Source organism: Synechococcus sp. H55.8 (assembly GCF_047462375.1).
GTDB lineage: Bacteria > Cyanobacteriota > Cyanobacteriia > Thermostichales > Thermostichaceae > Thermostichus.
Map to the genome: position 1 here is coordinate 1 of NZ_JANSJC010000020.1, position 56,983 is coordinate 56,983.

General features: G+C 60.8%; 45 protein-coding genes and 1 tRNA gene. 18 read left to right on the forward strand and 28 right to left on the reverse strand.

Annotation, left to right across the window (positions count from 1 at the left end; genetic code table 11):
• Positions 1–124 precede the first annotated feature (124 nt).
• Positions 125–550 carry a TerB family tellurite resistance protein gene (locus tag NW862_RS09265; protein WP_414336125.1) on the reverse strand — a complete coding sequence of 142 codons (426 nt, stop codon included), beginning with the start codon at positions 548–550 and terminating at the stop codon, positions 125–127.
• Between the two features lie 171 nt (positions 551–721).
• On the opposite strand from NW862_RS09265, the gene NW862_RS09270 reads away from it, so the two are divergent.
• Entirely contained in the window at positions 722–1,849 is a 1,128-nt protein-coding gene (locus NW862_RS09270) for an iron-containing alcohol dehydrogenase family protein (RefSeq protein WP_414347060.1), read from the forward strand.
• 6 nt (positions 1,850–1,855) lie between these two features.
• Here NW862_RS09270 and NW862_RS09275 read toward each other — a convergent pair whose 3' ends face one another.
• From NW862_RS09275 to NW862_RS09285, 3 genes are all read right to left on the reverse strand, one after another.
• Positions 1,856–2,755 carry a DMT family transporter gene (locus NW862_RS09275; protein ID WP_414336121.1) on the reverse strand — a complete coding sequence of 300 codons (900 nt, stop codon included), beginning with the start codon at positions 2,753–2,755 and terminating at the stop codon, positions 1,856–1,858.
• A gap of 298 nt (positions 2,756–3,053) precedes the next feature.
• Positions 3,054–4,172 (reverse strand): glycosyltransferase family 9 protein, encoded by a 1,119-nt coding sequence (locus NW862_RS09280; RefSeq protein WP_414427112.1) that lies wholly within the window; start codon positions 4,170–4,172, stop codon positions 3,054–3,056.
• A 112-nt stretch (positions 4,173–4,284) separates the two neighbouring features.
• Entirely contained in the window at positions 4,285–5,100 is an 816-nt protein-coding gene (locus NW862_RS09285) for a hypothetical protein (protein ID WP_414427113.1), read from the reverse strand.
• A gap of 131 nt (positions 5,101–5,231) precedes the next feature.
• Between NW862_RS09285 and NW862_RS09290 the strand changes: the two genes are divergently transcribed.
• Both NW862_RS09290 and NW862_RS09295 read left to right on the forward strand, forming a co-directional pair.
• The gene (locus NW862_RS09290; protein WP_414427114.1) at positions 5,232–5,372 is read left to right on the forward strand and encodes a hypothetical protein; all 141 of its coding nucleotides are present in this window, start codon (positions 5,232–5,234) and stop codon (positions 5,370–5,372) included.
• Positions 5,373–5,528: 156 nt separating this feature from the next.
• Positions 5,529–6,806 carry a DUF4912 domain-containing protein gene (locus NW862_RS09295; RefSeq protein WP_414349021.1) on the forward strand — a complete coding sequence of 426 codons (1,278 nt, stop codon included), beginning with the start codon at positions 5,529–5,531 and terminating at the stop codon, positions 6,804–6,806.
• Between the two features lie 199 nt (positions 6,807–7,005).
• On the opposite strand, the gene NW862_RS09300 is transcribed toward NW862_RS09295, so the two are convergent.
• Positions 7,006–8,037: an anthranilate phosphoribosyltransferase family protein gene (locus NW862_RS09300; RefSeq protein WP_414336078.1), complete on the reverse strand. Its 1,032-nt coding sequence runs from the start codon at positions 8,035–8,037 to the stop codon at positions 7,006–7,008.
• 29 nt (positions 8,038–8,066) lie between these two features.
• Positions 8,067–9,032, reverse strand: coding sequence for a LysR family transcriptional regulator (locus tag NW862_RS09305; protein WP_414336079.1), 966 nt, complete (start codon positions 9,030–9,032; stop codon positions 8,067–8,069).
• Positions 9,033–9,156: 124 nt separating this feature from the next.
• Between NW862_RS09305 and NW862_RS09310 the strand changes: the two genes are divergently transcribed.
• From NW862_RS09310 to NW862_RS09320, 3 genes are all read left to right on the forward strand, one after another.
• The gene (locus tag NW862_RS09310; RefSeq protein WP_414336081.1) at positions 9,157–10,308 is read left to right on the forward strand and encodes a serine hydrolase domain-containing protein; all 1,152 of its coding nucleotides are present in this window, start codon (positions 9,157–9,159) and stop codon (positions 10,306–10,308) included.
• A complete protein-coding gene (locus NW862_RS09315) occupies positions 10,305–10,733 on the forward strand; it encodes an XdhC family protein (RefSeq protein ID WP_414427115.1) in 429 nt (142 codons plus the stop codon). Before NW862_RS09310 ends, NW862_RS09315 begins: the two co-directional genes overlap by 4 nt.
• Before the next feature lie 22 nt (positions 10,734–10,755).
• Positions 10,756–10,829, forward strand: a tRNA-Met gene (locus NW862_RS09320).
• 207 nt (positions 10,830–11,036) lie between these two features.
• Here NW862_RS09320 and ilvB read toward each other — a convergent pair.
• On the reverse strand, positions 11,037–12,863 hold the full coding sequence (gene ilvB / locus NW862_RS09325; RefSeq protein WP_414334131.1) for a biosynthetic-type acetolactate synthase large subunit: 1,827 nt from the start codon (positions 12,861–12,863) through the stop codon (positions 11,037–11,039).
• A gap of 177 nt (positions 12,864–13,040) precedes the next feature.
• Between ilvB and NW862_RS09330 the strand changes: the two genes are divergently transcribed.
• Positions 13,041–14,669 (forward strand): phospholipid carrier-dependent glycosyltransferase, encoded by a 1,629-nt coding sequence (locus NW862_RS09330; RefSeq protein WP_414349134.1) that lies wholly within the window; start codon positions 13,041–13,043, stop codon positions 14,667–14,669.
• A 110-nt stretch (positions 14,670–14,779) separates the two neighbouring features.
• Complete coding sequence (locus NW862_RS09335; RefSeq protein WP_414334108.1) at positions 14,780–15,844, forward strand: Gfo/Idh/MocA family oxidoreductase; 1,065 nt, start codon at positions 14,780–14,782, stop codon at positions 15,842–15,844.
• A 250-nt stretch (positions 15,845–16,094) separates the two neighbouring features.
• Here NW862_RS09335 and NW862_RS09340 read toward each other — a convergent pair whose 3' ends face one another.
• Entirely contained in the window at positions 16,095–17,936 is a 1,842-nt protein-coding gene (locus NW862_RS09340) for a transglutaminase domain-containing protein (RefSeq protein ID WP_414334110.1), read from the reverse strand.
• 217 nt (positions 17,937–18,153) lie between these two features.
• Between NW862_RS09340 and NW862_RS09345 the strand changes: the two genes are divergently transcribed.
• The 5 genes from NW862_RS09345 to NW862_RS09365 all read left to right on the forward strand — a co-directional run bounded on the left by NW862_RS09345 (position 18,154) and on the right by NW862_RS09365 (position 28,763).
• Positions 18,154–18,990, forward strand: coding sequence for a sulfite exporter TauE/SafE family protein (locus tag NW862_RS09345; RefSeq protein ID WP_414334112.1), 837 nt, complete (start codon positions 18,154–18,156; stop codon positions 18,988–18,990).
• Between the two features lie 245 nt (positions 18,991–19,235).
• On the forward strand, positions 19,236–21,293 hold the full coding sequence (locus NW862_RS09350) for a GspE/PulE family protein (protein WP_414427116.1): 2,058 nt from the start codon (positions 19,236–19,238) through the stop codon (positions 21,291–21,293).
• A 154-nt stretch (positions 21,294–21,447) separates the two neighbouring features.
• A complete protein-coding gene (locus tag NW862_RS09355) occupies positions 21,448–22,590 on the forward strand; it encodes a type IV pilus twitching motility protein PilT (protein ID WP_414334116.1) in 1,143 nt (380 codons plus the stop codon).
• Positions 22,591–22,761: 171 nt separating this feature from the next.
• Entirely contained in the window at positions 22,762–23,988 is a 1,227-nt protein-coding gene (locus tag NW862_RS09360) for a type II secretion system F family protein (RefSeq protein ID WP_414334118.1), read from the forward strand.
• A 50-nt stretch (positions 23,989–24,038) separates the two neighbouring features.
• On the forward strand, positions 24,039–28,763 hold the full coding sequence (locus NW862_RS09365) for an alpha-2-macroglobulin family protein (RefSeq protein ID WP_414427117.1): 4,725 nt from the start codon (positions 24,039–24,041) through the stop codon (positions 28,761–28,763).
• Positions 28,764–28,798: 35 nt separating this feature from the next.
• Here the strand turns inward: NW862_RS09365 and NW862_RS09370 are convergent, their stop codons facing one another.
• The 15 genes from NW862_RS09370 to purF all read right to left on the reverse strand — a co-directional run bounded on the left by NW862_RS09370 (position 28,799) and on the right by purF (position 44,896).
• Positions 28,799–30,601, reverse strand: coding sequence for an NFACT family protein (locus tag NW862_RS09370; RefSeq protein ID WP_414427118.1), 1,803 nt, complete (start codon positions 30,599–30,601; stop codon positions 28,799–28,801).
• Positions 30,602–30,649: 48 nt separating this feature from the next.
• On the reverse strand, positions 30,650–31,249 hold the full coding sequence (locus tag NW862_RS09375) for a DUF3727 domain-containing protein (protein ID WP_414334123.1): 600 nt from the start codon (positions 31,247–31,249) through the stop codon (positions 30,650–30,652).
• Positions 31,250–31,323: 74 nt separating this feature from the next.
• The gene (locus tag NW862_RS09380) at positions 31,324–31,593 is read right to left on the reverse strand and encodes a gas vesicle protein GvpG (protein ID WP_414334125.1); all 270 of its coding nucleotides are present in this window, start codon (positions 31,591–31,593) and stop codon (positions 31,324–31,326) included.
• A gap of 91 nt (positions 31,594–31,684) precedes the next feature.
• Positions 31,685–32,074: a hypothetical protein gene (locus tag NW862_RS09385; RefSeq protein ID WP_414347445.1), complete on the reverse strand. Its 390-nt coding sequence runs from the start codon at positions 32,072–32,074 to the stop codon at positions 31,685–31,687.
• A gap of 167 nt (positions 32,075–32,241) precedes the next feature.
• Complete coding sequence (locus tag NW862_RS09390) at positions 32,242–33,597, reverse strand: pentapeptide repeat-containing protein (protein WP_414334127.1); 1,356 nt, start codon at positions 33,595–33,597, stop codon at positions 32,242–32,244.
• A gap of 220 nt (positions 33,598–33,817) precedes the next feature.
• On the reverse strand, positions 33,818–35,452 hold the full coding sequence (locus NW862_RS09395; protein ID WP_414334128.1) for an AAA family ATPase: 1,635 nt from the start codon (positions 35,450–35,452) through the stop codon (positions 33,818–33,820).
• A 43-nt stretch (positions 35,453–35,495) separates the two neighbouring features.
• Positions 35,496–36,611 (reverse strand): pentapeptide repeat-containing protein, encoded by a 1,116-nt coding sequence (locus tag NW862_RS09400; RefSeq protein ID WP_414427119.1) that lies wholly within the window; start codon positions 36,609–36,611, stop codon positions 35,496–35,498.
• 8 nt (positions 36,612–36,619) lie between these two features.
• Positions 36,620–38,149 carry an Hsp70 family protein gene (locus NW862_RS09405; protein ID WP_414427120.1) on the reverse strand — a complete coding sequence of 510 codons (1,530 nt, stop codon included), beginning with the start codon at positions 38,147–38,149 and terminating at the stop codon, positions 36,620–36,622.
• Positions 38,146–38,790, reverse strand: a complete 645-nt coding sequence (locus tag NW862_RS09410; RefSeq protein ID WP_414427121.1) for a helix-turn-helix domain-containing protein — start codon at positions 38,788–38,790, stop codon at positions 38,146–38,148. The genes NW862_RS09405 and NW862_RS09410 overlap by 4 nt, the downstream gene beginning before the upstream one ends.
• Before the next feature lie 95 nt (positions 38,791–38,885).
• Positions 38,886–39,095 carry a DUF2997 domain-containing protein gene (locus NW862_RS09415; RefSeq protein WP_414349286.1) on the reverse strand — a complete coding sequence of 70 codons (210 nt, stop codon included), beginning with the start codon at positions 39,093–39,095 and terminating at the stop codon, positions 38,886–38,888.
• 9 nt (positions 39,096–39,104) lie between these two features.
• Positions 39,105–39,503: a DUF1257 domain-containing protein gene (locus tag NW862_RS09420; protein WP_414349285.1), complete on the reverse strand. Its 399-nt coding sequence runs from the start codon at positions 39,501–39,503 to the stop codon at positions 39,105–39,107.
• 312 nt (positions 39,504–39,815) lie between these two features.
• Complete coding sequence (locus tag NW862_RS09425) at positions 39,816–41,915, reverse strand: pentapeptide repeat-containing protein (protein WP_414427122.1); 2,100 nt, start codon at positions 41,913–41,915, stop codon at positions 39,816–39,818.
• A 421-nt stretch (positions 41,916–42,336) separates the two neighbouring features.
• Positions 42,337–42,753 carry a thiol-disulfide oxidoreductase DCC family protein gene (locus NW862_RS09430; protein WP_414334670.1) on the reverse strand — a complete coding sequence of 139 codons (417 nt, stop codon included), beginning with the start codon at positions 42,751–42,753 and terminating at the stop codon, positions 42,337–42,339.
• A gap of 8 nt (positions 42,754–42,761) precedes the next feature.
• Positions 42,762–43,304 (reverse strand): peptide deformylase, encoded by a 543-nt coding sequence (gene def, locus NW862_RS09435; RefSeq protein WP_414334668.1) that lies wholly within the window; start codon positions 43,302–43,304, stop codon positions 42,762–42,764.
• Between the two features lie 44 nt (positions 43,305–43,348).
• Positions 43,349–44,896 (reverse strand): amidophosphoribosyltransferase, encoded by a 1,548-nt coding sequence (purF, locus tag NW862_RS09440; protein ID WP_414338412.1) that lies wholly within the window; start codon positions 44,894–44,896, stop codon positions 43,349–43,351.
• A 312-nt stretch (positions 44,897–45,208) separates the two neighbouring features.
• Between purF and NW862_RS09445 the strand changes: the two genes are divergently transcribed.
• Entirely contained in the window at positions 45,209–45,916 is a 708-nt protein-coding gene (locus tag NW862_RS09445; RefSeq protein ID WP_414338414.1) for a hypothetical protein, read from the forward strand.
• On the opposite strand, the gene NW862_RS09450 is transcribed toward NW862_RS09445, so the two are convergent.
• Both NW862_RS09450 and NW862_RS09455 read right to left on the reverse strand, forming a co-directional pair.
• Positions 45,913–46,245, reverse strand: coding sequence for an aminotransferase class III-fold pyridoxal phosphate-dependent enzyme (locus NW862_RS09450; protein WP_414334662.1), 333 nt, complete (start codon positions 46,243–46,245; stop codon positions 45,913–45,915). The two genes, NW862_RS09445 and NW862_RS09450, sit on opposite strands and share 4 nt — an antisense overlap.
• A 94-nt stretch (positions 46,246–46,339) precedes the next feature.
• Complete coding sequence (locus NW862_RS09455; protein WP_414338417.1) at positions 46,340–48,055, reverse strand: succinate dehydrogenase/fumarate reductase flavoprotein subunit; 1,716 nt, start codon at positions 48,053–48,055, stop codon at positions 46,340–46,342.
• 322 nt (positions 48,056–48,377) lie between these two features.
• On the opposite strand from NW862_RS09455, the gene NW862_RS09460 reads away from it, so the two are divergent.
• Together NW862_RS09460 and NW862_RS09465 are read left to right on the forward strand one after the other, a co-directional pair.
• Complete coding sequence (locus NW862_RS09460; RefSeq protein ID WP_414334659.1) at positions 48,378–49,460, forward strand: glycosyltransferase family 4 protein; 1,083 nt, start codon at positions 48,378–48,380, stop codon at positions 49,458–49,460.
• Positions 49,461–49,518: 58 nt separating this feature from the next.
• On the forward strand, positions 49,519–51,684 hold the full coding sequence (locus tag NW862_RS09465; protein ID WP_414334657.1) for a glycogen debranching N-terminal domain-containing protein: 2,166 nt from the start codon (positions 49,519–49,521) through the stop codon (positions 51,682–51,684).
• A 1-nt stretch (position 51,685) separates the two neighbouring features.
• Here NW862_RS09465 and NW862_RS09470 read toward each other — a convergent pair whose 3' ends face one another.
• The 3 genes from NW862_RS09470 to NW862_RS09480 all read right to left on the reverse strand — a co-directional run bounded on the left by NW862_RS09470 (position 51,686) and on the right by NW862_RS09480 (position 54,764).
• Entirely contained in the window at positions 51,686–53,467 is a 1,782-nt protein-coding gene (locus NW862_RS09470) for an ABC transporter substrate-binding protein (RefSeq protein ID WP_414334655.1), read from the reverse strand.
• 209 nt (positions 53,468–53,676) lie between these two features.
• Positions 53,677–54,150, reverse strand: a complete 474-nt coding sequence (ispF, locus tag NW862_RS09475) for a 2-C-methyl-D-erythritol 2,4-cyclodiphosphate synthase (protein WP_414334653.1) — start codon at positions 54,148–54,150, stop codon at positions 53,677–53,679.
• A gap of 305 nt (positions 54,151–54,455) precedes the next feature.
• Positions 54,456–54,764: a TIGR02450 family Trp-rich protein gene (locus NW862_RS09480; protein WP_414334651.1), complete on the reverse strand. Its 309-nt coding sequence runs from the start codon at positions 54,762–54,764 to the stop codon at positions 54,456–54,458.
• A gap of 118 nt (positions 54,765–54,882) precedes the next feature.
• Between NW862_RS09480 and NW862_RS09485 the strand changes: the two genes are divergently transcribed.
• Both NW862_RS09485 and NW862_RS09490 read left to right on the forward strand, forming a co-directional pair.
• Positions 54,883–55,278 (forward strand): hypothetical protein, encoded by a 396-nt coding sequence (locus NW862_RS09485; RefSeq protein WP_414334649.1) that lies wholly within the window; start codon positions 54,883–54,885, stop codon positions 55,276–55,278.
• A 140-nt stretch (positions 55,279–55,418) separates the two neighbouring features.
• The gene (locus tag NW862_RS09490) at positions 55,419–56,771 is read left to right on the forward strand and encodes a TldD/PmbA family protein (RefSeq protein WP_414427123.1); all 1,353 of its coding nucleotides are present in this window, start codon (positions 55,419–55,421) and stop codon (positions 56,769–56,771) included.
• Positions 56,772–56,983 lie beyond the last annotated feature (212 nt).

Consider the following 56,983-nt stretch of genomic DNA (forward strand, 5'->3'; position numbering starts at 1 on the left):
AATACATCCAGAATCAGTCAGAGGGTGCTATCCATCCCCACCGTATAGACGGTGGGGAATTCCGCACCTTACGTTAATCAAACTTTTCCCTGCGCCGCTCCCCAGATGGTGTGGTCAAAATGTGTTAGGAAGCCTCTCCCCTCACAGCCTTGGCCACGCGGCGGAAAAATTGCCCCACACCCTTCACCAGATTGGGCGCCGATTCTGGACGAGGTGGGATCCCTGCCATGAGGGTGTGGTAGTCATCCAAGAGGGTGTGCTCTTCTGGAGAGACTGTGTCGTCAGCCATCATCAGGTTGCCAATTGCTCCCAAAAGTTGTAAGCGCTCGGTTTCACTGGCCTGAGCAAGATAATCGGCCATCCAGCGCTCGGTTTGTTCCATCGGGATGGGCTTTTGGATCAGTTCTCGCAGCTCGGTATCGTGCTCCAAACCATAGCGGCGCAGCAGGGATCCCAAGTAGGCCAGTTCCTGGGGTTCCAAATGCCCATCGGCCCAAGCGGAGCCGGCCACAATTTTGAGTATGAGCTGATGCTGGGTCGTCGGGTTCATGATCCCTTGTTGCTAAACGGCACCGTTGCCCTGCTGGGTGAGCGCCAGAGAAGGTTGACGCTAACTTAGCCCTAACTATAGCCCTGCGGCGAGCCAGACCTCTAGGATTTGCCGCTAAGATCATGTTCTGTATTCACAAACACTGAGCTGATTTCTCTCCCCTTTCTGGCAATGCTGAGCGCCTCTTCTTGCAAATGGGATCTGGCCATTCCGGCCCCAGGCCGGCTGTACCGCGGCAGCGGCATCCTCGAGGCCGTACCTCTGACGATCCTGGGATCCCGCGTGTTGGTGATCGGGGGGGAGCGATCGCTAGCTGTGGCTGAACTGCCCCTGAAGCGCAATCTGGAGCGGGATCCCGCCGTTCAGGTCTACTGGAGCACCTATGGCGTCGATTGCAGCGAATCGGAGCTGGCTCGTCTCCAGGCTCTGGCCACAGCAGAATCCGTAACCGGCATTTTGGGGGTGGGGGGCGGCAAGGCGTTGGATACGGCCAAGTTGGTGGCCCATCGGTTGGGGATCCCGGTGGCGACGGTGCCCACCTCTGCTGCCACCTGTGCCGCCTGGAGCGCCCTGTCCAACATCTACTCGGAGGCCGGAGCTTTTCAGCGGGATGTGGCCTTGGAGCAGGCACCTGCCGCTTTGATCCTGGACTATGACTTGATTCTGCAAGCGCCAGCACGCACCCTGGTGGCCGGGATCGGAGATGCCTTGGCCAAGTGGTACGAGTCTTCTGTGAGCAGCGGCAGTTCAGAAGATGCCCTGGTGATCGGCGCTGTGCAGCAGGCCCGCGTCTTACGGGATTTGCTCTTGCAAAAATCGGTGGCGGCCCTGCGGGAGCCAGGTGGGACTGCTTGGAGGCAGGTGGTGGACGCCTGCATTTGCCTAGCGGGGATCGTCGGCGGCATGGGAGGGGCCAAGTGTCGCACCGTGGCCGCCCATGCTGTCCACAACGGCCTTACCCATCTGTTGGGGCACCGGGCCACCCTGCACGGCGAGAAAGTGGCCTTTGGCATCTTGGCCCAGCTCCGCCTAGAGGAGATCCTGCAGGGAAGCCAGTTGGCGCTGGCCGCCCGCACCCAGCTGCTGGAGTTCTACCGCCAGGTGGGGCTGCCCCTCAACTTGCGGGATCTCCACCTCAACCACCTGGGATCCGCTGAGCTGCTGCAGGCTGCCCAAGTGGCCTGCCAGCCGGGATCCGATATTCACCATCTGCCCTTCCCCGTTAGCCCGGAAGCCCTGCTGGTGGCCCTCACCACCACCGACTTGACCAGCTCCAGTCCCGTCCTGCCGCGGCTCTAGGCTGGCCTAGAGATCTTCCCGCTTTCCAACTTTGCCAGTCCAGGCCGGGGTTTGGGCCCTCTGCAGCCGGGCTTCCCTGTAGGCCCCAGAGGTGGCGCCTGCCAAGACCAAGGCTCCGCCCATCCAAGTCCACCCATCCGGGATCTCGGCAAACACCCAGAACCCGATCAGGCTAGCCCAGAGGAGGCGGAAAAAATCAAGAGGCAGCAGCATGGTCACCTCGGCCAGCTTGTAGGCTTGGGTGAGGGCCACCTGGCCCAGGCTGCCCAGCAGCCCCATTGTCGCCATCCACAGCCACTGCTCCGGCGAAGGCCAGCTCCAAACCCAAACAGCAGCCAAGAAGGAAAGGGGAGTCTGCAACAGGCCCATGTAGGCGGTGATCGTGAGGCTGGACTCGGTGCGGGCGAGGATCTTGAGCACAATGGTTACCCAGGCAAAGAGGGCTGCCGCCGCCAAAGCTAGCCCTGTCCCTAAAGAGAGCTCCCGAAAGCCCGGCCTTAGCATCACCAAGGCCCCGGCAAACGCCAGGCCCAATCCCAGCCAGCGGGAGGGGCGCATCTGTTCGCCCAACACCCAGACCGCCATGAGGCTGGCAAACAAAAGCTGGACAAAGCTCAGCGCCGTTGCTTCCGCCAAAGGCAACAGGCTGGCTGCCCAGAAGGAAAGCAGCATCCCCAAGGTGCTGATTGCCGAGCGCAGGAGGTAGAAGCCCATCTTGGCGGTGCGCAGAGAGTGGATCCCTGCTCGCAAAAGCAGTGGCACCAGGGCAAGTAACCCAAATAGGTTGCGCAAGAACACAATTTCAAAAGGGTGCAGGGCGGGCGTGTTGAGCCGGATGATCGCCCCCAAACAGGCAAAGCAAAAGGTGGCCAGCAGCTTCAGGGCAACCCCTTGCCAGGCTCTCATTTGGCCCCACTCTGCAAACCGCCCCACTTGCGCGTTCTCAACGTTACAGCTCACACCCAAACGGTTTAGGCACAGAGTTTTCAGCCTCGAACTCTCAGCCTAAGCGGACTGTCAGGGATCCGACCTGCGCTCCTGGGCACTCTCTGCCACCCCCCTGGTCAGCAGGGAAAAAGACGGGGATCCCTGGGAGCTATGGCCATCTCGAATAGCCATGAACAACAGTTGTCCCCTCGCTCTGTAGCTCCCCTCTCCCAAAGGGAGAGGGGATGGGGGTGAGGGAAGAGATCGGCTGGAAGTCCTAGGTCTTCTTTAGAATCTCCTGCAGGTAGCCGATGACTGTTTCTGGCCGGAGGTGGGCCATGCAGGGGTGGCCCTCCACCAGGCAGGCTTCGTTTTTGAACTTGTTTTCCACGCAGACCCGGCATTTATAGGAAGTTTGGGTAACGTAAACGTGGGGCAGGCGAGGTGCCCACAGCCGCACCGGGCTAGCTCCATCGCCATCGGCATCGTTGCCAAACAGGGCAATGGTGGGGCAGCCCACGGCCGCCGCAATGTGCATCGGCCCCGCGTCCACGGAGATACAGACCCGCGCCCGCTTCAGGGCCCCGGCCAATTCGATCAAGCTGGTTTTGCCCCGCAGGTCGATCATCCCCGTTTGCGCCAGCAGCTCATCTTCGCCGCCGCCGTGGTAGAGGGATCGCTGCAGCTCCGGGGCACTGCCGATTAGCCCCACCTGCAGGCCCTGCCCCCGGCACCACTGGATCACCTGGCGCCAGTACTCCAAGGGCCACATCTTGGCGCGGCGGGTGGTGGTGATGTGCACCAGGACTTCCGGCACGGGAAAATCGGGATCCCGGCTGGGCAGCTCCAGGCGGAAAAAATCTGTTTCCACATAAGCCAGGCGGCAGAAGATCTCGGCAATGTAGTTGCTGGTGAGAATATCTTTGTAGCGCTGCAAAAACTCCAGGCTGTTCCAGTCGTCGTCCTGGAGCATGCGCTGCACCGGGTCGGGGCCGGGATCCAGCTTGCGGCGAAAATCCAAGGTCAGGCCGGCCCCGGCAATGTACTGGGGTCGCAGGGCCGTCACCGCCACCAGGTTGAGCTCGCTGAACTCGTCGCAATTGATGGCCAGATCATAAGGCCCGGCCTGGGCCACACGATCCCGCACTGCTGCTGTTAGGGCCTCGAGGTAATCGGGGCGGCGGCTGTAGAGGGGGAAGCTGAAGTCGATATAGGGACAGTGAAGCTCAAAGTCGCGCGTAATCTCGCTGCCGAAAAAATCCAGCACACAGCCGGGGTATTTTTCCTTGAGGCCACGCAGGAGGGGGACGGTGACCACGAAGTTGCCCACCTTGCTGGAAGAAAATACCGCTAGATGAGGCCGTTCCCGCAGAGGTTGGTTGGCAAACCGTTGCATAGGGTTGGGATCCCCAGAAAAAGCCGTTTGCGTCGGCGGCGCGGAGCACGTTTGCTAGGCTAACATCCCCAGATCCCCTTCGAGGCCAGCGCCGGGATCCCTGGGCCAGACTTCAGGGCCGGCTGGCCTGGCTGCCATCCCAGATGACCACCACGGCAAAGCGATCCAGAAAGCCATCGCTGGCGTTCATCTGGCGCAGGTTGAAGGCGTCTTCGGCGGAGATCACCAGGTCGTAGCCCAGCATGCGGGTGGCGCGGATGCGGTGGGGCCGTTCCCCAATGCGGTTGACCAGCGAGCGGGCCTGCTCTTCTGAGGTGGTATAGGCGGCAGTGCCCTCGCTGCCCACAAAGGCAGCATTGAGATCCTGGCCAAGGTTGAGGGGCGGGTAAACTGGGTTGCCGTCGGGATCCAAAAGGCGCATCGATTGGCTAGGGAGAAAATCCAGGCCGCGGGCATCCACGATCAGCCCTGTTACCTGCGGGGTTTGCCGCTGGGATCCTGCTTCGAGGCCAGCTCCCCCCCCTGGCCCCTGGCCTGTGCCCACCCCCGAGCCAGGGCTGGAGCCGCGCCCCCCGCTCTGGCCGCTGCCGGGCCCGCTCCCTTCTCCCTGGCCAGAACCCGAGCCACCGCCCCCGCTGCCGAACTGGCGCAACAAGTCCAAATCGAAAATCGGCCCTTCCAAGCTTGGGTTCTCGCTAGAAACCGCCGACTCTACTTCTACCTGGTCGGGAGTAACCGGGCGCCAGGGCGTTTCTTCCGGGAAGGGTTGTTTCTCAACCGCTGGGGCAGGGGATCCCCCTTGCAGGCGGTAAAGGGGAGGAAACAGGGTTTGTGCTTCGACAGCTTCCCCCGGCCAGACCAGGATCCCCAGCGCTGCCAAGATCGCTCGGATCCCTGCGCCTTGAGTTCTATCTTTCCACCACCTCATGCCCCCACCTCACGGCCTGAAAACCTGTGGTTTGCTCTGCAGCCGCCCACCCTTCCCCCATGCTACCCAGGCAGGGCCGGTTCGGTAGGGGATCCCGCGCAGTCCTCCCTTTGGCTGGAGAGCAGCGGTCGATGTTTTTCCCTCGTGCGGCGGGATCCCTGGCTCAAGATGGCTGGGAAAGCCAGGCGTTGATCCCCAGCGATCCCCAAGCTCTTGACCGCCAGGCAAAAATACGCAAACATGTGTTCATCATTCTTTGTGATCCCCGTTGATCCCGACCTGGAATCATCAGGGGTTGGAGAGTGCAAAGCAGGCCGTCACGCCAGTAGGTTCAAGGCTGTACTGAGCCACAAGCTGGGATCGGCCTTTGGGTTAGAAGCTGGAGCATTGCACAAAGCCTGAGTTGTCGAAGACAGGAGACCCTGACCATGCCACCAGAGCGGATCCCGTTGGAAGAAATGACCATCCGGCAGTTGCGAGAAGAAGCTGCCCGCTATCAGATCCCCAAGTACAGCCGTATGACCAAAGACCAGCTTATCGAGGCCATTCGAGAAGCCCAGGCCAAAACTGGCTGCCCCACCGATGCGATGCCGGAGCCCAGCGGGCAAGAGTCGGTTACCGGGACGAAGTATGTCGGCCAAGTAGCTAGCAAGCCGGATCTGGCCGATGTAGACAAGGGGCTGGGGGATCTGCCCGACGGCTATGGCGAAAGCCGCATTGTCCTGCTGCCGCGGGATCCCCAATGGGCCTACGCCTATTGGGATGTGCCCAACGAAGCCAAGGAGAGCAAGCGCCGCGAGGGCGGCCAACAGTTGGCGCTGCGTCTGTACGATGTGACAGATATTGATTTCGACCGCCAACCGGCCCACAGCATGCAGGAGTACCCCTGCGACGAGCTGGCGCGGGAATGGTACTTGCCGATCCCGGTGAGCGACCGCTCCTATTTGGTGGAGATCGGCTACCGGACGGCAGATGGCCGCTGGCTGATGTTGGCCCGCTCGGCAGCGGTGATGGTGCCCCCGGTTTATCCTTCCGACTGGTTTGAAGAGCACTTCCTGACGGTGCCCTTCGACGTGGCACTGCAGGGCCGCACCCTCTACCAGCTCACCGAGCCCTACAAGCGCAGCGCCACCGGCATGGGCGTGGTGGCCTACAAAGGCGATGAGCCGCAGCGGGAGGCGACGGCGGATCCCTTCCTGGACATGGTGGGCGACTTCGAGGCAATGCGGGTGGCGGGATCCCTGTTTGGCAGCCACCAAATGGGCAGCCGTCAACTGGTGCCGGAGCAGGCCATCAGCTCGTTCATTATCCCCTCGGGTGTGGGTATGATGGGGATGGCTATGGCCGAAGTGCCTGCTGCTCCCTGGATGGCTTCCGGATCGGGCCTGGGGCTGTTCTCCGGCGCTTCCGAAGTCCTGCCGCGGCGCTCCCGCAAGTTCTGGCTGGTGGCTGATGCCGAGCTGATCGTCTACGGGGCCACGGAGCCGGATGCCACCGTCACCATCGCCGGGCGCAAGATCCAGCTCAACCCCGATGGCACCTTCCGTTTCCACATGGCTTTCCCCGATGGCAACATCGACTTCCCCATCTTTGCTGTGGCTGCCGACGGCGAGCAAAATCGGGAGATCCACATGACCTTCGACCGCCGCACCCTCTCCCGCCGCACCAACACCAAGGAGGAGGCCATCGAGGAGTTGTTGCCCTAGAGGATCCAACTTTTCGTTGCTTGCCCCCTGGAGCTGGCCGGGGGCTTTTTGTTGCCGAGTGAGAGTTATTTAACCGGTGATGCAACCCAACTCCCCTCTCCCTCAGGGAGAGGGGCTGGGGGTGAGGGGATCCCTCAGGGAGAGGGGCTGGGGGTGCCTCAATCCAGTTTGTGAACTTATGAAACAAGGGATCCCGGCCCTAGGAGCGGTCGATCAACTGGGCCAGTTGTTTCAGCTTCTTCATCACCTGTCCAGAGCAAAGCAGGTCTTGCGCCTGTTGGATCCCTTCCTGCAAAGAGGGAGAATGGCCGAGGAGCCACAGATAGCTGCCCCCATTCCAGAGAACGGCTGGGGTGAGTTGACAAGGATCGCCGCTGAGCACCTGCTGCATCTGCTGCTGCAGCTCTTTTTCGCCGGCAAGAGGGATCTCTGGGCCTGCCAAGTGGCAATCGCGAGCCTTCAGGAGCAGCCGTTGCCCGCCCTGGTTCAGGATAGCTGCTCGTTCTCGCGGCAGGTCGCAACTGCCTTCCAAACCCTTGACGGTGGTAAATTGCCCGATCTCCCGCAGGGCAAACAGCTCCAGCAGCGTGGCCTCGGTGGGCGGGTGCACATAGCCCGCCACCAGGTGAAAGGGGCCTTGGTAGGGCGCCCAGACCAGCTCCAAGGTGGCCAAGGGGGGGCGTTTGCCGATTTGATCCCGGTAGTCCATCAGGGCCTGGGCTTGGGGAAAACAGGTGGGCAAATACAAAAATCCCAACCCGGTTTGTTCCAGCAGTTGCCCCACCTGCCCCAGGGATAGCCCCCGCCAATCGACCCCCAAGAGGCGCCAGACGACCTCCAAAGGTAGACCATACTTGGTGGGACAAAAGCCGGAGCCATGCAGCAAAACGGCTGCCCCTGCCGCGGCCAACAGCAAAGCCACCAGCACCCCCAGCGGCGCAGTCCGCGAGCGGCCATCGTAGGGATGGCCAAAGATAATCAAAGGATGGGGCAAATCCCGTTGGGGCAGAAGAGGGCCGTATTCTGCGTAGGCATCCAACATACCGGCCAGCTCTTCGGCGGTGGGGCGCTTGATGCGGTGGGCAATTAAAAAAGCTCCGATCTGGGCGGGAGTGGCTTCCCCCCGCAAGAGCATGCGAGCAGCGCTGGCCGCTTCGGCTCGGCTGAGATCTTGGTGAGTATGGGTGCCGCTGCCGATTTTTTTCAACAGCTCGCGAAACTCTTGGCTCATAGCATCGGCGATCAGGAGGGCTGGGCTACTCAGGATACTGACAACAACCTGGCAGATGGCTGAGGGATGTGGGGATCTGTGCCGGAAGCGGGCTCAACCTCGGGCTGCCTGATGAGCTGGGCGGCCAACTGCAAAAACCGGCGAATGGGCGGAATCTGGTAGCGATCGCTGGTGGTGACCATCACCACCTGCCGCCTCAACAGGGGAGGCTCGGTGGGCCGCACCTGCAACTCCGGATCGGCGCAGCAGTCCACCAGGGCCGACTCCGGCAGGAGAGCGATCAACTGCCCCTGTCGCACCACTCCCCGAAAGGCATCTAGGGTGTTCAGTTCCAGGGCTGCTTTGAGAGGGAGCCCCTGCCGGGCCAGATGGGATCCCACCAAGGAGCGCATGGCGTAGCCATCCTTGAAGACAGCCTGAGGATACTCGGCCAGCGCCTTCCAGGGGATCTGCTCGTAGCGGCTGAGGGGATGGGTGGAGGGCATCAACACCTGAATCGGCTCGGAATACAGCGGCTCCACCACCAGTTCTGCCCCCCGCGTCATCAGGGGATTGTCCATGACCAGGGCCACATCCACCAGCCCATCCCTGAGCACCTTCAAGGCGCGGTCGCTGCCCAGAGCCGTGACCCGCAACTGCACCTCTGGGTGCTCTTGACAAAACTGTTGCAGCACGGGCGGCAGTTGATGGGCAATCAGGGAATGGATCCCAGCAATGCAGAGTTCGGTCTGCTGGCCCTGCAGCCATTCTCGAAGGCTCTCCTGAGCCCGCTGCCATTCCTGACAGATGCGACGGGCATGGGGCAAAAGCCGTTCTCCCGCCACAGTTGGGGCCACCGGGTTTTTGCGATGCAACAGCGGGGCGCCCACGGCCTCTTCCAGAGCCTGGATCTGGCGACTGATGGCCGATTGGGTCAGACCCCTGAGGCGAGCAGCGGCCAAAAAGCTGCCCGTCTCCACCACGTTCAAAAAGGCTTGCAACAACTCCAGCCGCATTCGGGATCCCTTGGGCAATGTAACCAGCCACGGTGGCATCCTAGCCAGGGAAACGGTAGGCTTTTGTAAACGCCGTTACCAGTTGTTGGCTTGAGGATCCCCAAGCCAGGGGGAGACGAAGCAGATGAGTTGGGATCCGGCCTTGCTGACGGAGCTGCTCAACTCCGCCGTCCCGCGCCTTTTCCCCGCTGCCCAGGTGGCCATTCGCCACCGGGGAAAGTGTATTTACTCAAGGGCGGCAGGCTATCTTGACCCTGAGACCCGGTGCCAACCGACAACCTTGGCCATCTGTTTTGACCTGGCCTCCCTGACCAAGCTCTACACCGCCACCGCCTGCATGGTCTTGGTGGAAGCTGGAGCGTTGCAGTTGGATCAGCCGGTCAGTCTCCTGTTGCCGGAGTTTCAGGGATCCCGCCCCATTGCCCCCTATGAGGATCCTCTGCAGCCGGGGAAATGGATTGCTGTGGAACCGGAAATCGAAGGCGAGCTGATCCCGGCAGGGCAGGTGACGGTGCGGCAGTTGCTGGCCCACACCGCCGGCTTGCCCGCCTGGCGACCCCTTTTTCGACAGCCCGACGCCGCATCGGCCCGGCACATGGCCCTGCACACTTTTTTTTCCTACAAGCCGGGATCCCGTGTGGTCTACAGCGATCTGGGATTGATCTTGCTGGGCCTGGCTTTGGAACGTCTGAGCGGGGCCAGCCTGGATCAGATCTTGCACGCCCAGGTCTTGCGGCCTCTGAGCCTGAGCCAAACCCGGTTTTGTCCGGGGGATCCCTTCCATCCACCCCTTGCCTCTGTCCCTTGCGCGCCCACCGAGCTGTGCCCCTGGAGAAGGCGCCGTTTGCAGGGGCAGGTTCACGACGAAAATGCCGCCCGCCTGGGCGGGATCGCCGGCCATGCCGGGCTGTTCGCTACGGCAGAGGAGGTGGCCGCCTTCGGAGAGAGTTTTTTGACGGGATCCCTACTGCAGCCGCAGACGGTGCGGGAAATGACCCGCGAGCAGTTGCCTCAGCCAAATGCTCCGCAGCGCGGTCGCGAACGTCGAGGCTTGGGGTTTGCCTTACGCTCTGCGGATCCCTTGGCCAGCAGCTACCCGTTCAGCCCCGGCGCCTTCGGCCACACCGGCTTCACCGGAACCTCCCTGTGGATCGATCCAGAGCGGGAACTGGTGGTGGCCCTGCTCACCAACGCCGTCTATCACGGTCGGCAGGAGAACGGGTTCCAGGCTTTTCGGGTTGCCTTCCATCAGGCCATTCTGAGAGGACTGGCTTGATCTTCGATCTTTGTATCGCCTATCTGGCTGGCTTTCGCATTTGGGTTCAGGACGACCGCCCGGACTGGGTAACCCCTCAGCGCTTTCCCGATGCCGAGCGGCTGTACCCACAGCCCTTTGCCCAGCTTATCCCCGATCTGCAGAGGATCCCGCAGCTCTACATTGCTCTTCTCACCCGCAGCTACAACCTCGATGGCCAAACCCTACGGGCCATTTATCACTCCGGCCCCCATTACTTGGGGATGATCGGTAGCCGCAAGCAGGTGCAAGCCGTCCTGCAAACTCTGGCCCAGGAAGGGATCCCTGAAGCCAATACCCACCCAAAACGGCGAAACTCGGTTGACACTCCCACAGCTTGGCCGGGGAGTTCCCACGCAGTCCGGTACCCAGTCTCCCGAGGTGTAGGCTTGCCGGCTGACTGCTGAAGGGGCTAAGCTAGAAGAACGGCGCGGGGTAGAGCAGCCTGGTAGCTCGTCGGGCTCATAACCCGAAGGTCACTGGTTCAAATCCAGTCCCCGCTATACGTAATCTCTTGCTTGATAGGCTCAAGCGCAGTGGGCCTGGTAAGCACTCTGTGCCACCACCTCTAGGCTCTCTTCCAGAGGTCAGGGATCAGCCTGATATTTGATTTGATTTTGATAATGACCACGAAAGGCGGCGGTTAAACAACGGCGGCCCTTCTCAGAGGGATCCCACCCTCCTCGACCCAATGGCCAGGCCCGCCGGCTCTAGAGCTTGGTGCCGCACTCGGCGCAGAACTTGTGCAGGCTGGGGTTTTTGGCGCCGCAATTGGGGCAGTAGATGAGCTCGGCGGCCTGTTCCAGTTGCCGCTTTTCCGGCAGCCCAATCATCTGGTAGTTGGCTTTGCCGGCAGGCACCATCGGGTAGCAGTTCTCATCCCGCTTGACCACAAAATCGGCCAGCACCGGCCCCTCGTGGCGCAGCATCTCCTGGATGGCATCGTCCACTTGATCGGGGTGATCGACGCGCATGCCCTTGACGCCAAAGGCTTCGGCCAGCTTGACAAAATCCGGCATGCCCGGAGCCATATCCGAGTGGGAGTAGCGCTCGCCGTGGAAGGCCTGCTGCCACTGGCGCACCATGCCCTGCCAGCCATTGTTGATGATGGCCACCTTGGTGGCAATGCCGTACTGGGCCACCGTGCCCAGCTCCTGCATGTTCATCTGAAAGCTGGCATCGCCGCTGATGCAGATCACCTCGGCGTGGGGCAGGGCCACTTTGACCCCCATGGCCGCTGGGAAGCCGTAGCCCATGGTGCCCAGGCCAGAACTGGAGATCCACTGGCGCGGCCCGTTGCGCAAAAACTGCGCCGCCCACATCTGGTGCTGGCCGACATCGGTGGTGTAGTAGGCATGGGGAGCGTGGCGACGAAACGCATCGATCACCTGCTGCGGGGCGATCACACCCTCATAGCGGGGCACCTGCAGGGGGTAGTCCTGCTTCCAGCGCTCGATCCGCTCCAGCCAAGCCTGCGTCTGGCCAGGGGTGTGGGGCATTTTGCTCAGTTGCGCCAACAGCTCCACCAAAACGGTGCGCACATCTCCCACAATCGGCACGTCCGGAGCGCGGTTTTTGCCCACCTCTGCCGGGTCAATGTCGATGTGGATCACCTTGGCGTGCTTGGCAAATTCGTCCAGCTTGCCGGTTACGCGGTCGTCGAAGCGGGCCCCCACTGCAATCAGCAGGTCGCACTCGGTAACGGCAAAGTTGGCGTAGGCAGTGCCGTGCATGCCCAGCATCCCCACCGAGAGGGGATCGTTCTCATCGAAGGCCCCCTTGCCCATGAGGGTGGTGGTCACCGGGATCTGATAGGTGTGGGCCAGCTCGGCAATCTCCGCATGGGCACCGGAGATGATGGCCCCGCCGCCCACGTAGAGCAGGGGACGCTTGGCCTGCAAAATCAGCTTGGCCGCCGCGTGGATCTGGCGCGGGTTGCCCCGCACCGTGGGCCGGTAGCCGGGGATATTAACCTCAGTGACCGGCTGGTAGTCGAACTCTTCCAGGCCCACATCTTTGGGAATGTCGATCAGCACCGGCCCTGGCCGCCCGGTGCCGGCAATGTGAAAAGCCTCGGCCACAATCCGAGACATTTGGCGCGGATCCCGCACCACGTAGGAGTGCTTGACGATGGGCAGGGTGATGCCAAAGATGTCGGTCTCCTGAAAGCCGTCGGTACCGATCAAATGGCGGGGCACCTGGCCGGTGATCACCACCATGGGCACAGAGTCCATCATGGCGTTGGCGATGCCCGTCACCAGGTTGGTCGCCCCTGGCCCCGAGGTGGCGAAGCACACCCCCACCTTGCCGGTGGCGCGGGCGTAGCCATCGGCAGCATGGGCCGCGGCCTGTTCGTGGCGAACTAGAAAATGTTTGAGCAGCCCCTGAGATTCGGCTTTGTAGAGCTCGTCGTAGACGGGGAGGATGGCTCCCCCCGGATAGCCAAAGATGTGCTGCACCCCGTGCCGGTGCAGGCTGTCCACCAACGCATATCCACCCGTTGCCACGATGTCTTCTCCCCACTGAGATGACCGGATGTCAAGCGCCCACTCTCAGGAGAGCCGGCGTAGGCAAAGCGGCCAGAAGTTGGCCAACTTTGGTATTTGTATTCAACTCCACAGTCTAGCAGCGGTTTGCTCTCAAATCGCTCAGATTTTCACGGTCGGCTAAAGTAACACTGGGGATCCCCATCGTCGTCTTGTTTGCTGCTGCCCATGACTTCCAAACCAACTCCTTCTCCCAGCGATCCAGAGCTGGCAAGGTCGGAAAGAGACGAGCTGCTGCCGGGTGGTAGGCGGGCCGCTGGCACTTCTTCTGCTGAGGTAGAGACTGTTGCTCCTGCTTTGTCCGGCGTCGGGTCAGAGGGATCGCGGCGGTGGCTGCTATGGGGGGCGCTGGGGATCTTTCTGGTGGGCCTGGGGTTGCGCCTGTGGCGGCTGGACGAGTTTCCGGCTCCGGTGTTCGACGAGGTGTATTTCCCCAAGTTTGCTCAAAATTATCTCGACGGCGAGCCTTTCTATGATGTGCATCCCCCCCTCGGGAAATACTTCATTGCCCTCAGCATTCAGGTGTTTGGCCGCAATGAGTGGGGGTTCCGCTTCGCCACCGCTTTTTGTGGATCCCTGATCCCCTTGTTGCTGACGGGCTTGGCCTACCGCCTCACTTACCACGTGGGCTTTGCCCTGTTGAGCGGGAGCCTGCTGCTCACGGATGGAGTGTTTCTGGTGGAATCCCGCTTTGGCCTGATCAACGTGTATCTGGTGGCCTTTGGGCTGGCGGCCACCATTCTGCTGCTGAGCGGTCTGGAGCGCCAAGGTTGGCAACGGGCCGTCCACTTTGCCGGCTCTGGGATCCTGTTGGGAGCGGCAGCTGCGGTGAAGTGGAATGGCCTCTGGTTTGCCTTCATGTTTGCCCTGCTGGGGATCCTCGTCTGGGGGGTGATCTGGCTGCGCCCGCAGTGGATCCCACGATTGGGCATTTTGATCCAAATCCGCCATCTGCGCTGGTGGCACTATGCGTTCTGCTTCGTCCTCGCCCCGCTGGCCTTTTATGCCATCCAGTGGATCCCCCATCTGCAGCTCAACCCGCAGCAGGGGCTAACCCTGGATTGGAGCTGGACGGGCATCCAGAATTATTTCCGATCCCTGGTGCTCATCAACCAATCCGTTTACGGCGGGCACCTGCATGCCGATCTCGTGGTGGATGAAAACACCCCTGTTCACCCCTACTGCTCCACCAGCTTGCGATCCCTGGTGGCTTGGTTCCCCGCCTTGCGTCCTTGGCTGACCACGCCCTTGGCTTCGGCGGGGGCCTGGTCCTGGCCGATCCTGGGCCGTCCCGTGGCCTACTACTTCAGCAGTCAGGGCGACCTGTGGCGAGCGGTTCATGGCCTGGGCAATCCCTGGCTGTGGTGGCTGGGGACGGGATCCATCTTGGTGCTCGTCTGGCGGGGGATCCGTCGCTTCCACGGCCTGGAAGCCTTCATTTTGATCGGCTACGCGGCCAATTACCTGCCCTGGTTTCGAGTTAGCCGCTGTGTTTTTATTTACCACTACATGAGCGCTCTGGCCTTTAGCACTCTGGCCCTGGCCTGGCTGGTGCTGCTGGGCTGGCAGAGTTATCGCCGCTTCTGGCGCGGGACGAGTATCACGGCAGTAGCCTTGGTTTTGGCATCTTTTCTCTTTTTTTCCCCGCTTTGGTTTGGCCTTCCCCTCAGTCCCGGCGGATTTTACGCCCGCATGTGGTTTCGCCCCACGCCGACCCCGCTCTTTTGCTTTAGCCCCCAGGCCTGTGAGCGAGCACCCCTACGCCTGCCACCCGTCCCCGGCCTGAACTGGATTTGAGAAAGGCATGGTAAGCTTTGTGAAGTTCGTTTCGTGAAATGCTGCCCGCTGTTACCAAAAAATAGGGTATGGTTCGCGAAACCCTTGTGGTGGAGGTATGTGGAAACGTCATGGACCGATCCTGCCCGAGTCCTGCCAACTCTCCCCGCCGTCCACCGGCCTATACAGGGCAAGCTGTCCCGGTTGGGGTAATCGGGGTCGGCAACATGGGCCAGCACCACACTCGCGTGTTCAGCTTGATGAAGGATGTGCGGGTCGTGGGGGTAGCCGATATCAATGTGGAACGGGGATTGGATGTGGCCAGCCGCCACCGCGTTCATTTCTATGAGGACTACCGCGATCTGCTGCCCCACGTAGCTGCCGTGGCCATCGCCGTACCAACGGTTCTCCACCACGAGGTGGGCATGGCCTGCCTAGAGGCCGGCGTCCATGTGCTGATCGAAAAGCCCATCGCCGCCAGCATCAGCGAAGCAGAATCGCTGGTGAACCGAGCTGCCGATTGCAACTGTATTTTGCAGGTGGGGCACATCGAGCGCTTCAGTCCCGTTTTCCAGAAGCTGGGCCAAGTCTTGCAAAGCGAGGAGCCGCTGGCTTTTGAGGCCCACCGCCTCAGCCCCTATTCCGACCGCGCCAGCGACGTGTCGGTGGTGTTTGACCTGATGATCCACGACATCGACCTGTTGTTGGAGCTGATCCCGTCTCCTGTGACCCAAATTACCGCCAGCGGCAACCGCGCCTCTAAGTTGGGCTACCTCGACTACGTCACCGCCACCCTCACTTTTGCCAACGGCGTCATTGCTACCCTCACCGCCAGCAAGGTCACCCACCGCAAGGTGCGCAGAATTGCTGTCCACTGCAAAAATGCCTTGGTAGAAGCGGATTTTTTGCACAACGAGATCTCCATCTATCGCCAGGGATCCGCCAGCAGCAGCAGCGACTACGGACAGATGCCCTACCAGCGGGATTGCTTGATTGAGAAAGTCCACACCGACAATATCGACAAGCTCCATGCCGAGCTGGAGCACTTCATTAACTGTGTGCGCGGGGGCAATCAGCCCTCTGTGGGTGGGGAGCAGGCTCTGAAGGCTTTAAAGCTGGCCTCGGAGGTAGAGCGGATTGCTCTGGACGGATGTGCCTGGAGCGAAGCCAAGCCCCGCCGCAGCCTTTTATCTTAGTCCATCCCACCAACAAAGTCATTTCAAGTAGCAATAAAACAGTTCGTTACGTCGTTATTGCTGGGCAACGCTGTCGAGAACGCGCTGCTCCAACTTCCCTCTCCCTTTGGGAGAGGGGGCGGGGGTGGCTGCCGCAGAGCACTTAGGCGGCCTCGCAGTCGATCCCCTCAGAGCGCTTGCCATCCTCAGGCATGAGGGCCAAACCTGAAGATGTGAAACGTGGCAGCTCGGTCCATGCGCGTTCTCCGTTTCAAATTTCTTCTAAGATGCGAAATTGCACATGGTTAATGGCTAGCTCTCCAATCGAGGCTTGATCGGTGTTGATCGTCTCAAACGGGATCCCTTTGGCGATCTCGGCATGGGTCCAGGGCAGGCCCATAAAGTAGCGCTGCGGATAGGGGCGCTCCCCCCGATCGTCGGGGTTTGACTCCATCGGCACCCAACCCCAACCGGGCAGGTAAAACTCGATCCACACGTGGTTGTATTGGGGAAACAGCGGGATCCCTTTCAGTTCGGGGTGGGGAGGACACTTGTAGCGCCCCACCGTGCGGCAGGGGATCCCATTGAGGCGGGCCAAGGCCAGCAGCACCCCCACATATTCGCCGCAGGAACCGGAGCCACGCCGCAAAACCTCATCCGGCGGGTCGATGCGGGAGGTGACCCGGTAGGAAAGCTTGTCGTAGACATAGGCGCGAATGTTAAGCATTTTGCGCAGCAGGTTGGTCTCGCTGCCGACGGCCCGCCGCGCCGCCTCCCGGACAATCGCAGTGTCCATAGCCAGGTAATCATCGTCCACCAAGTAGCGATCCCGCAGATCCGGGGGCACGGCGGCCTCTTCTACATCCAGCGGATCGATGCAGTACTTGATGCTGTAGAGATCCAGCACCGCCCGCCAGCCAAAGAGGCGCACCTCATCGGCCCCCAGGGATCCCAGCGAAAACACCGCCACCTGTTGGCCGGCTTGCTCCTCCAGCTCAAACGGCAGGCCTACCCAGTGGAGGCTGCGCACCCGTTGGCGAGGGCTGTTGCAGGGCAAGGCAATCCGCCAGACCAAATCGGGCAGGGCGCGCGGCTCTTCTTGGGCAATTTCTTCCATATAGGTCAGCTCCACCCGGTAGCCGTGGGAAAGGGTGTAGGTGGCGCGCTCCCCCAGGCGCTGGGGCTGAAAAACCACCGAACAAGCAATGGCGGGATCCGTGGACTTGCTGCTGCTGACCCAAGGGGGGTCTGGGGGGGGATCCAAGGGCCGCAGGCGCAGGGGGGCCACCCAGGTTTTGTTGCGCAAGGCCACCGACAAGGGATCCGGAGCGTTGGGGTTGTCGTGGATATAGGCTTCTTCGTGGGCGTAGGCCACCCAGAGTTGTCCCCGCCAATGGGCCAAGCCGGTCGGCCCAGGAGAAGGGGTGAGGATGCGGGCCAATTCCCGCCCGGTCTGGCGCTCCAGCACGTAGATCGTCTCTTCCACCCGATCGCTCACCCAAAGGTAGTCTCCCTGTACCGCAATCTGTTCTCGGCCAATCCCAGGGGCGGGCATCTCCTGCACAATGAGCCCACGACCGGGATCCAGGTGCAGGAGCTTTTCCCGTTTGTAGCAGGTGGCATAGAGGTGGCGGCTGCCTGTGTGGGGATCGATCCAAAGGGCGATCCCTTCGATGGGGCAGGGGCACCCGCACACTTGAAAGGCTTCCAGGGATCCCGGTTGCTGCAGTGCGGCCATGGGAATGCGCAAGATTTGCCCCTCCTGCTCCCGGCCACGACTCTGTCCCGCTGGCGCGGCCAGCCAGATCCAAGCTTGCTCCCCCTCTGACTCTATCCACAAACCATAAGCACCTTGGAAAGAATGGACGTGATGGGGGTTGAGCAGCAGGGTGTTGTGCTCCTGGATTTCTACTAAATAGCCCCTCACCCGATCCAGGCCCAACAGGCGCTCTCCCCAGGTGGCCAAGCCTTCCAGAGCGACCAACCCCAGGGGTTGTAGAGGAGCTGCAGTTGCCTGTGGCCGCCCAGAGAGGGGCCACCAAGCGGGCTGGGATACCGTGGAATCCGGATTTTTCTGAGCATCCAGATCGCTTGCCGAGTGGATGGCAACCATGGAGGCTTCCTTGCCTGCGAAGAGGCCAGCCTGCTCACGCAATCTACATTGGCAACAGGCCCAGGCCAGTACGACTGCCAACATTGTAGGATGTGCTCCCTTTTGGCTCCACCCCAAGGGATCCCTGGCCGTTTGTGTTGTCTGCCAGTCCTGCCGGGGACAGAGAATGCTACGATGACAAGCATTTTGTTATCAGCAAGGTCGGGAACCAGAAACCATGGAAAACAATCTGGCCTTGGCAGTTGGCGGCCTGGTGGCCGGGATCCTGGCCGGTTTTTTGGGCATTGGCGGCGGCACGATCCTGGTGCCCTTGCAGGTGAGCTTGGGGATCCCACCGGTTCAGGCTGTGGCCACCAGCAATCTTTCCATTGTGATGACCTCGATGGCGGGCAGCGTCCAAAACTGGCGCATGGGCTTGCTGGATCTGAAGCGGGTCATCTGGCTGGGGATCCCGGCGTTGCTCACGGCGCAGGTGGGAGCGAGCATCGCCAGCCGCATGCCCAGCCATCTGCTGTTGGCCGCCTTCGGGGTGTTGCTGCTGGCCAACACTTACCTGGTGGAGCTGCGCAAAACGGTGGCCACCCAAGCCTTGGAGACAGAGTTCTCGCCTGCTGCTCAAGTGCGGATGTCTCCCTGGTTGGCCCGCCTCCTGACCGGTGGCGCTGCCGGCTTGTTGGCCGGACTGTTCGGCATTGGCGGTGGGGTGATCATGGTGCCCATGCAGATCCTGCTGCTGCAAGAGACGATCAAGGTGGCGATTCAAACCAGTTTGGGGGCGATCGTGATCACAGCCGTTGCTGCCACCGCCAGCCATGCGGGTCTCAGCGATTGGATCTGGAATGGGCTGGGGTTTGGGGACGGCACCATCCACCGGAATGTGCGTTGGATCCCAGGCTTGATCCTGGGGACAGGCGGGTTAATCGGTGTGCAGATCAGCACCCGCACCCTGCCCAAGTTGCCCGATGAAACGGTCAGCCTGCTGTTTCGGGGCTTTCTGGCTATTCTTTCTCTCTACATTTTTTGGCAAGCCTGGCAAAGCTACCGAGTTCTGTGAAGCGATCCTGGTCTGCCCCAGCAGTCAGGACAGGAGTCCTGGTTCCAAATTATCCGGCGTCGCTCCCAACCTTCGGGCCTGCAATTTAGGGGGCGAGGTGGTTTTGAATGCCAGTTTAAGCCCAGCTGGGGCATACTAAGCCCAGAGTGGGCGCACAGACCTGCGTGTCTTCGCCGTTGACCCTTGTAGCCTAGTGCAGTGAAATAGAGACATTGATGTAACAACAGGGTGGGTGGCCCAGCAGCATGAACGACCTTCCTACTCCTTTTACTGCTCGTCGTGGTGGCGTCAGCAAGGCCCTGGCCATCGCCAACGCCAGCATCACCCCCTTTGGCCGCAAGCTAAAAGAGCTGGGCTTTGCCGACGACAAGCAAATCCAGGACATTCAAAATGCCCTCAAAGCCAATCGCGAAGGGGGCAGCAAGGCCCTAGCTCTGGTGGTCAAAGAGATTGCCGGCAGAGAGATCACCCCCGACCTGGAGCGGGCCTACAAGCGGCAGCAGCTCTTTGAGCTAAAAATCATCTACGGGATCCCCTCCCTCGACATCGATCTGGAGCCGGTGGAGATCTCGGAGATGATCGGGCTCATCGACTCGCTCTTGCCCCTTGATATTTGCAACCGCTACAAGTTCTTGCCCGTCCGCCGCCAAGACAACCAGGTGCTGGTGGCGATGGTCAAGCCGGATAACCTGCAGGCGCTGGACGACATTCAGCGGCGCTTCCGCATCCAGGGGCTGAAGCTGCAGCGGCGGGTCTTCACCCAGCGGGATTTCGAGGCCCTGATCAACCGCTACATGGACGCGCAGGCGGAGCTGTTGGCCATCAAGGGCATCAACGACGCGGCTGCCGCCCAAGAGGAAGAAGAGGTGGTGGTCAACACCGCCGAAATCGATCTGGACGCCATCGAGGATACTACCGTCGATGAGGCCAGCGAGGGATCCCTGGAGCAGCAGCTCAAGTCGGCAGACGATGCCCCGATCATCAAATTGGCCAACCAAATCCTGATTAAGGCACTGCAGGACGGTGCGTCTGACATCCACATCGAGCCGCAAGAAGAATACCTGCGCATCCGCTTCCGCAAGGATGGGGTGCTGCGGCAGGCTTTTGAAAACTTTCCCAAAAAGATCGTCCCCGCCCTCACTGCCCGCTTCAAGATCATCTCCAACCTGAACATTGCCGAGCGGCGGATGCCCCAGGATGGACGGATTCGCCGGGTCTTCAAGGGGCGTAAGGTGGACTTCCGCGTCAGCACCCTGCCCTCCCGCTATGGGGAGAAGATCGTGCTGCGGATTCTGGACAACTCCGCCACCCAACTGGGTTTGGATAAGCTGATCACCGACCCGGAGACTTTGGCCAGCTTTAAGGAGGTTGTCAGGAGACCCTTTGGCTTGATCTTGGTAACCGGGCCCACCGGATCCGGGAAAACCACCACCCTTTACTCAGCTCTGGCGGAAGTGAACGATCCCGGCATCAACATCAGCACCGCCGAGGATCCCATCGAGTACTCCCTGCCGGGGATCACCCAGGTACAGGTGATCCGCGAGAAAGGCATGGACTTTGCCATGATCCTGCGCGCCTTCTTGCGGCAAGACCCGGATGTCATCCTGGTGGGGGAAACCCGCGACCACGAGACGGCCAAAACCGCCATCGAAGCCTCCCTTACCGGCCACCTGGTGCTGACCACCCTGCACACCAACGATGCCCCCGGTGCTATCGCCCGCTTGACGGAGATGGGGATCGAGCCTTTTATGATCTCCAGCTCGCTGTTGGGGGTGCTGGCCCAGCGCTTGATGCGTCGGGTATGTACCGAGTGTCGGATCCCGTACCATCCCACCGCTGAGGAGCTGGCCCGCTATGGTCTCAGCCTCAGCGGTGATGGGGAGCAGCTCACCTTCTACAAAGCCAACAAGCTCTCCCCCAAAGAGGTGGAACAGCGCAAGGCCACCGGCAAGCCCATCTGCGAGAAATGCGGGGGCGTGGGCTACAAAGGCCGGGTGGGGGTCTATGAGTTCATGCGCATGAACGACCGCCTGGCGGATTTGATCAACAAAGAAGCTCCCACGGAGGTGATCAAAGAAGCAGCGGTGGAAAGTGGCATGAAAACCCTGTTGGCCTACAGTCTGATGTTGGTGAAGCAGGGCCTCACCACGCTGGAGGAGGTGGATCGGGTAACCCTCACCGATAAAGGATTGGAAAGCGAGCTGAAAGCCCGCGCCAAGGCTCTCAGCACCTGCCGCAACTGCGGTGCCGCCCTGCATGTAGACTGGATGGACTGCCCCTATTGCCTGACGCCGAAGTTTTAGAAAACCGGGCTTGTCACTTGACGAGGCTGAGGTGCCGACTATAACAGTCCTAGACAGGGATCCTGTACCGTTGTTTCTTCAACATCGCTTTGGCCGACGGCTCTTTGGATAGATAGCTTTACTGACTTCTACTGACTTTGGAGAACCCAACCCTATGCCCCAACTGATGATCGAAGACTTGATGGAGGCAATCGTCCAGAAGGGCGGTTCCGACATTCATATTTCGGTGGGTTTGCCCCCCTACTTCCGCATCAATGGCGAACTCCAGCCAACAGAGCACGAGCCCCTCACGCCTGAAGAGGTGCAGCGGCTCATCTTCAGCATGTTGAACAACACCCAGCGCAAACACCTGGAGCAGAACTGGGAGTTGGACTGCTCCTACGGCGTGCGTGGGATCGGTCGCTTCCGCGTCAACGTCTATCGTGACCGCGGCACCTATGCCTGCGCGATGCGGGCGCTGGCCTCTGAGATCCCCAACATCGACAAGCTGGGCCTGCCGGATGTATGCAAAGAAGCCGCCCGCCTGCCACGGGGTCTGGTGCTGGTGACCGGCCCCACCGGATCCGGCAAATCCACTACGCTGGCCTCCATGATCGACATGATCAACCGCGAGCGGGCCGAGCATATCCTCACCATCGAGGATCCTATTGAATACATCTACACCCCCATTCGCAGTATTGTTCACCAGCGGCAGTTGGGGGAAGACACCAAGAGTTTTGCCAATGCCCTACGGGCGGCCATGCGGGAGGATCCGGATGTGATCCTGATCGGGGAGATGCGGGATCTGGAAACCATCCAGTTGGCCATTACCGCCGCCGAGACGGGCCACCTCTGCTTTGCCACGGTGCACACCAGCTCTGCTGCCCAGACGGTGGATCGCCTGGTGGACGTGTTCCCGCCGGAGCAGCAGCAACAAATCCGCGTGCAGCTCTCCAACTCCCTCAAAGCCGTCTTCTCGCAAACTTTGGCCCGCCGCCTCAACCCCAAGCCAGGAGAACCGGGGCGGGTGCTGGTGCAGGAGATCATGGTGGTGACGCCGGCCATCGCCAACTTGATTCGGGAGGGCAAGACCGCCCAGATCTACTCGGCCATCCAGACAGGGGGTAAGCAGGGCATGAAGACCCTGGAGCAGGATCTGGCCAACCTCTACCTGCAGGGCAAGATCGACTTCGATACGGCCATGTCCAAGACCTCTCGCCCTGAGGAGTTGCAGCGACTTTTGGGCAACGTCTCCGGGCCATCGCCAGCCGCGGCAGCTCAACACCAGCGGCCCGCAGCGGCTGCCGCCCGTCGCTAAACGCTGGCTCCAGGGATCCCTGGCTGAGAGTTCCTCGCCAACCTCTGGCCGCCGGCCCCATTTGTAGCTAAGCTCTAGCTGAAGAGAGCGTCGGTTTGTCTAAGGTTGCGAGACTGAGCCAAGGGATCCCATTCCGGCGTGTCGAACTAACGATCCAAGCAGGGGTAAGCCATGCCGCGCTACAAGGTTCGGGGGCTAAAGGCCGGTCAGCCGGTGCGCCTGACAGTGGTGGCCAACAATTTGACCGAGGCCCGCGCACGGCTGCGCCGGGAGGGCGTTTTTGCCAAACAGGAAGACATCCAGGAAGAAAAGCCCTTCTTCTCCCTGGATACCTCTTTTGATTTCTCGATGATGGGATCCATCGACATTCGCGACAAGGCGGTGTTCTCGCGGCAATTTGCTGCCCTGATCAACGCCGGCGTGTCGATGGTGCGCTCCCTAACCATTATGGAGGAGCAGACCGGCAACCCCAAGCTCAAGAAATACCTGCGGGCGATTCGAGCGGAAGTGGAGGCGGGGAAGAACCTGTCCGATTCCATCCGCCCTTATCCGGATGCCTTTGACGGCCTCTACTGCAGCATGGTGCAGGCGGGGGAGGTGGGCGGTGTGCTCGACGAGGTGCTCAACCGGCTGGCCAAGCTGCTGGAGGACATGGATCGCCTGCAGAAGCAGATTAAATCGGCCATGACCTACCCGGTGGTGGTGACCATTTTGGCCGTCTTAATCTTTTTGGGCATGGTGCTGTTCATCTTGCCCACTTTTGAGAGCATCTACAACGACTTGGGGGGGGAGCTGCCCGCCTTTACCCAGTTTTTTATCAACATCAGCAAGTTCCTGCGCACCCCCCAGTACAGCTTAGGCCTGGTGGGCTTTTTGGTGGCGGTCTTTTTTGCTTTCCAGCGCTTTTACCGCACCCCCGCCGGCAAGGAGACCATTGATGCTCTGGCCCTCAAGCTCCCCATTTTCGGGGACCTGATCCAGAAATCGGCGGTGGCCCGTTTTTGCCGCACCTTTGGGGCCCTCACCCGCTCCGGGGTGCCGGTGCTGACTTCTTTGGAGATCGTGCGCGACACTTCCGGCAACCAGGTGGTGGCCAACGCCATCGACGCTGCCCGCCAATCCATCTCAGAGGGGGGGCAGATCGCGCCGGCCCTGGATAAGGCCAAGGTCTTCCCGATCATGGCCATCCAGATGATCAGCGTGGGCGAAGAGACGGGGGAGCTGGATGCCATGTTGATGAAGACGGCGGACTTCTACGAGCTGGAGGTGGAGGAGGCGGTGCGCGCCCTCACCAGCTTGATCGAGCCGCTGATGATCGTGATCTTGGGCGGGATGGTGGGCTGCATCATCGTGGCCATGTACCTGCCCATGTTCAACGTGTTTGAGCTGGTGAAGTAGCGACTGAATCCCCAGGGCAACCAGAACCCATCGGGAGGAGGAAGGGATCCATGCTGCGGCGGTGGTTGGTGGCCCTGGTGGTGTTTTTGGGAGTGGGGCTGGCGGTCTTGCTTTCGGAACAGCCGACGGGATCCCTGCTGGGGCGGGTGGAGCTGCCGGCAGGGGTGGCGCCGGGGAACGTCCAGGTGATTGCCGCCGGCCCGGTGAGCCGCAGCATCAGCCCGTCTGCGGAGGGCGAGTACCGCCTGGATCGATTGCCCGTTGGGGAATACCGGGTGACGGTGCGGGGATCCGGCCTAGAGACGGTCTCCAGCGAGAGACCCGTGCAGGTGCGGGAAGGGGCGATAGCTTCTGCTCCTCTCCTACGCCCGCAGCTTCTGCCCCCCAGCCTCTACCTCTACAGCCTCAGCTCGGTGTTCACGACCGCAGAGCCGGCACGGCTGCAGTGGCGGGCCAGTGGCCTGGGAGCGGTGCAGTTTGCCCTCTACCGCTTTTCCCTGGCTGATTTGGAAGGATCCCCTTTCTTGCGGGATCTGGCCGATGCTGGCTATGGATCCCTGGCTCCGGATTTGTATTCCATCCTGCGAGGAGAGCTGGTGCGCCGTTGGCAGCAGCCGCTGGGGGGAGAAGAGCTGACCCGCACCCTGGAGCTGGGGATCCTGCCGCCGGGGGCCTACTGGCTGGAGGCGGAAGGCCAACAGCCGCGGCAGGCGGCGGCGCCGCTGCCTTGGGCGGGGGAGTGGCTTTTGGTGAGTGACCTGGGCCTCATCCAGAAACAGGATGCCAGCCAGTTGGTGGTGCAGGCGGTGCATTTGCGGGAATTGCGTCCTCTGCCGGGGATCCAGATCCAAGTTTTCGGGGAGTGGAGGGATCCCCTCATTGCCACCACCGACGAGGAGGGGCTGGCCCGGTTTAGCTTGCCGACAGGGGAGAGATCCTCGCTGGTGGTCTATGGCCACAGCGCCGACAACACGTTGCAGGCTTTGTCCCGCAGCTATGCCTATGGCTGGAACCAGCCCCACCGCATCTACGCCTACACGGATCGTCCCCTCTACCGCCCCGGCCAGACGGTCTATTTTCGCGCCCTGGTGCGGGAGCACGACCGCCTCACCTCGGCAGGCCAGCCGGTGCAAGTAACCCTCACCGCCCCCGACGGCGATGTGCTGGGCGAGCAAACCCTGGCCACCAACGCTTTCGGCAGCGTCCACGGGCAGTTTCAATTGCCGGAGGAAACCCCCCTGGGCAGCTACGGCCTGGAGTGGCGGGTGGCCGGGCCGCAGGGATCCAGCCGCGAGTACACCGCCTTCGAGGTGGGAGCCTACCGCAAACCGGAGTTTGAGGTGAGGGTGGTGCCCGACCGGCCTTGGCTGGTGCGGGGGGGATCCCTGAAGGTACAGGTGGAGGCCGAGTATCTTTTCGGGGCGCCGGTGGCCGCTGCCCAGCTTCGCTACTGGGTTTACAGCAGCCCCGACTGGAGCCTGCGCTACGGGCTGTTGCCCCATTCGGGGGCAGAAGACTATTTTGCCGGCGACCTGGGAGAGGAGCAGGGCTACTACGGCGGCTACGGGGGGCTGGTGGCGGAAGGAGCAGGGGTGACGGATGCCCAGGGGCGGGCGGAGTTTCGCCTGGAGCGCCTGTTGCAGGATCTGGACTGGGAGGAAGACAGCTACTGGGGCCCGCAGGAGGTGCAGCAGTTGCGCATCGAGGTGGAGGTGAGTGATATCAGCCGCCGCAGCGTGACCGGAACGGCACGGGCCTGGGTGACGGCCGGCCAATTTGCCCTCTTTGCCGAGGCCGATCGCCACCTGCCCGCTCCAGGGGATGTCATCACCTACCGGCTGCAAGCCCGCGACTACGACGGCCAACCGGTCAGCACCGCCGGGGAGCTGAGCCTGGAGCGCTGGCGCTGGGATCCCCAGAGCAGCGTCTACCGACGGCAAGCCACTCTGCTGCGGCAATCTTTTCAGGTTGTCAACGGCGAGGGCAGCCTGGTTCTGCGCCTGCCCGCCGACCTGGAGCCGGGAGACTACCGGGTGCGGCTGACGGCCCAGGATCCTCGTCGCTACCGCGTGCAGGAGGTAGACCATCTCTGGGTGGTGGAGCCGGGCAACCCCCTGCCAAGTTGGGGATCCCTGCCCAGCCTGGAGGTGGTGGCGGATCGCCAGATCTACGAAGTGGGGGAAGAGGCCCAGCTCCTGATCGTCTCGCCGCTGCCGGATCTGCCGGTGCTGGTGGGTCTGGAGGGATCCCGGCTGCACCAGGTACAGGTGCTGCGCCTGCAGGGGCATACGGCCACCCTGCGCCTGCCCATCCGGGAGGAGTATCGCCCCAACCTCTACGTCACCGCCACCGTCCTCGGCCCGGAGCGGCGGCTGTACCAGAACGAGGCTCTGCTGCGGGTCTCGCCGTTGGATCGCTTTTTGCAGGTGGAGCTGCAGACGGATAAGCCCACTTATCAACCAGGGGAGACGGCCCAAATTCAAATCCGCACCCGCAACGCCCAAGGGCAGCCGGTCAGCGCCGAGGTGGGGTTGGGGATCGTGGACAACGCCCTCTACCTGCTGCGGCCCGACTTCACCCCCGATATCCGCCGCTTCTTCTACGGGCGCCAGGACAACCAAGTTACCACCACCACCTCTTTCCCTCAGCAATACCCCGGTGGTGCCGACAAGCTGGCCGGCCAGGTGCGGGAAGACTTTCGCGATACCGCCGCCTGGTTCCCGGATTTGGTGACCGATGCCGATGGCTTAGCCCAGGTCCAGGTGCGCTGGCCGGACAACCTGACTACCTGGCGCTTGACCGCCCGCGCCGCCACCGCCGACACCCAGGTGGGCTCCGCCCTAGCCACCGTCGCTGTCAGCAAAGACCTCTTGGTGCGCCTGGCCACCCCCCGCTTTTTCCGGGTGGGGGATCGGCTCACCTTGGCGGCCATCGTGCAAAACCGCACCGGTCAAGCCCAAGCAGTGGAAGTGGGGCTGGAAGTGCCCGGAAACCTAGAAGTGCAGGGCCCCCAACGGCAACGCCTGACCGTGCCCGCCCAAGGGGCGGAGCGGGTGGAATGGCCGCTGCAGGTGCTGGGGGCCGGCGATACCCCTGTGCGGGTTTGGGCGCAAGGGGAGGGGCTGCAGGATGCGCTGCAACTGCGGATCCCCAGCCAGCCCTTGGGAGCAGTACACCGCTTCTTCCAAACGGGGCGGCTGCAGGCGAACAGCCTTGAGCTGCCTTTGGATTGGCCGGCCACTTGGGTGCCGGGATCCCGACACCTGCATCTGGAACTGGCCGCCAGCCCGGCAGCGGAGCTTTTGGGGCCGTTGGACTATCTCGTCCAGTTCCCCTACGGCTGCACCGAGCAGACCTTGAGCCGCTTTTTGCCCGCCTTGGCGGTGGCCCAGGCCAGCAAGCAGTTGGGCTTGAACCTGCGCTCGCCCACCCTGGAGCGGCTGCCGCGGGTGGTTCGAGCCGGCCTGCAGCGGCTGGAGGACTCCCAGAACTACGACGGCGGCTGGGGCTGGTGGGCCTACGACACCAGCAACCCCTACCTGACCGCCTACATCCTGCAGGGCTATCATCTCGCCCAGGCCGCTGGCTATGCCCTCAAGGAGTGGCGGGTGCAGCGGGCTTTGGAGTACCTGGCTGGGCAGCAGTTCCAACCCCTCTCCCCCGATCTGCGGGCCTTTGTGGCCTACAGCCTGGCCCTCTGGGATCCGGCGCTGGTGACTGCCGAGCTGCCGCCGCCGCCGCAGCTTTCCACCTTTGGCCTGGCCTACCGCGGGCTGGCCGCCCTGCAACAGGGCCAGCGGGATCCCGCCCAAGCGGCTCTGGATGAGGTTCTAGAGCGGCGGCAAAGGGATCCCCAGGGGCGCTGGTTTCTTCCTGCCGCCTCCGCCCCGCCAACCGGCGAGCGCTCCACCTACGACGACCTGGAGGTGGCCGGGCCCCTCTTGCAACTGGCCGTGCGCCTGCAGGATGGCCGCGCTGGCGAGATCGCCACCGCCCTTCTCCAGCAGCGGCAGGACAACCGCTGGCGCACCACCAAAGCCACCGCCGACGCCCTCCTGGGCCTGGTGGCCTACTACCAAGCCCAGCAACAGCAACAGCCTGGCCCCGGCCAGGTGCGGGTGTTGGAGGAGGTGAGCGGAGCTGAACTGGCGCGTTGGCAGGCCGGCGGTGCGGATCCCCGCCAGGTGCTGGACTGGGACGACGCCGAAGTGAGCACCCTGCGCCGCCTGCGTTTGGAAAAATCCGGCCCCGGCCCCCTCTACTACAGCTTGAGGGGAGAAGCTTTTGTTCCCAACCCTCTGCCCTCTCAAAGCCAAGGCTTTGCCGTCGGCCGCAGCTACTTCCGCCTACAGCCCCAACCCCAAGCCAATGGAGAGATCCGCTACCGAGAACAGCTCCTGCGCCCCGGCGAGGCGGTGCGCGCCGGCGAGGTGCTCCTGGCCCGGCTGACGGTGGAAGCTGAGCGCGATAGCCACTATGTGGTGATCGAGGATCCCTTGCCCAGCGGCGCCGAGATCACCTCCCAGGATCCGCGGCTGCTCACCGGCTCGGCCCCCGACTACTGGTGGGACTGGTTTTGGACCCATCAAGAAAACCGCGACGACCGCGTGGCCTTCTTCAGCACCGAGCTCAGGCAGGGCCGCCACGAGTTCGTCTACCTCTTCCGTCCAGAGATCCCCGGCCAGTTCCAGGTGGCCCCTGCCCTGGCGGAAGAAATGTACGATCCCAGCCGCTATGGCCGCAGCGCCAGCCACTCCCTCAGCGTTCTTCCCTAAAGATGCCTGTTACAGCCACCTGACCGAAAACAGCGTCAGTGTTGCGCGAGGGCTGAGGCGATGAGGCATTGAGCACGGCTGGGGCGGCCCCAAAGCACCTGCTCCTGTTTGTAGACAACCATGCCGGGCGGGGATCCCTTCGGTTTGAACACCCATTTCGGGCGGGTATACACCACCGGCACCTGTTCGCTGAGGCGACCGCGGCTGAAATGAGCCGCCAAATCGGCAGCCGCCTGCAGATCCTCGCTTTCGGCCACGGCGCCGGGGGGCAAGCGCAGCAGCACATGGCTGCCGGGGATCTCCTGGGCGTGAAACCACCAATCGTGTTCCTGGGCCACGCGAAAGGTCAGTTGGTCATTTTGCAGGTTGTTGCGCCCCACCCAGATGGGGAAGCCACTGGGGCTGGTAAAGCGATGGGGGTTGAAGGGTTGTGGTGGGGAATGCTTTGATCCCATCCGTGAGGATTCTGTCCCGCTGTGGCGAGCAGGACTCTCCAAGTAGCGCTGTTGGATCAGCTCGGTCTCAATTTCCTTGAGGGCGGCCAAGTCTTGGGGATCCCGATAGGTTTCCAGATGCTGCAGAGACGCTTCCACCTGCTCCAGGTATCTGATCTCCTGCTCTACCGCCTCTTGCAAAGGCCGCACAGCTTCCTGAGCCCGTTTTTGTTTGCGGTGCTTGCGGTAGTAGGCTTGGGCATTGAGAATGGCATTTTTCTCCGGGTCGAGCGGGATCTTGATCGTCTGGCCGCTGGCAAAATCTGGCAGCTCGATGTGGTGCAGCCCTGGCCGCCAGAGGTGGAGGTGGGCCATCAACAAGTCGGCAGCTCGTTTCGAGGCTTCCGCTTGGGTGGATTCGGCCAGCATCGTCTCAAATTGCTCTCGCCGCTGATAGAGCTTTTTCAGCAGGGTGGACACCTTTTGCAGCAGGCGGTGGCGCTCTCGCTCAAACTGTTCGCGGTTGAGCTGAGCTTGGTAGTAGTCTTCCAGAAGTTGGTGCAAGGACTCCGTCGGAGGGCTGACGGGACGGCTTGCCCAACCGAGGACGGTGTATCCCTGGGGAGTGGGCGCCGGCTCAAACCGGCCTGTTTCCAGACGGGTGAGCCAGTCCTGCCACCTGGCAAACAGCGCCTGCCAATCATGGACAGACAGGTGATCGCTGGGGGTCTGCGGCGGGATCCCAGCCTGATGACACATCGCTTCCACCAAATGCCGACTGAGACCGCGATAACCGTGCAACAGCCGTTGGCCGATGGGGCCGGGGATCAAGGCGATGCGTTCTTGCCAAGAGGAGAAAGGCTCGGATCGCTGTGGGATCGGCGCAGTCAGGGCTGGAGGGGACTCGTAGGGAAGGCCCGGCTGCACCGGACGCACCCGCGATTGCCGCTCGCTCACCCCATGGCCGCTGGCCAAAATCAGGCCTGCCTCGTCCACCAAAATGGCGTTGCTGTGCTTGCCCATCACCTCTAGGTAGAGATGGCGCTGCGGGGGATCCCCGGGCCGAGGGGCAAAGCGACAGTCGATCACCCGTTCCCACTCGTCTGTGAGAGCCAGCTCCGTCAGCGCCAAACCCCTCAGTTGCCGTTGGAGAAACTGGCTAAATTGAAAGCCGTCCGGCTCTTTGGCAGGAGGCTGACAGAGGTGGAGACGCGCCGCTTGGGGATGCCAGCACAACAGCAGGCAGGGGCGGGCAGTGAGCGTGCGCAAACCGATGACCACCGTCCACAGATCGGTCTGTTGGACCCATTCCACGCGGGCGGGCAACCAAGAATCCCGCCCTGCCGCTGCCCCCGTCAGATCCGCCAGCACCGCACGCAGGGTGGTCAGATCAACCGGCTGCATCCCTGTTGCTCCTGGTCGCTACCCAACCCTTGAGGGTTCACTCACGGCCTAATCTTCGTCCTCCTCTTCTTCGTCATCCTCGCCTTCCCATTCCTCGTCCAGATCCAGCAGCAGAGCATAGAGCTGATCGAAAAGCTCTGGAGGCTCATCCGGGGTGAGCAGATAGGGATCCCCTTCCTCGGGCAAAGCAGCATAGATCAAAACGGGATCCAGGGGAGCAAAGATGCCGTATTTCTTCTCTTGGTAGAAAAACGTAGCCAGCAGTTGAAACTCCTGGGCATCTTCTTCGCTCTCGCCCAGCTCGAACACATCTTCCTCTTCGACGGGGGGCAGCTCTCCCTGAACCGTAAGGATGTCAAAGCCATTCTGCTGCAAGGTCAGGTTCAACTCCCCCAAGACCGCCTGGATGGTGGGGATGGCAGCCTGTAGCTCTTCCGGATCCGGCTCGTCCAGGATCCCTTCCATGTCGGCGTCTCCGTTCACCGCCTGGTTGGGTTCCCCTTCCCAAACCAGCACTTTGATCACGGCATCGACAGGAGTGACCAGGGCATAGGTCTGCCCATCGATGACCACCTGCCGCAGAATCTCGCACTTGAGAGGCTGGTTCTGCTCGTCGCGGAGCATCAAGGTTTCATGCGATTCAGTCATTGAAAACAGCCCAGGTTAGGAAAGATGGGGGTGTACAGAAGCCCATTCTCCCATGTTCTGCCCCCTCGCAAAGTTCAGGGATCCCCTGCCAACTCGCCATCAGCACTTTGTGCTTCGGCTGCTCGTTCTGCCTGGGTTAGGGCTTCCAGGGCCAACAAAATCTCTTCTTCTCGGCGGGCGTAGGTGTCTTCGTCAATTTCTCCCAAATCTAGCTGGATTTGCAAGGCTGTAAGCTCTTTTTGCAGGTTTTCTTTGTTATCCAGTTGTGCTTCGGCGCGTTCTTGAATTTGCTCCGCTAGCCAAAGCAAGCTTTGGGCCGGCCACGTCAACAACTGCCAAACCATCTCACATCTCCCAAAGCTAATAAACAACCCCTGCGATCCTATCAACTCGGATCCTCAGATGCCGTCGCCCCAGCTTAGCGCAGAGAGGAGACTAATTGTCCCGGCAGTGCTGCTCGATCCAATCCATCAACTCCCCATCGGAATGGGTGCACAGCCGCTCCCCTGTAATCAGGTCTTGGACAGACCACCAGACCCTGCCGCTACCATCTACCCATTGACGCACGCGCAGCTCATCGCAAGCCGTCAAAACCGCTTTTAGGCTCTGCCAAAGGCGGCGCCATCCTCCAAACAGCGCTGGAGAGGAAGGATCCCTGCTGCCGTACTCGGCTGCCAGTTGCCGCTCCTCTTGCTCTAACAATTCCACCAAGCGGGTGTTGTTGGCCGCTCTGGCTGCTGCCAAACGATGGGCCAGGGAAGCTGCCATGTTGTGGCGATGGCGGGCAAGGAGACTCACCCCACCCCTTTCAGCGGCTGCATTCATGAGGCTGCTCTCCAGCATCAGGAGCTCTACACGATCAATCCTACCGAAAAATCTGTAGTTAAAGATACGGAAAATACCCAAACCATCGATAACGTGTTTTGGAAAGTGGGATTACGGTCATTCCGATCTAGACCCACCTCGGTGAAGCTGAACATTAGTCGGGCCTGCTAGGGATGGATGGTTCCGTCGGGGAGGATGGCCCCGCTCAAGTCAGCAAATCGATCCCAGCCGGGACTTAGTTTTGCGCCCGTTAGGTTTGCTCCCTTGAGAGAAACGTTCAGCAAGTCTGCCTCCTGCAGGTCTGCCCCGCTCAGGTCGGCTCCTTCCAGGTTTGCCCCCCTCAGGTCTGCTGCCCTTAAGTCGGCCCCGCTGAGGTTTTTCACATCAGCCTGGCCGTTAACAATCTCCCAGACCAGCCGCCACTTGGGATCCATCTGAGTTTCGGCAGAGACTAGGGATCCCTCTAGGCTGACCCGGCTCAAGTCGGCCCCGCTCAAGTTGGCTCCGCTGAGATCAGCCTGGCTCAGGTCAGCCCCGCTCAAGTTGGCTCCGTTGAGGTTGGCTGCTCTCAAGTTAGCCTGCTTCAAATTGGCCCGGCTCAGGTTGGCTCCGCTGAGGTTGGCCCCACTGAGGTCTAATCCTCTCAGATAGGTCTGGGCCAAGCTGGCCTCGCTTAGATCGACCCCTCGCAGATATGTTCCGTTTAGGTTAGCTCCGCTCAGGTTGGATCCTCTCAGACATGCCTGACGTATCCGGCTCAGGTTAACCCCCCTCAAGTTGGCTTGCCTGAGGTTGACCCCCGCCAGGTTAGCTTCACTCAGATCGGCTTCGGTTAAGTTGGCGTTGTCCAGGTTCGCTCCCCTTAAGTAGGCTCGGCTTAGGTTTGCGGAGCGCAAATCGGCCCCCTCTAAGTCGGCCTCGCCTAGGTATGCTGCACTCAGGTTTGCGCGGCTCAGCTTGGCCCTGCTCAGGCGTGCTGCTTTCAAGTTTGCCCGGCTTAGGTTGGCCCCCTCTAGGTATACCTCGCTCAGGTTAGCCCAGCTCAGATCAGCCCGGCTCAGGTCAGCCTGGTACAGACAGGCTGCTCCCCCCCTCTCTCCTTTCCCTAGGTCGGCTCCCCTCAAGTCTGCCCCACTTAAGTCAGGCCTATCTAGACTGGCTCCCCTCAGGTCAGCCCAGCGGAAGTCTCGCTCTCCGGCTCTGTATCTGGCTTGGATATCTTCGACTTTACGGAGAGGAAGCGGATGCGCTTTTGCTACCTGCACAAGCTCCGGATCCGCTGACTCCAGCAGTGTTTTCCAGGCTGCAAATTGAACTTTCCAAGCCAAACCTTTTTGCATGACGGTTTGGATAACAAGTTGAGCCCCTTTTTCGCCATATTGGAGCGCTTCCTCAATCGCTCGGATTCGCACTTCCAGATCGGGACTGGCTAGGTCTTGCTCAATAGCCACCAAGCCTCCCATGACCGGATCGGAGCCGGCCAGTTGCTGCCCACCCAGAACGGGATCAAAGGTTTCCGCCATCCCTACACCTCAAGTTAACCTTCCAACTACCTGCTGCTGCATAAGCCATAGGCCCGGTCAGTTTTGGCAATTACTTCAGCTCGGTAAGCTTCCAGCCCCCAAATCGACCACCAAAATCAGGGATCCCGTAGCCCAAAGCAGCCGCTGTCTGTTGGATCCCTGGGGAGCTAATGGTTTTGGTAGGGCTGCTACATCCCGCCAGAAGACCAGGACTGAGAACTTAGGAGGGGGAGGAGGGGAAAAACGAAGAGGGGCTGTCGACTTCGATGGGGCCCAGCCCTCTTTTTTGCACCAGCGTTCGCAGCTCCTGCACAAGTTGTTGGTCTTGGGAGGCCGTGCGGGCCCCGGACTCGGCAGCCCATGCTTTTAAGTCCTGAATCTGGTCGCGGGCGATGGCGGCCAGAGGAACGGTTTGGCGAATGGCGCTGAGGACGTCCTCCTGGGTAAACTCGCGGGGTGGATCCTGGTTGAAGGCCATGTGCATGGCATCGTAGATGGTCTGTTCAATTTCTGCCCCGCTGAAATCTTCGCTGGCCATGGCCAGCTCAGGGTAGGAGAAATCCCGCAAGCGGTTGGGCCGCAGCCGCTGGATGTGGACTTGGAAGATTTCCTCCCGCTCCCGTTGGTTGGGCAAATTGACAAAGAAAATCTCATCAAACCGGCCTTTGCGCAGCAACTCAGCCGGCAAGATGCGGACATTATTGGCGGTGGCAACAATAAAAACGGGTTTGGTTTTTTCCTGCATCCAGGTAATTAGGCTGCCGAAGACCCGCTTGCTGGTGCCCGAATCTCCTGAAAACTCGCTGTTGACGCCGCCAAAGGCCTTATCCAACTCATCAATCCACAAAACACAGGGGGCCATAGCTTCGGCAATTTGGATCATCTGGCGCACGCGGCTTTCACTTTCGCCGACGATCCCGCCGAAGAGTCGCCCCACATCCAGCCGGAGCAAGGGCATGCGCCACTCGCGGGCTATGGTTTTGGCACAGAGGGACTTGCCGGTACCCTGGATCCCGGCCAGCAAAATGCCCTTGGGGCTGGGCAAGCCATAGTCGCGGGCCTGGGCACTAAAGCTGTTGCGGCGCTGGCGAATCCAGGCTTTGAGGTTTTCCAGGCCGCCGACATTTTGCAGGGTCTCGGAGGGGTTGTAAAACTCCAGGATTTCCGTCTGGCGGATGTATTGCTTTTTCTCTTCCAGAACCAGGTCAATATCGCCCTCGCTGACCTTGCCTTTGGCGGCTAGGGCGCGGGCCAGGATCCGCTCAATGCGCTGCCGGGTCAGCCCTTGACAGGCTCGAACCAGTTGTTCCCGCGCTGGGCCGCTTAGCTCCAGTTGACGGGCAGGGATCGCGCGGGTAACGATCCGCTCAATTTCGTCGATGCTGGGCAGGGGAAAATCATAGACTACAATTTCCTCGCGCAGCTCGGCAGGGACAACGGCTTCTTGGCCCAGGAGGATGATGGACTTGCGGCTGTGGCGGCCCTCTCTGGCCAAGGTTTTTAGGTAGCGGATAACGGGATAGTTATCTGAGCGTTCTGGATTTCTCAGGGTGGGGTTTAGATCCTTGAGAACACAAATAACCGCCTCGTCCTCTTTGATAGCGCCGATGCGGCCCAGAGCAGGCATCAATTGACCTTTGTTTTGGCCGTTGTCTGACCAGCCAGAGACGATATCCCAGATTAGGAGTTTGCGCTTGGGTTTGAGAGAATCGGCCAGAACTTGTAGCAGCTCCTCTGCTGGGGCTTCTTCGGGAGTAACCAGGTAGATCAAAGGGTAGCGAGCGCGAACCACCAAGTCCAGCAGCGTGAGAATGTCTTGGTGATTGCTGGCAAAGGCGAGATCTAAGGAACTCATGGATCTAGCTGCTAGCTGTAGGTAGTCTAGCAAAGGGATCCGCCTAGGGATGGACAGTTCCGTCGGGGAGGATGGCCCCGCTCAAGTCGACAAATCGATTCCAGCCGGGACTTAGTTTTGCGCCCTTTAGGTTTGCTCCTCTCAGATCCGTGCCGTCCAGGTTTGCTTCCCTTAGCTCGGCCCCACTCAGGTTGGCTTGCCACAGGTCGGCCCCACTCAGGTTGGCTTGCCACAGCTTGGCCTCGCTCAGGTTGGCCCCGCTCAGGTTGGTCCCGCTCAGGTTGGCCCCGCTCAGGTCGGCCCCGCTCAGGTCGGCTCCACTCAGGTCGGCCCCGCTCAGGTTCTTGGCATTCGCCTGACCGTTGACAATTTCCCAGACCAGCCGCCACTTGGGATCCATCTGCGTCTCGGCAGAGACCAGAGTCCCCTTCAACGTGGCCCGGTGCAAGTCGGATCCCTGAAGATTCACTCCCCTCAGGTTCGCCCCGCTCAGGTCGGCCCAGTTCAGGTTGGCCCTGCTCAGGTCAGCCCTGCTCAGGTTGGCTTGCCACAGCTTGGCCCCGCTCAGGTCGGCCCCGCTCAGCTTGGCTTGGTTCAGGTTGGCCCCGCTCAGCTTGGCCGAGATCAAGTTAGCCCTGCTCAGGTCCGCCCCGCTCAGGTTGGCCCCGCTCAGCTTGGCCAAGATCAAGTTAGCCCTGCTCAGGTCCGCCCCGCTCAGGTTGGCCCCGCTCAGGTCAGCCTCGCTCAGGTTGGCCCCGCTCAGGTTGGTCCCGCTCAGGTTGGCCCCGCTCAGGTCAGCCCTGCTTAGCTGGGCCCAGCGGAAATCTCGCTCTCCCGCTTCATACCTTGCTCGGACATCTCCAACCTGTCGGAGGGGAAGGCGATAGGACCTTGCCACCTGCACGTGCTGCGGATCCTCCGCTTCCAGCAGCGTCTCCCAAGCCGCAAACTGCACCTCCCAGTTGGGATCATTTCGCATGGCCTGGATAACAAGCTCGGCCCCTCTGGATCCGTACTTCAGAGCACCCTTGATTGCTTGGATTCTCACCTTGGGATCCGGACTGTCTAGGGCTTGCTCAACGGCTACCAAGCCTCCCATGACCGGATCGGAGCCGGCCAATTGCTGCCCACCCAGAACGGGATCAAAGTTTTCCGCCATCCCTAACCTCAAGTTAACCTCCCAACCACCTGCTGCTGCATAAGGGTCTTTTGAGTTTGCAAATCTACTACCGTTACCCGCAAAGTTCGCCCAGCATCGACGGCAAAGGTGACCTGCAAACGATCCACTCCTACCTGCCCTGGGGGCTTGAGAGGAATGGAAAGCTGCTTGTGGCTCCCAAGGGGACGAAAGCTAGAAGCTGCGCTGCTGTTGCGAATCTGCATCCGACCGTCGGGACCGTAAACAACCTCGGTTGCCCCTTCCTCGGCCATCTCACCAACCACCAGGTTGATGTGGCTTTGTCCATTGGCGTTGGCCTGCAAGGGAGGCAGTTCCACCGTGGCAGGATAGGCCGTGCCGCTCTTAAAGAGAGGGAAAAAGTCGGGCGCCTGCAAATAGGGATTCCAGAGCCGCAGGGCGTAGGTATGGCGGAGATGATCTTGAAGGCGGGCAAACTGGGTGAAGGCCAGAGCGCCGTGGGCCACTGCCTCAAACGGCTTGTGGTACTTAACCTTGTCGCGGCCAAAGAGGCTAATGACCTGATGCTGCACCCCTGGAATGAGGCTGGTGCCACCCACCAACACCACCTGGTGGATATCTCGTTTAGAGATCCCTTTGTTGTGGGCTTTCTCGATGACCTCATCGATGGCTTCTCTTAGCCGCGTCAGCAGGCCGCGCTCTTCCAACAGCTCCTGGAGTTGTTCGCGCTGAAGCATTAAAGTGTGGGTCTCAAAGGAGTCTTCATCCAGCCAGGCCTCGCTGGCCTGAGAATGGCTGGAGAGGCGGATCTTGAGCCGCTCGGCAACCTCGCACAGAACCTGGAAGCTGCTGGCCGGAACCTGCTGTCGCTTGCGGCCCAACTGCTCCAGCACCCATTCGGCAATCCAGATATCGATATCGACGCCGCCACAGCCATAGGCCCGGTCAGTTTTGGCAATGACCTCAGCTCGGTAAGCAGTGCCCTGCTTTGGCTTCAAGATTTTGACCAAAGAGAGGTCGAGAGTTCCGCCCCCCAAATCGACCACCAAAATCAGGGATCCCGGTTCCTGCACCCCGTAGCCCAAAGCAGCCGCGGTGGACTCGTCGAGGAACACAACCTGTTGGATCCCTAGGGAGCCAAACACCTCTTGCAGGTTGTGCAAATAGGCCTCGTAGGCTCCCACCGGCACGGTCAAGATCACCTTATCGGGCTGCCAGCCCTCCGCCTTGAGTTTGGCAAGAAGCTGCTGCAGAAAGATCCGCGTGGCCTCTTGGGCTGTGTAGGCCTGTCCATCCACATAGGTTGGGGCCGGCTGGAATTGTTGAGAGAGATCCCGCTTAAAGCCTTTGAATAGGCGCTTGGGATCCCGTTTGGCCTGGGCAGGTGCCCCAATCAAAAATTGCTGGTTTTGGCCGACAAAGAGAACCGAGGGAATTAGAGGCGGGCTGCCGTCGTAGCGGTGGGTGATCCCTGGTATGTCGATCACAATCGGCTTTCGATTTTGATAGGCACAGACCACCGTATTGGAAGTGCCAAAATCAATAGCCAACGTCGTCATGCTGCCAAGGAAGGTAGAGTGCGACTGACTTTGGCTCGAACCAAAATTTGATCCCTAAGTCGATAGCCCACAAAGCGAACGTAGACCGGCTCGCCCGCCTGGATATCCTCCTCATCTGCCTGGTGGCTTTCTGGGTCATAGGCCACCTGTTGCCACACCTGGCCAATGGTTTCCAACTGCCAGTCTTCCAACAAGTTGCCCAGACAGTTCAGCAAAGCCAAGACTTGCTGGGCAGGGTAATCCGGTCGCCTCTGCACAACCTGCTGCAGGGTGGGGTATTGCACCAAAAGAGGCTTGAGCTTTTCCACCAGTTCGGCGCGGATTTGATGACGCAATTGCCCTTCCTGCTGTTCTAGCTGTTTGTGCAGCCGCTGCACTTCCTGAGCCGTTTCTGCAGGCTCCAATGCTAGCTCGATTCCGCTGAAATCTTGAATAAGGCTCGGCAAGGGCACTTGCAAAATGCTGGCCGCTCGATTGAGATCGGCTAACTTCAGCTTTTCGGCCTGGCCAGTTCTCAGGGCATTTAGGGCTCCTCGACTCAGTTTGGCCTTTTGTCGAAGCTCTCGCCAGGTTGAGATACCGGCAGCCTGCATGAGATTGCGCAGCAGGGTATCATGACTTTTCGTATCATGACTTTTCATTTCAGAGTTACGACTCCAAAATGGAATCCTAGCCAGAGTCCTTTGGATCCCTTTGGTTAAACCAGACAGGGGATCCAGAAAGGGGTTTGGGGCATTCATAAACGCTCTACCTGACGCTGGACATCTTGTTCTATGACTGGGGCCTGGTCATATTCAGGCAACAGCTCCCTTTTTTGAACTGTGCCCAATGCCCTTTCTATTTCCTCAGTTAGGTCAAGGCAGCCCTTGCCTTTGACATTAAGCACGCGCTCAATCACGTTGCCATCTTTGTCGATGATGTATTCAACCTGTTGATATTCCGCCATAACGCCTCCTCAAGCCCAGCGCCCCAACACAATCCTGATCTGCCCTTCCTCGTCCACAGATTCCGACTCTACGGTAAACCCCTTCTCCACTGCCGTTGCAAGGACGGCGTGATAAGCATACCTGCGCTGAATTTTGGGGATAAAGTCGGGAAAGACCTGGCGGTCATATTCAGAGATTATTGCCTCGTAGTGATCGCCCTTCCACTTAAAGCCAATATCGTTGCTAGCAGCACTTAAGTACTTTCTTCGGATAACAATGTCTGCCGTCTGAGGTCGCCTATCGCCTAGGTAGCCATATAGAGGAAGGTCGGATCCCTCTTCTATGTGAGAGTAGCCAACATCGTTTAGAGCCTTTATCAAAGCCTCTCGGTTCTTAAACTGAGTTTGGATGTACGTGAAGTGCGACATTCTCTCCTCCTAAAGTTAGAGTCTTTCTTGCTTCACCTCACCTGGCTATGGGTGCCCTCTGTTTTTTGACCGAGGAGCACTTGGGCCATCTCTATCTTCGCACTATCCCCTGCCAAAGCCCTTAGCTCAGCAAAGGCTGCTTCAAAGTCTCCTTACTTTTTAAAGCAGGCTTCATCCAAAAATCTCCAGAATCCCGCCACAGCAAGGCCACGCCTCTATCCTAAAGCAGCTCTCTTGGATTAAAAAGTGTTTGCTAGGATACAAACCTGCGTGGCCCTAGCCAAAGAAATTGATGGAGCCAACCAAGAGTGTTTAGTTCTCCCTGTTCTTCTCGGCTGGGAGATGCCGATTGGGATCCGACGTAGGAGGAGGAGGCAGTTGAGGGGTACTGGGGTAACCAAACCAGATGCTTGCCAAACCTTTGAACCAAAGGGAGAGCCAGATCCACTGCCACTGAAAATCAAGTTTTGCGCCTTCTAGGATGGCATTGTCTAGGTTGGATCCCTCCAAGTTGGCGTAGCTCAAATTGGCCTTCCTCAGATTGGCTTGGCTGAGGTTGGATCCTCCTAGATCCGCTCCAATGAGGCTGGCTCCACTTAGGTTTGCCCCGACCAGTTGCACCCCGTTGAGCTTGGCCCAATTCAAGTTAGCGCCGCTCAGGTCAACCCCACTCAAGTTTCTCTTGGAGGCTTGACCGTTGACGATCTCCCACACCAGACGCCACTTGGCCTCGATCTGGGTTGCAGGAGAAAGGATCACCCGCTGCAGACTGGCCAGCTCCAGATCTGCCCCCCTCAGGTCGGCACCGCTGAGGTTGGCTCCGGCCAGATAGGCCCTACTCAGCTTGGCTCCACCGAGATCGGCGTGGGTTAGGTTGGCCCCGCCCAGCTTGGCCCTCTTTAGATTGGCTCCACCTAGGCTGGCCTCGCTCAGATCTGACCCAATCAAATAAGCCTGGCTTAGGTTAGCTCCACTGAGCCTTACCCCGCTGAGGTCTGCCCGGCTGAGGTTGGCCTTTCTCAAGTCCGCCCCTCTCAAGTCTGTTTGGCTCAGCTCCTGCGAATGGGCGCCAGCATGGAAAATCATGAACCACCAGCTACTCTCCGGACTGGCCTCTACAGAAATCACCGTCCATCTCAAGCTAGGCAAGTTCAGGTCTGTCTTGCCCAGTTTGGCTTCGCTGAGGTCGGCCCCGATGAGGCTGGCCCCCCTTAGATCCGCGCCGTTGAGTTTAGCCCGTCTCAGCTTGGCTCCGACGAGGTTGGCTTGCGTCAACTTGGCCCCCACAAGTTTGGCCTGGGCTAGTTCGGCCTTGATCAAGCTGCTTCCACTGAGGTTGGCACCGCTTAGGTCTGCCCCGCTGAGATCCGCTTGGTTTAAGTTGGCCCCCCTCAGATCCGCCTGGCTTAGATTGGCTTTGCTCAACTCTGCCCACTGTAGGTCTACGCCGCAGAGGTTGGCCCCGCTCAGGTCGGCTCCCACCAAGCTCACGCCAGGGAGCCTGATCCCGCTCAGATTTGCCCAGCTCAAGTTTGCCCCGCTCAAGTCCGCCTGAGCTAGGTTTTTTCCCTGAGCGTGGCCGTTGACAATTTCCCAGACCAGCCGCCACTTGCGGTCAATTTGGGTTTCAGGGGAAAGGATAGCTCCCCGCAGGCTGGCCAGTTGCAGGCAAGCTGCGCCCAAATCGGCCCGACTGAGGTTGGCTCCCTCCAAGCTGGCCCACCGGAGGTCGGCTCCCTGGAGGTCGGCTTCCTGCAAGTTAGCACCGACAAGCCTTGCCCCCCTTAGGTCTGCTTGCGCCAAGTTGGCCCCCCTCAGGTCAGCCCAATCCAGGTCTGCCCCGCTCAAGTCTGCCTGAGCTAGGTTTTTCCCCTGAGCGTGGCCGTTGACAATTTCCCAGACCAGCCGCCACTTGCGGTCAATTTGCGTTTCGGGGGAAATGACGACCCACTTCAGGTTGGCGTCTGCCAGATTAGCTCCTTGCAAGTTGGCGCCAATGAGATTGGCCCCCATCAGGTTAGCTCCCTTTAAGTTGGCTCCTCTCAGATCTGCGCCGCTGAGGTCTGCCTGGCTGAGGTTGGCTCCAATCAGGCTGGTGTGGCTTAGATTGACCTGGCTCAGCCTTGCCCGAACTAAACTGGCCCCGCTTAAGTCGAGCCCCCTTAGATCTAGCCGGCTGAGGTTGCCCCCCCTCAGATCTGCCCAGCGAAAGTCCCGCTCGCCGGCTCGATATCTCTCTTCAGGGTTTCCAACTGGACGTAGGGGAACGGGATATCTTTTTGCTACTTGCACCAGTTGAGGGATGCCAGAGTTCAGTAGGGTTTTCCAAACCGCAAACTGCACTTCCCAATCCAGGGGTTGTAGCATTGTCTGTAGAAAAAGCTTTCTGCTTCTTTCGCCAAAACTTCCCATAGCTCCATTTCCGCTAACGAGATCCCCCCTTCTAGGAACTAACTGAACGGCTTCTGAACCACCGGCAACTCCCTCAGCTTCAGCCTGTCCACAGTCTCTTGTAGCCACGGCCCACCCCCTGTTGGCTAGCTTCGTCTCTATTTTTACCTTGACCCTGGAGAGGTCTCAAGTCAAACTTGAGGGGTTCTCTCCAGGAAGTCAGTCTTAATCGAGTCTTAAGATTGTCTAGAGCATTTCAAGCACGCCAGGCTTGAGAAGAGGAGTTCAAACCTGGAAAAGGGATCCCTTGTGCCAGACAATTGAATTGATGGTTATTTCAAACTCGATTAAGACGTTCTCTAGGCACTCCGCGCTGCCGGTGCGTTCGCGACTGCGTTGTGTAGCAGTAACAACATAACGAACCGTTTCAGCTACCCATGCCTCAGTCGGTCTGGGCCAAGGGATCCCGGCAACGCTCGCAGGCAGCAGGTAGATAAAGGGTGTCGCGGCGGCCAAACCACTCGTAGCGGTGATCCCGGATCTGGGCGTAGCCCCAGTCTCCCAAAAGCTTAAGGCCGGGGAGGTTGCGGTAGAGGGCCAGCCACAGGGATCCGCTGGGCAAGAGGGCGGCAATGTGTTCGACGGCGTCGGATCCCTGCCAGCGGCGCTCTGGCTGCTCCAGGTCGATCAGGATCATCCCCAGTTCCATCTGCTCGGGTGGGATCCCCCATTGGGCCAGGGTGGCCGTGTCTTGCATGGGGGCGTAGCGAAACTGCTGGCCGCGATCCAGTTGCTCTAAAAGCTTGACCCCATTGGCGCAAAGGTTGCACAGGCCGTCGTAGATGACCAGGTAGGGCATAGGGATCCTCAGGCAGGGGGCTGGGCCAAAATCCGGGCTTGGTAGTCGGCCTCAGAAAGCAGTTGCTGCGGCTGCCGATCCAGGAACAACCGGCCCAAGAGGTGATCGTATTCGTGCTGGAAGATGCGGGCCGGAAAGTCCCGCCAGACCACCTGCTGCCGCGATCCCGCAGGGGTGTAATACTCCACCTCCACCTCGCGGGCACGGGCCACCAAGCCGCGGCAGTTGGGCACGCTCAAGCAGCCCTCCCACCCCAACACCTGCTCGTCACTCAAGGCCAAGGGACGGGGGTTAATCATGACCAGGGGCTCCATCTGGGGTGCATCGGGATAGCGAGGGTTGGGACGGGAAGCCACGATGAGGATCTGGAGAGGGGATCCCACCTGAGGGGCGGCCAGACCCACCCCTTGCGCCTCTTTCAAAGTGGCGAGCATCTCTTCAATTAGGCTTTGCAAAGCCGGCGTCCCAAACTCGGCGACCGGCTCAGCCACCTGCGTCAGGATGGGATCCCCTATTTGGTGTAGACGCAAGCCCATAGTGTAATTTTTCAAAGCCTCTTCTCCCAGTCTAACGGGGATCCTGGTGGGCAACCTTGCTAGCGATCTTTGCGGCTGGCTACCGTTTCCAAAGCCAGCTTGGAGCGCTTCAGCCCCTCAGGAATGGGGATGGGGTAGTGGCCGGTAAAGCAAGCCGAGCAAAAGGAATTGGGATCCCGACCTGTGGCGGCCAGCATGCCTTCCCAGCTCAAGTAGGCCAATGAGTCCACCCCGATTTTCTCGGCAATTTCTGCTACCGAATACTTGGCGGCAATGAGCTGGTCTTGGCTGTCGGTGTCAATGCCGTAGAAGCAGGGATGGGTAACGGGGGGGCTGGAGATGCGCATGTGGACCTCCGTAGCTCCTGCCTGGTGCAGGGCTTTGACGATTTTCTGGCTGGTGGTGCCCCGCACAATCGAGTCGTCTACAATCACAATCCGCTGCCCCCGCAGCACGTCTTCGAGGGGGTTGAGCTTCATGCGAATGCCCCGCTCCCGCATCGACTGGGTGGGCTGAATAAAGGTGCGGCCCACATAGCGGTTTTTAATTAGCCCTTCCGTGTAGGGGATCCCCAGTTGGCGGGCATAGCCAATGGCTGCCGGTGTGCCGGAGTCGGGCACCGAGATCACCCAGTCGGCCTCTGCCGGAGCTTCTTTGGCCAGTTGTTCTCCCAGCCGCACCCGGTAGGAGTAGAGGCTCTCCCCGTGCATGCAACTGTCGGGGCGGGCAAAGTAGATCATCTCAAAGATGCACAGTTTGGGGGTGGCCTCGGCCCAGCGCAGCGATTGCAGCCCTTGACGGTCAATCCACACCAGCTCCCCCGGCTCCACCTGGCGCAGATAATCCGCTCCAATGATATCCAAAGCACAGGTTTCCGAAGCCAACACGTAGTGCAGTGGCTGGGCTTCTGGGTGGTTGAGCGTGCCGTCGCTGCAGAGGATCCCCAGCCTCTGCGGTTGCAGCAGCTCCTGTCTGGCGGGGTTGCTGCTCAAAAGCCCCAACACCAGCGGACGCACGCCGTAGGGATCCCGCGCCCCAATCAGACCCTCTGGCGTGCCGATAACTAGACTGAAAGCCCCGCGGCAGCGGCGCAAAGCTTGACAGGTGGCTCCCACCCAGTCTTGACCTTGGTTCACTGCCTGGGCAATGGTGTGGGCAATACATTCCGAGTCGGTGCTACCGGTGAGGTGGCACTCGGCAGCTTCCAGTTCTCTGCGCAGCTCTTCGGCATTGACCAAGTTCCCATTGTGAGCCAAAGCCAGCGGCCCCAAGCGGGTTTCCACAATCACCGGCTGGGCGTTGGCCATGCGGCTGGATCCCGTAGTGGAGTAGCGGGTGTGGCCTACTGCCAGATCGCCGCTGAGCTGGCCTAAGTTCACCTCGTCAAACACTTGGGAAACCAGCCCCATTGCCTTGTGGACTCGGCAAAAGGCCCCCTCAAAGGTGGCAATCCCCGCCGATTCCTGGCCGCGGTGCTGCAGGGCAAACAGCCCAAAGTAGGTCAGCTTGGCCACCTCCTCGCCGGGGGCCAAAATGCCGAACACGCCGCAGGCCTCTTTGGGCCCTTCCTGAGCTGGCGATGGTTCTGCTTCCACCTTTGCTGCCATGGATCCCCTCTTGCTGTGGCACTTATCAGTCTAACCCGAGCGCTCTTGAGATCTCACCGCCAAGGCGGATCCCATGCGATTGGTGACACCCATAGTGTTTGCAAAAAATTGAGGCTCTATCTATAGTGTTAGGAGCACTTGCGAGACTCTGCTTTCGCGGTTGAGGGAGCAGGACGGTGCGGGTTTTTGAGTTGAACGCTGCCGAGACTCGGTTTTCCTAACAAACCCCCAAGCTCGTGTTGTGAGGAGCTAAAGCCCATGAAACAGCAGCCCCCTAGGTTCCGTCAGAGCTGGATGTTGGCAATCTCTGCGATGAAAGCCAGTGTAGCCGCTTTTGTGTCGTTGTCACTGGTGGCCTGCCAAGAAGATGGCCGCGAGCAACCCTCGGTTACCATTACTCCTGTGCCGGTAACGGTTGTGGCACCGACGCCCACGCCTTTTCTCGTCCCCAGTCCCCTCCCGACGCTCACTCCCGTCCCGACGCCTCTGCTCACCCCGACCCCCACTCCACTCTTGAATCCGTTCCCCAGTCCTTCCCCCACCGCATCCTTCTCGGCGGAGCCACCTTCGATTGCCGTGGTATCGCTGGCGGACGCGCGACAGACGGTTCCTTTTAATGTCTTGGTGGCCGTGACAACTCCTGCGGGTTTGGGAGCTGGCATCAGCTTCCGGGTGGAAATCCGGCGGAACCCTCTCACGCTGACGTTTGATTTCACCGCCGCTGCCGTCGGCTGTCAGGCCAACAGCAAAACCTGCATTGGCACCATCCCCATTACCATTCCCGCTTCTGCTCCCACCGGGGAGTATGAAGTGACGGCGATGGTGGCGGATACCCAAGGCCGCATCGCCTCCGCCAAGGCTCCTCTGCGGGTGTTGCCTGCGCCCAGCCCTTCCCCTTCACCAACGCCAGCCGGCACCCCCAATCCCTTTCCCTCGGTATCGCCTTCGCCTAGCCCCAGTCCTACTCCCAGCCCTTCGCCAACGCCGACGGCCAACCAAAGGAGCGCCCCAACTCCCTAGGGCAGCTCTTGAAGGACTTGCCTCAAGGTGGCGACCAAGCGTTCAATGTGGGTTTCCTCGATGATCAAAGGTGGGGAAAGGGCGATGGTATCACCTGTGGTGCGGATCAGCACGCCCCGTTCGTAGCAGCGTAAGAAAGCTTCAAAAGCCTGCGCTGTCGGTCGGCCAGGGATCCCTTCCAATTCAATGGCCCCCACCAAGCCGAGGTTGCGCACATCGATGACATGGGGCAAGCCCCGCAGAGAATGGAGAGCTTCTTCCCAGAGGGGGGCGAGGCTGGCGGCCCGCTCCAACAAGCCTTCTTCTTGATACAGGTTCAGGGTGGCCAAGCCGGCGGCACTGGCAACCGGGTGGCCGGAGTAGGTATAGCCGTGGAAAAACTCGATGGGGCGATCCTAATCGGCTTGGGATACCTCTGGAAAGTTAGTATTTCCGCTCCTGAGGAAGAAAGCGGGTGATCACCACGGGACGATAGCTGATCTGGGGGGATCCCTCGCGAAAAGCGGCCAAGGTGTGCTGTAAAAACCGTTGATCATCCCGCTGGGGATAGTCTTCCCGCGCGTGGGAGCCGCGACTTTCCCGCCGTTCCAGAGCGCTGGCGAGGATCAAGGCCCCCACCGTCATGAGGTTGTCCAGCTCCAGGGCTTCGATGAGCTCGGTGTTCCACACGCTGCCCCGATCGTCCAGGCGCAAATCCTGCTCGTAACGCCGGCGGATCCGGTGCCATTTTTGGATCCCTTCTTGAAGAACCGATTCGCTGCGATAGACCCCACAATGCTCGGTCATGCAATCTTGAAACTGCCGCCGCACCTGATCAATGCGGCTTGCCCCGGATCGCTCCAGCAGCCTGGCGATCCGCTCGGCGGCCTGGTTGAGCAGGGATCCCTCGTCCAACTTCGGCAAGGCTCGCCCCCTGACGGCTTCTACCATAGCTGCCCCTGTGCGCCGCCCGAAGACCACGCACTCCAGAAGAGAGTTGCTGCCCAGCCGGTTGGCCCCATGCACCGAAACACAGGCCGTTTCACCGGCAGCAAACAGCCCTTCCACGCGGGTATGGGCATCCCGCAGCACCTGCCCATCCACCGTCACCGGGATCCCGCCCATGCAGTAGTGCACCGTCGGTCGCACCGGAATGGGATCCACAACCGCATCGATGCCCAGGTGGCGATGGGCCTCCTCCCAACAAAAGGGCAGCCGCATGTGAATGGTTTCTGCCCCCAGATGCCGCAGATCCAAATAGACAAAATCTTTTCCGTCGATCCCGCGTCCGGCCCGCACCTCCGTAACAATCGCCCGCGACGTGATATCCCGGGGGGCCAACTCCATCTGGCTGGGGGCATAGGCAGCCATAAAGCGCTCTCCTTTCCCGTTGATCAGATAAGCCCCCTCCCCGCGCACCGCCTCCGAGATCAACACCCCCACCGGATACAGGCCCGTGGGATGAAACTGCACAAACTCCATATCCTGCAGAGGCAGGCCGGCCCGCGCCACCATCGCCATGCCGTCGCCGGTCGAGGCAAAGTCGTTGGAGGTGGAGTTGTAGATGCGCCCATAGCCGCCCGTGGCCAACATGACTGCCTTGGCCCGCACCACCTCCAGCCGTCCGCTGGCCAGCTCCAGCATCACCACTCCCTTGACCTGGTTTTCTTCCAGAATGAGCTCCAGCACATACCATTCGCTGTAGAGCTTGACCCCAAAACGCTGGAGGTTGCTCACCAACTCGTGCAAAATGGCGTGCCCGGTTTTGTCGGCGGCATAACAGGTGCGCGGGTGGCTGTGTCCCCCAAAGGCCCGCTGGGCAATGCGGCCATCCGGCAGGCGGGAGAACAAAACCCCCAAGTGCTCCAGATCGATAATCACCTCAGGGGCTTCTCGGGCCAGAATCTCCACCGCATCCTGATCCGCCAGATAATCGGATCCCTTGACGGTATCGAAGGCATGGGCTTCCCAGGAATCTCGCGGATCGACATTTTGCAGGGCAGCGGCAATGCCCCCCTGCGCTGCTACCGAGTGGCTGCGAATCGGATGGGTTTTGGATACCAAGGCCAGGTCGAGGCCGGGATCCCGCCGCATGGCCTCCAAAGCCGCCCGGCAACCGGCCAGCCCCCCGCCAACGATGACAATGTCGTGCTCCAGCATGAATGGATGTGGGCAAACCCTCACAACGGAGAACCACCGCAGGCAAGATGGCGTCTTCCCATTATGCCTGCCCCCATGGCAGCAGCAACCGAACGTGGCTCATTCGCACCGGCAGTGCGGTTCCCGGCAATAGCCCTTTCTGGGGAACCCATCCAACAGGCTTGTCTGGATAGGATAGAAGCTGGAGCCTGCCCTTGATTTGGCTCTGAAGTTTGCTCTGGGCAACCGGTGCTCCTACGGTCAGCGCCTGGAAATACCGTTGACCTCAGCCCGGCAGGCAGCCCTAAACGGTTAACGTCAAGATTGAGTGCGGAGGATGGCTATGCGCATTGCTCAGATTGCCCCTTTGCATGAGAGCGTGCCCCCCAAGCTCTACGGCGGCACCGAGCGAGTGGTGTCCTGGCTAACCGAAGAGCTGGTGCGGCGCGGGCACGAGGTGACCCTATTTGCCAGCGGCGACTCCCAAACCCAAGCTCGCCTGATCCCTTTTCGGGAGCGGGCTTTGCGCTTGGATCCCACGGCCATCGACACGGTGGCGCCCCACATCCTGATGGTAGAGAAAGCCTTTCAGATGGCCGATGAGTTTGACATCATCCACGGCCACATTGACTACTACCCCTACGCCCTGGCCCGCCGCCATCCCCAAGTTTCTTTTTTGGCCACCCTGCACGGGCGATTGGATATTCCCGAGCTGCAGCCTCTCTACACCGAGTTTCAGGACATCCCGGTGGTCTCCATCTCCAATGCCCAGCGGCGGCCCCTGCCCCAGGCGCGCTGGGTGGGGACGGTCTATCATGGTTTGCCCCTGAATCTGCACCGTTTCTATCCAGAAAAGGGAGATTACCTGGCTTTTCTGGGCCGGGTCTCGCCGGAGAAAGGGCTGGACACGGCCATTGAAATTGCCGCGCGGGCCGGGATGCCGCTGAAAGCTGCTATCAAGATTGACGCCGTGGATCGCCAGTACTATGAGTTAGAGATTAAGCCTTTGGCCAGCCGCCACCCCAATGTGGAGATCGTGGGGGAAATCACCGAGCAAGAGAAGAGCGAGTTCTTGGGCAAGGCCTATGCGGTGCTGTTTCCCATCCGCTGGCCGGAACCCTTTGGGCTGGTAATGATTGAAGCGATGGCCTGTGGCACGCCGGTGATTGCCACTCGCTTTGGCTCGGTGCCAGAAGTGATGGCCGACCGCCGCTCCGGCTTTATTGTGGACTCGGTGGAGGAGGCAGTGGAGGCAGTAGAAAAGGTGGGATCCCTTGACCGAGCTGGGGTGCGGCAGGTGTTTGAGGAGCGGTTTAGCGTTGAGAGGATGGTGTCGGAGTACGAGGCTCTTTACAACCAATTGGTGAACGAACGGCAGGAGCGCTCGAAGAAAGCCACCCCCGGCCTGTCAACCCTGCCTAGGTAAAGCTGGGGCTATCTGGGGGGCTACTGTTTTGCTCCTTTGGTTGGGTGGGAAGACGCAGATGGCCGAAGACATCATCCAGATTCAGGATCAGTACTACATCCGCGCCAGCGCTTCCATGGTGGAGGCGCGTCCCCATGTCCTCAAGCAGGACAACTGCTTTGCTATTTTTGACCGCTTGGGCAACATGCGCCCCCTAGGCATCCGGGATCACGGCCTGTTTCGCGACGATACCCGCTTCTTGTCACGGCTGGTCTTGGATTTGCAGGGGAAACAGTTTTTGCTGCTCAGCTCAGAGGTGCGGGAAGACAAGGATATTCTGGCGGTGGATCTGACCAACCCCGAGTTCACCACCTCGAAGGGGCAGTTTATCGGTCAAGATACTCTGCATGTTCTGCGGACTACTTTTTTGTGGAACAACGTGGCCTACGAGCGGATTCGCATCCACAACTACGGCTCGGAGCCGTTTCGGGTGCCGCTTACCCTGCGCTTTGAGGCCGATTTTGCCGATATGTTTGAGATTCGCGGCATCCGGCGGACAAAGCGGGGACAACTGCTGCCAGCCCAGGTGAGCTCAGAAGGGGTAACCTTGCGCTACCACGGCCTGGACGGGGTGGAGCGGCAAACCCGGATCTTGTTTTCTCCTGCGCCGGACGTGGTTTCGGAAAAGCTGGCGCAGTGGTGGGTGCCGCTGGCGCCGCAGGAGGAGCGGGACTTAGAGGTGAGGGTCGTCTGCAGCTATGGCGGCGAGGAGATCCCGCTCTTGAGCTACCAGGAGGCGCTGCAGGCGGAGCGGGAGCAGCGGGCCGTGTTGCGCTCTCTGGCCCACCGCATCGATACTGGCAACGCCCAGTTTAACGAGTGGCTCAACGCCTCGCGGGACGACCTGGTGATGATGCTGGCCCGCACCCCCTATGGGCTCTATCCCCACGCCGGGGTGCCTTGGTTTGCCACGGTCTTTGGCCGCGACGCGCTAATCACCGCCTTGGCCACCCTCTGGTGGTTCCCCGACTTGGCCCGGGGGGTGTTGCTGTACCTAGCAGCCCACCAGGCTCAGGAGGTGGATCCCAGCCGCGATGCTGAGCCGGGCAAGATCCTGCACGAGCAGCGCTACAGCGAGATGGCCAAGACGCGTGAGATCCCCTTTGGCAATTATTTCGGCAGCATCGACGCCACTCCTTTGTTTGTGGTGCTAGCAGGGCGCTATGTGCGCCGCAGTGGGGATCTCGAGCTGTTGCGGCAGTTGTGGCCGAATATCGAGGCAGCTCTCCACTGGATGGACACCTACGGGGATCCCGACGGCGACGGCTTTTTGGAGTATGCCGGCAAGGCGCGGCGGGGCCTGCGCAACCAGGGCTGGAAAGACTCGGAAGATGCCATCTTCTATGCCGACGGATCCCTGGCCGAGCCACCCATAGCCCTGTGCGAGGTGCAGGGCTACGCCTACGAGGCCAAGCTGTTGGCGGCGGAGATGGCGGAGCTGTTGGGGCGGCACGAGCAAGCAGCGCAACTGCGGCAGCAGGCCCAGAAACTGCAGCAGCGGTTTTGGGAGCAGTTTTGGTGCGAGGAGCTGGGCGGCTATGTCCTGGCTTTGGACGGGCGCAAGCAGCCCTGCCGCGTGCGCAGCTCCAACATGGGCCACTGCCTGTTTTCTGGGATCGCCCACCCGCAGCATGCCGAGCGCATCGCGCGGCAACTTTTGGAGCCGGCTTTTTTCAGCGGCTGGGGCATCCGCACGCTGGCAGAAGGGGAAGGGCGCTACAACCCCATGTCTTACCACAACGGCTCCATCTGGCCCCACGACAACGCCCTGATTGCAGCCGGACTCTCCCGCTATGGCCACAAGGCGGCGGCGGCCCAGGTGTTGACGGCCTTGTTCGATGCCAGCCAGTTTCTGGAGCTGCGGCGGCTGCCGGAGCTGTTCTGTGGCTTTCGCCGGCGCCAGCGGGAAGGCCCCACCCTCTACCCGGTGGCCTGTCTGCCCCAGTCCTGGGCGGCGGCCAGCGTGTTCCTGCTGCTGCAGGCCTGCCTAGGCCTGGAGATCGACGGGCTGGCCCAACAGGTGCGCCTCACCCAGCCCACCCTGCCCCTGTGGCTGCCCCATGTAACTCTTGAGAACATCCAGGTGGGGCGGGGATCCCTGGACATCGGTCTGTATCTCCAGGCAGGAGGGGTGGGGATCAACGTCCTCAGGAGCACGGGGGAGGTGGAGCTGACGGTGAGGTAGGCTACCGCTCCTGCAGCATGTCCTGGATGGAAAGCTGATCCAGGTTCCAGAGAGGGCCGAGGATGGGGCGGGGATCCACCCCTTGCAGGCGGTTGCGCAGGGCCGAGAGCACCAGGGGGTTGAAGGTGCCGATCTGGGGCAGTTGTTCCTGGATGATCACTTGAAAGCGGTCGTAGAGGGCCTTGCGCTTTTCAAAGTCCAGCTCCCGCACCCCCGCAATAAAGATGCGGTCGATCTCCCGCTCCCAATCGCTCACTTCCACTCCTTCGGCGGGATTGCCGGGCAGATCCCCCAGGTTAAACAGGTGCAGGCGGCCATCGCTGCGCCAGATGTTGGAGCCGTTGTTGGGCTCGGTGCCGCCGCCGCCAAAGCCCAGCAACAAGGTTTCCCAGTCGCGGCTGTCGGTGCGCTGCACCACCGTGTTGAAGGCGATGGGGGTGAAGTCAACGGTGATGCCGATCCGCGCCAGGTCGGCCTTGATCAGGGCGCCGGTGGCCTCCCGCTGGTTGTTGCCGGCGTTGGTGATGAGACTGAAGCGGACGCGGTTGCCGTCGGGATCCCGTAGGTGGCCTTCGGCGTCGTAGGTATAGCCGGCAGCCAAGAGCAGTTGCCGCGCCTTTTCGGGATCGTAGTCGTAGGTGGGCAGGCCCTCTGCCGGGCTGAGGTAAAAGGGGCTGGCGGGGGAGAAGACCGAGTGCTGGATCTCGCCCAGCCCCTGCAGGACGCTCTCGACGTAAAATTGCCGGTTCAGGGCGTGGGCCACCGCCCGGCGGAAGTTCAAATCGTTGAACCAGCGGCTTTTGACGGGATCCACAAAGGGCCGTCCGGTTTGGGGGTTGCGGGCCCGGCTGAGGTTGAAGGCAAAGAAATTGTTGTTGAGGGTGGGGCCGAGATTGTAAATCCTGAACTGATCCCGTTCTTCCTCCCGCTTCAGGAGCTGAAAATCTCTGCCTCGCACCGAAAACACGTCGGTCTCGCCGGAGCGAAACTGCAACAGGGCCGTATCTTCCGAGTCCACGATGCGCAGGATGACCCGCTCGATGCGCGGGATCCCTTCCCCTTTCCAGTAGTAGGGGTTGGGACGGTACACCAGCCGCTGTCCGGGGGTATATTCCTGCAAGATGTAGGGGCCGGCCCCCACCAATTCCTGCACCGGCGTGTCAACTCCCCAGGTCTGGAGAAAGAGGGGGTTGCCCTGGCCGTCCACCTGCTCCACAGTGGGCTGCAGAATGTGCTTGGGCAAGAGAGGGGACCCGGCCTGCAACAGGAAAGGGGCAAAGGGCTCCGGCAGGACAAACTCAACCCGCCGCTCGTCCAAGGCCCGCACCTGGGGCAGCGCCCCCGCCTCGCCGATGCGCAACACATCCCGCGCCGAGGTCGGGATCCGCTCGTCAAAGATGATGCGGTTGAAGGTAAAGTCCACATCTGCCGCTGTCAGGGGCTCCCCGTCCGACCAGCGCAGCCCCTCCCGCAAGGTGAAGACATAGCGCAAGCCGTCCTCAGACACTTCCCAGCCTTCCGCCAGCTCCGGCTTGGGCAGGAGGGTATCTTCATCGAGGGTGACCAGGCCCGCCTCCAGGTAGGCGATGGCGTCGCGGCTGGAGCTCTCGGTGGCCAGATAGGTGTTGAAGGTTTTGGGATCCGAGGTGACGGTGGCAATCAGGTGGGGCGGGCGAGCGGGGGCAGCACAGGCGCTAAGCCAGAGAAGGAGGATCCCTAGGAATAGGGGGGCAAAAAGGCTGCTCTTGAGCTGCTCTGTTGAGGTATTGCTTTGGCCTGCCATTTCCTTTGCTGAGTATCCGAGCAAGTTTGAGGGGGCCCGCCGGCGGCCCTCACCCCCGGCCCCTCTCCCAGAGGGAGAGGGGAGCTGGGATCGAGGCGGCAGGGGGTTTCACGACAATGGGGGCCAATTGGTTTTTTGAGGGAGCGATTGCTTGCCAGTTTGGCAGCTTGGGCAGGGCAACGGCCAGGTGCTTTCCGCAAGCCGGCAGCTCAGCGTTCCACCAGCAGGGCGACGGCAAAGGCAGCCATGGCCTCTCCCTGGCCGACGGGGCCGAGTTTTTCGTTGGTGGTGGCCTTCACGCCTACTTGTTTGGGCGATAGTTGCATGGCCTCGGCCAGGCGGGCCTGCATGGCGGGGATGTGGGGCTTGAGCTTGGGCTGCTCTGCCACCACGACGCTATCGACGTTGGCAATGCGCCAGCCCTCTTGGCTTACCAACTGCACCACCTGCTGCAAGAGGAGAATGCTGTCTGCCCCTTTCCAGCGCTCCTCTTCCGGGGGAAAGTAGTAGCCGATGTCCCGCAGGGCGGCGGCTCCTAGGAGGGCGTCCATGATGGCGTGGGTGAGCACGTCGGCGTCGCTGTGGCCCAACAGACCCTTTTCGTAAGGGATCCGGATCCCGCCTAGGATCAGGGGGCGCCCTTCTACGAGACGGTGGATGTCATAGCCCTGGCCAATGCGCACTGTTGCGGCTCCCTTGGGAACACCAGCGAGACTTTTGCCAACTTCCTTCCAAGAGCTTGGCTCACCGGGAGAGGAAAAGCGGCTGTTGAGAACGACTTCTTTCTATTCTGCCGACTCGAGAGGGGAGGAGCAGATGGGACAGGAAGAACCGCTGTAGCAGTCGAAGCAGATAAGGTGGGATTTCCCGTAGGGATTGGTACAGCGCTTGGCCCATTGATAGTCGCCGTAGCTGAGCTCTTTCCCACAGACATCACACCTGGGCATCGTTTTCTCCTCAAAAGTCTTGTAGCTAGAAGAATACAGCGCTAGAGGGATCCGGGGATCCCTGAGTCTCTGGAGAGAGACGATCCGCCAGATCCGCAGGGGATCCCGTCTTCCAGCGGCGTCCAGCCCGGCTGCCAGAGATCCCGGTTTTTGAGGGTGGCGGCGTTGACCCAGAGGCGCACCTGGGGATCGCAGACGGCCCTCAGCTCGGCAAACACCAGCCCCCCTTGCCCCTCTTGGCGGGCGGCGACCTGAAAATGTCGCCAACCCATCACAGGCTGGACAGAAGTCCACTTGGAGCCCAGCAGATGGGGAAAGCGCTGTTTTTGGCGGGGTTTGCTGCGAGCCATAGAGCTGCTTGCCAACCTTGCTCCAGGGCTGTCCTCGGCTGGATGGGGGAGACCGAGGGCGATAGGATCGCTAGGGATGCTTCGGCATTCCAAGCTCCTTCCCTCAGCATATCCACCTATGGTGCAACACAAGCAACGGCTTGGGTTCTCTTGGCAGCAGGTATTGCTGCTCCTCCTGGCCTGGCTGGTTTGGGCAACGGGACTGCCCCTGGTCGCGTCCAGCGCTTGGGCGGCAACTGAGCCGGCACTCTCTGGCAAACTCACAGGGCCGGAGTGGCGCCAGGCGGATCCTGAGGCCAAGCAGGCGTTTTGTCGCAAAGCCTTTCAGGCGTTTCGGGCCTCTCCTGCCCAGAGTTACATCATCAGCTCCAATGTGCAAGCTTTGACCCCAGAAGGTCTGTGTCAGCGGCTGGATCAGTTTTATCAGTACGCCATCCACGACGAGATCCCGCTCAACCAAGCCGCCAACATTGCCCCCTTGCTGTTCTCGGATCAGCCGCTGGAGCAGCCCTGATGCGCCAGGGATCCGCAAAGCTGCCGGCAAAGGGATCCCAAGCCTAAGTGACCAGTTGAGATCATCTGCCCCCTGCTGTTGGGGCAGGTCTTGGCAGCAGGGTCGATAATAGAACTGTTCTCTTGCAGCTCTCAAGTTCTATGGCCGGCTCCGTCATTGCTCCTGAAAACCTGCTGGATCTTTGCGAACAGGGTGTGCAAAAGGCCTTGGCTGCCGGGGCCGACCAAGCAGAGGTGTTTGCCAACTCAGGCCGTGAGACGGAAGTAACTTTTGAGAAAAATGACCTCAACCTGGCCCGCAGCAGCAGCGAGACCCTGTTCGGCATCCGGGTTTTCTGCGGCGGCAGGCTGGGCTTTGCCACTTCCAACCGCCCGGAAGAGCTGGCCGAGACAGCGGCTGAGGCGGTGGCCATGGCCAAGGCTTCGCCGGCGGATCCCCTCAACGGCCTGCCGGATCCCCAGCCTCTGCCCCAGGTGCCCTTTGCCCTCGACCCAGGCCTGCTGGAACTGGATGCTGCCGAGCTGACGCAACTGGGATCCCAACTGGTGGAGTGGGTGCGCTCCCAAGACCCCCGCATCACCATTGACAGCGGCTCCTTCAGCGTGGAAGAGGATACCGTGGCCATTGCTTCTTCCACCGGCATCCGCGCCAACTACCACAGCGTCGAGGCGGGCGGATCCCTGTTTGGCATGGCCATCGATGGGGACGAGGTGGGCAGCTTTGCCTACGACGGCGACAGTGTGCAGAAGCGGGCGGAGCTGCTGCCGGCGCTGGAGCGGGCTTTTGAGCGCTTTGTGCAAAAGTGTGTGGGGGCCCTAGGGGCTAGGGAGGGGGAGAGTTTTCGCGGCCCCATCGTCCTGCCGCCGGATGTGGTGGAGGAGTTTCTGGGAGACCTCCTCTTTGTGCTGGGGGCGGACGCGGTGCGCAAGGGCAAAAGCCCGCTGGCGCAGAAGATGGGATCCCTGATCGCCAGCCCCCTGTTGACCTTGGTTTCCGAGGGGCTGGGCTTGCCCGGCCACCCCATCGAGCCCTTCGACCGCGAGGGGATGCCACGCCAAATTACCCCCCTGATCCACGAAGGGATCCTCTGCAACTTCATGTACAACAGCTACGAAGGCCGGGCTGCCGGCGTTCCCTCCAACGGCCATGCCACAGGGGGGGCGGGCAGCTTGCCGGGCGTGGGGCCGGCCTGTCTGAGCGTGGCCCCGGGGACAACCCCTTTGTCTGAGCTGTATGCGATGGAGCGGGGCATTATCGTCACGCGGCTTTCCGGCAGCAGCAACCCGATCACCGGCGATTTTTCCGGAGTGGTGAAGGGGGGCTTTTTGGTCAAAGGTGGCGAGAAGCGCCCCATCCTGGAGACCACCATTGCCGGCAACCTCTACGATTGTTTGCGCAATATCTCCGCCATCTCACAAGAGGTAACTGTTTTCAACGGCACCACGGCCTTTCCGGCTCTGCGCATCGAAGATGTATCGGTAACGGCGGGCTAATCCTGAAGCGGCAGGCAAGGCCCTCCACAGCCGGGCAGAGCATTTATGAACTACCCCACCGCGTAGGCGGGTGGGGTTTCCTCACCCGCTTGGCAGCAGAGCTTTTGTCTCTTCTTCTGCCCCAGTTGCTTCATCGATCCCGTGTACCGGGTCTCTGAAGTAGAGCTGAAGCATCCAAGACTCACGAGGCTGGTTCCCAGCCCCGGTTGCTG

Excerpts from the sequence above, each read along its gene's own strand:
- NW862_RS09395 (WP_414334128.1), bottom strand. The coding sequence starts at position 35,452 with ATGAGTTCCTTAGATCTCGCCTTTGCCAGCAATCACCAAGACATTCTC.
- NW862_RS09280 (WP_414427112.1), bottom strand. The coding sequence starts at position 4,172 with ATGCAACGGTTTGCCAACCAACCTCTGCGGGAACGGCCTCATCTAGCG.
- NW862_RS09420 (WP_414349285.1), bottom strand. The coding sequence starts at position 39,503 with ATGTCGCACTTCACGTACATCCAAACTCAGTTTAAGAACCGAGAGGCT.
- NW862_RS09330 (WP_414349134.1), top strand. The coding sequence starts at position 13,041 with ATGACTTCCAAACCAACTCCTTCTCCCAGCGATCCAGAGCTGGCAAGG.
- NW862_RS09350 (WP_414427116.1), top strand. The coding sequence starts at position 19,236 with ATGAACGACCTTCCTACTCCTTTTACTGCTCGTCGTGGTGGCGTCAGC.
- NW862_RS09340 (WP_414334110.1), bottom strand. The coding sequence starts at position 17,936 with ATGGTTGCCATCCACTCGGCAAGCGATCTGGATGCTCAGAAAAATCCG.
- NW862_RS09360 (WP_414334118.1), top strand. The coding sequence starts at position 22,762 with ATGCCGCGCTACAAGGTTCGGGGGCTAAAGGCCGGTCAGCCGGTGCGC.
- NW862_RS09300 (WP_414336078.1), bottom strand. The coding sequence starts at position 8,037 with ATGAGCCAAGAGTTTCGCGAGCTGTTGAAAAAAATCGGCAGCGGCACC.
- NW862_RS09375 (WP_414334123.1), bottom strand. The coding sequence starts at position 31,249 with ATGACTGAATCGCATGAAACCTTGATGCTCCGCGACGAGCAGAACCAG.
- NW862_RS09370 (WP_414427118.1), bottom strand. The coding sequence starts at position 30,601 with ATGCAGCCGGTTGATCTGACCACCCTGCGTGCGGTGCTGGCGGATCTG.
- NW862_RS09290 (WP_414427114.1), top strand. The coding sequence starts at position 5,232 with ATGTTTTTCCCTCGTGCGGCGGGATCCCTGGCTCAAGATGGCTGGGAA.
- NW862_RS09490 (WP_414427123.1), top strand. The coding sequence starts at position 55,419 with ATGGCCGGCTCCGTCATTGCTCCTGAAAACCTGCTGGATCTTTGCGAA.
- NW862_RS09480 (WP_414334651.1), bottom strand. The coding sequence starts at position 54,764 with ATGGCTCGCAGCAAACCCCGCCAAAAACAGCGCTTTCCCCATCTGCTG.
- NW862_RS09430 (WP_414334670.1), bottom strand. The coding sequence starts at position 42,753 with ATGCCCTACCTGGTCATCTACGACGGCCTGTGCAACCTTTGCGCCAAT.
- NW862_RS09455 (WP_414338417.1), bottom strand. The coding sequence starts at position 48,055 with ATGCTGGAGCACGACATTGTCATCGTTGGCGGGGGGCTGGCCGGTTGC.
- NW862_RS09270 (WP_414347060.1), top strand. The coding sequence starts at position 722 with ATGCTGAGCGCCTCTTCTTGCAAATGGGATCTGGCCATTCCGGCCCCA.
- NW862_RS09390 (WP_414334127.1), bottom strand. The coding sequence starts at position 33,597 with ATGGCGGAAACCTTTGATCCCGTTCTGGGTGGGCAGCAACTGGCCGGC.
- purF (WP_414338412.1), bottom strand. The coding sequence starts at position 44,896 with ATGGCAGCAAAGGTGGAAGCAGAACCATCGCCAGCTCAGGAAGGGCCC.
- NW862_RS09485 (WP_414334649.1), top strand. The coding sequence starts at position 54,883 with ATGGTGCAACACAAGCAACGGCTTGGGTTCTCTTGGCAGCAGGTATTG.
- NW862_RS09380 (WP_414334125.1), bottom strand. The coding sequence starts at position 31,593 with ATGGTTTGGCAGTTGTTGACGTGGCCGGCCCAAAGCTTGCTTTGGCTA.
- NW862_RS09410 (WP_414427121.1), bottom strand. The coding sequence starts at position 38,790 with ATGAAAAGTCATGATACGAAAAGTCATGATACCCTGCTGCGCAATCTC.
- NW862_RS09405 (WP_414427120.1), bottom strand. The coding sequence starts at position 38,149 with ATGACGACGTTGGCTATTGATTTTGGCACTTCCAATACGGTGGTCTGT.
- NW862_RS09385 (WP_414347445.1), bottom strand. The coding sequence starts at position 32,074 with ATGAATGCAGCCGCTGAAAGGGGTGGGGTGAGTCTCCTTGCCCGCCAT.
- NW862_RS09445 (WP_414338414.1), top strand. The coding sequence starts at position 45,209 with ATGAAAGCCAGTGTAGCCGCTTTTGTGTCGTTGTCACTGGTGGCCTGC.
- NW862_RS09470 (WP_414334655.1), bottom strand. The coding sequence starts at position 53,467 with ATGGCAGGCCAAAGCAATACCTCAACAGAGCAGCTCAAGAGCAGCCTT.
- NW862_RS09425 (WP_414427122.1), bottom strand. The coding sequence starts at position 41,915 with ATGGGAAGTTTTGGCGAAAGAAGCAGAAAGCTTTTTCTACAGACAATG.
- NW862_RS09465 (WP_414334657.1), top strand. The coding sequence starts at position 49,519 with ATGGCCGAAGACATCATCCAGATTCAGGATCAGTACTACATCCGCGCC.
- NW862_RS09285 (WP_414427113.1), bottom strand. The coding sequence starts at position 5,100 with ATGAGGTGGTGGAAAGATAGAACTCAAGGCGCAGGGATCCGAGCGATC.
- NW862_RS09400 (WP_414427119.1), bottom strand. The coding sequence starts at position 36,611 with ATGGCGGAAAACTTTGATCCCGTTCTGGGTGGGCAGCAATTGGCCGGC.
- NW862_RS09335 (WP_414334108.1), top strand. The coding sequence starts at position 14,780 with ATGGACCGATCCTGCCCGAGTCCTGCCAACTCTCCCCGCCGTCCACCG.
- NW862_RS09310 (WP_414336081.1), top strand. The coding sequence starts at position 9,157 with ATGAGTTGGGATCCGGCCTTGCTGACGGAGCTGCTCAACTCCGCCGTC.
- NW862_RS09345 (WP_414334112.1), top strand. The coding sequence starts at position 18,154 with ATGGAAAACAATCTGGCCTTGGCAGTTGGCGGCCTGGTGGCCGGGATC.
- NW862_RS09460 (WP_414334659.1), top strand. The coding sequence starts at position 48,378 with ATGCGCATTGCTCAGATTGCCCCTTTGCATGAGAGCGTGCCCCCCAAG.
- NW862_RS09275 (WP_414336121.1), bottom strand. The coding sequence starts at position 2,755 with ATGAGAGCCTGGCAAGGGGTTGCCCTGAAGCTGCTGGCCACCTTTTGC.
- NW862_RS09415 (WP_414349286.1), bottom strand. The coding sequence starts at position 39,095 with ATGGCGGAATATCAACAGGTTGAATACATCATCGACAAAGATGGCAAC.
- NW862_RS09295 (WP_414349021.1), top strand. The coding sequence starts at position 5,529 with ATGCCACCAGAGCGGATCCCGTTGGAAGAAATGACCATCCGGCAGTTG.
- NW862_RS09365 (WP_414427117.1), top strand. The coding sequence starts at position 24,039 with ATGCTGCGGCGGTGGTTGGTGGCCCTGGTGGTGTTTTTGGGAGTGGGG.
- NW862_RS09355 (WP_414334116.1), top strand. The coding sequence starts at position 21,448 with ATGCCCCAACTGATGATCGAAGACTTGATGGAGGCAATCGTCCAGAAG.
- NW862_RS09265 (WP_414336125.1), bottom strand. The coding sequence starts at position 550 with ATGAACCCGACGACCCAGCATCAGCTCATACTCAAAATTGTGGCCGGC.
- NW862_RS09305 (WP_414336079.1), bottom strand. The coding sequence starts at position 9,032 with ATGCGGCTGGAGTTGTTGCAAGCCTTTTTGAACGTGGTGGAGACGGGC.